The sequence below is a fragment of the Microtetraspora fusca genome (assembly GCF_001570365.1).
GTDB classification, from domain to species: Bacteria; Actinomycetota; Actinomycetes; order Streptosporangiales; family Streptosporangiaceae; genus Microtetraspora; species Microtetraspora fusca.
In genome coordinates this window covers 190,338-247,594 of record NZ_BBYK01000047.1, presented here as the reverse complement: position 1 = coordinate 247,594, position 57,257 = coordinate 190,338, and the positions used below count along the sequence as shown (strand labels likewise).

The 57,257-nt window shown below is 71.2% G+C and carries 49 protein-coding genes (2 of these 49 cut by a window edge); 17 read left to right on the top strand and 32 right to left on the bottom strand.

Features of this window, described 5'->3' with window-relative positions; translation table 11 throughout:
- The 3 genes from AWQ68_RS17690 to AWQ68_RS17680 all read right to left on the bottom strand — a co-directional run.
- Positions 1–6,690, bottom strand: the 5' portion of a protein-coding gene (locus AWQ68_RS17690; RefSeq protein WP_157545393.1) for a calcium-binding protein. The gene continues 2,682 nt to the left of window position 1, outside the view; 6,690 of the gene's 9,372 nt are visible here — the first part of the coding sequence; its start codon is at positions 6,688–6,690; its stop codon lies off the left edge, out of view.
- Positions 6,691–6,910: 220 nt separating this feature from the next.
- Positions 6,911–9,514, bottom strand: coding sequence for a tetratricopeptide repeat protein (locus tag AWQ68_RS17685; RefSeq protein WP_066941675.1), 2,604 nt, complete (start codon positions 9,512–9,514; stop codon positions 6,911–6,913).
- A complete protein-coding gene (locus AWQ68_RS17680) occupies positions 9,511–11,376 on the bottom strand; it encodes an HSP90 family protein (RefSeq protein ID WP_066941673.1) in 1,866 nt (621 codons plus the stop codon). Before AWQ68_RS17680 ends, AWQ68_RS17685 begins: the two co-directional genes overlap by 4 nt.
- A gap of 165 nt (positions 11,377–11,541) precedes the next feature.
- On the opposite strand from AWQ68_RS17680, the gene AWQ68_RS17675 reads away from it, so the two are divergent.
- Positions 11,542–12,129 carry a GNAT family N-acetyltransferase gene (locus AWQ68_RS17675; protein ID WP_066941672.1) on the top strand — a complete coding sequence of 196 codons (588 nt, stop codon included), beginning with the start codon at positions 11,542–11,544 and terminating at the stop codon, positions 12,127–12,129.
- 81 nt (positions 12,130–12,210) lie between these two features.
- On the opposite strand, the gene AWQ68_RS17670 is transcribed toward AWQ68_RS17675, so the two are convergent.
- From AWQ68_RS17670 to AWQ68_RS17635, 9 genes are all read right to left on the bottom strand, one after another.
- The gene (locus AWQ68_RS17670) at positions 12,211–12,645 is read right to left on the bottom strand and encodes an NUDIX hydrolase (RefSeq protein ID WP_066941670.1); all 435 of its coding nucleotides are present in this window, start codon (positions 12,643–12,645) and stop codon (positions 12,211–12,213) included.
- 154 nt (positions 12,646–12,799) lie between these two features.
- Positions 12,800–12,961 carry a cellulose binding domain-containing protein gene (locus AWQ68_RS40930; protein ID WP_245655962.1) on the bottom strand — a complete coding sequence of 54 codons (162 nt, stop codon included), beginning with the start codon at positions 12,959–12,961 and terminating at the stop codon, positions 12,800–12,802.
- A 103-nt stretch (positions 12,962–13,064) separates the two neighbouring features.
- The gene (locus tag AWQ68_RS17665) at positions 13,065–13,910 is read right to left on the bottom strand and encodes an acyl-ACP desaturase (protein WP_066941668.1); all 846 of its coding nucleotides are present in this window, start codon (positions 13,908–13,910) and stop codon (positions 13,065–13,067) included.
- Positions 13,907–14,692: a ferritin-like domain-containing protein gene (locus AWQ68_RS17660; protein ID WP_066941666.1), complete on the bottom strand. Its 786-nt coding sequence runs from the start codon at positions 14,690–14,692 to the stop codon at positions 13,907–13,909. Before AWQ68_RS17660 ends, AWQ68_RS17665 begins: the two co-directional genes overlap by 4 nt.
- Positions 14,689–15,138 carry an acyl-CoA thioesterase gene (locus tag AWQ68_RS17655; protein ID WP_245655961.1) on the bottom strand — a complete coding sequence of 150 codons (450 nt, stop codon included), beginning with the start codon at positions 15,136–15,138 and terminating at the stop codon, positions 14,689–14,691. The genes AWQ68_RS17660 and AWQ68_RS17655 overlap by 4 nt, the downstream gene beginning before the upstream one ends.
- A complete protein-coding gene (locus tag AWQ68_RS17650; RefSeq protein WP_066941664.1) occupies positions 15,131–16,858 on the bottom strand; it encodes an acyl-CoA dehydrogenase family protein in 1,728 nt (575 codons plus the stop codon). The genes AWQ68_RS17655 and AWQ68_RS17650 overlap by 8 nt, the downstream gene beginning before the upstream one ends.
- Before the next feature lies 1 nt (position 16,859).
- On the bottom strand, positions 16,860–18,518 hold the full coding sequence (locus tag AWQ68_RS17645) for an acyl-CoA dehydrogenase family protein (protein ID WP_066941662.1): 1,659 nt from the start codon (positions 18,516–18,518) through the stop codon (positions 16,860–16,862).
- Positions 18,508–19,125: a TetR/AcrR family transcriptional regulator gene (locus AWQ68_RS17640; RefSeq protein ID WP_066941659.1), complete on the bottom strand. Its 618-nt coding sequence runs from the start codon at positions 19,123–19,125 to the stop codon at positions 18,508–18,510. Before AWQ68_RS17640 ends, AWQ68_RS17645 begins: the two co-directional genes overlap by 11 nt.
- Before the next feature lie 221 nt (positions 19,126–19,346).
- Positions 19,347–20,012 (bottom strand): GntR family transcriptional regulator, encoded by a 666-nt coding sequence (locus AWQ68_RS17635; RefSeq protein ID WP_174554117.1) that lies wholly within the window; start codon positions 20,010–20,012, stop codon positions 19,347–19,349.
- Positions 20,013–20,312: 300 nt separating this feature from the next.
- On the opposite strand from AWQ68_RS17635, the gene AWQ68_RS17630 reads away from it, so the two are divergent.
- Together AWQ68_RS17630 and AWQ68_RS17625 are read left to right on the top strand one after the other, a co-directional pair.
- Positions 20,313–21,524, top strand: coding sequence for a CaiB/BaiF CoA transferase family protein (locus AWQ68_RS17630; RefSeq protein WP_066941657.1), 1,212 nt, complete (start codon positions 20,313–20,315; stop codon positions 21,522–21,524).
- Complete coding sequence (locus AWQ68_RS17625) at positions 21,521–22,693, top strand: acyl-CoA dehydrogenase family protein (protein WP_066941655.1); 1,173 nt, start codon at positions 21,521–21,523, stop codon at positions 22,691–22,693. The genes AWQ68_RS17630 and AWQ68_RS17625 overlap by 4 nt, the downstream gene beginning before the upstream one ends.
- A 93-nt stretch (positions 22,694–22,786) precedes the next feature.
- Here the strand turns inward: AWQ68_RS17625 and AWQ68_RS17620 are convergent, their stop codons facing one another.
- Positions 22,787–25,972, bottom strand: coding sequence for a S8 family serine peptidase (locus AWQ68_RS17620; RefSeq protein WP_066941653.1), 3,186 nt, complete (start codon positions 25,970–25,972; stop codon positions 22,787–22,789).
- 189 nt (positions 25,973–26,161) lie between these two features.
- Positions 26,162–27,676 (bottom strand): golvesin C-terminal-like domain-containing protein, encoded by a 1,515-nt coding sequence (locus AWQ68_RS17615; protein ID WP_066941651.1) that lies wholly within the window; start codon positions 27,674–27,676, stop codon positions 26,162–26,164.
- Between the two features lie 207 nt (positions 27,677–27,883).
- Between AWQ68_RS17615 and AWQ68_RS17610 the strand changes: the two genes are divergently transcribed.
- From AWQ68_RS17610 to AWQ68_RS17600, 3 genes are all read left to right on the top strand, one after another.
- Positions 27,884–29,845 (top strand): family 10 glycosylhydrolase, encoded by a 1,962-nt coding sequence (locus tag AWQ68_RS17610; protein WP_066941649.1) that lies wholly within the window; start codon positions 27,884–27,886, stop codon positions 29,843–29,845.
- A gap of 113 nt (positions 29,846–29,958) precedes the next feature.
- Positions 29,959–30,609 (top strand): formylglycine-generating enzyme family protein, encoded by a 651-nt coding sequence (locus tag AWQ68_RS17605; protein ID WP_084464123.1) that lies wholly within the window; start codon positions 29,959–29,961, stop codon positions 30,607–30,609.
- 195 nt (positions 30,610–30,804) lie between these two features.
- On the top strand, positions 30,805–33,036 hold the full coding sequence (locus tag AWQ68_RS17600; protein ID WP_066941645.1) for a hypothetical protein: 2,232 nt from the start codon (positions 30,805–30,807) through the stop codon (positions 33,034–33,036).
- Positions 33,037–33,086: 50 nt separating this feature from the next.
- Here the strand turns inward: AWQ68_RS17600 and AWQ68_RS17595 are convergent, their stop codons facing one another.
- From AWQ68_RS17595 to AWQ68_RS17585, 3 genes are all read right to left on the bottom strand, one after another.
- Positions 33,087–33,839, bottom strand: a complete 753-nt coding sequence (locus AWQ68_RS17595) for a DUF4118 domain-containing protein (protein ID WP_066941643.1) — start codon at positions 33,837–33,839, stop codon at positions 33,087–33,089.
- Positions 33,840–33,882: 43 nt separating this feature from the next.
- Positions 33,883–35,547, bottom strand: a complete 1,665-nt coding sequence (kdpA, locus tag AWQ68_RS17590; protein WP_066941641.1) for a potassium-transporting ATPase subunit KdpA — start codon at positions 35,545–35,547, stop codon at positions 33,883–33,885.
- Between the two features lie 96 nt (positions 35,548–35,643).
- The gene (locus AWQ68_RS17585; RefSeq protein WP_084464114.1) at positions 35,644–36,390 is read right to left on the bottom strand and encodes a class I SAM-dependent methyltransferase; all 747 of its coding nucleotides are present in this window, start codon (positions 36,388–36,390) and stop codon (positions 35,644–35,646) included.
- A 261-nt stretch (positions 36,391–36,651) separates the two neighbouring features.
- On the opposite strand from AWQ68_RS17585, the gene AWQ68_RS17580 reads away from it, so the two are divergent.
- The 5 genes from AWQ68_RS17580 (at position 36,652) to AWQ68_RS17560 (ending at position 39,656) form a co-directional block, all read left to right on the top strand.
- Positions 36,652–36,837: a hypothetical protein gene (locus AWQ68_RS17580; protein ID WP_066941638.1), complete on the top strand. Its 186-nt coding sequence runs from the start codon at positions 36,652–36,654 to the stop codon at positions 36,835–36,837.
- Entirely contained in the window at positions 36,831–37,499 is a 669-nt protein-coding gene (locus AWQ68_RS17575) for a TetR/AcrR family transcriptional regulator (RefSeq protein ID WP_066941636.1), read from the top strand. The genes AWQ68_RS17580 and AWQ68_RS17575 overlap by 7 nt, the downstream gene beginning before the upstream one ends.
- Before the next feature lie 13 nt (positions 37,500–37,512).
- Positions 37,513–38,730 carry a cytochrome P450 gene (locus tag AWQ68_RS17570; RefSeq protein WP_066941634.1) on the top strand — a complete coding sequence of 406 codons (1,218 nt, stop codon included), beginning with the start codon at positions 37,513–37,515 and terminating at the stop codon, positions 38,728–38,730.
- A 49-nt stretch (positions 38,731–38,779) separates the two neighbouring features.
- Positions 38,780–38,974 (top strand): ferredoxin, encoded by a 195-nt coding sequence (locus tag AWQ68_RS17565; RefSeq protein ID WP_066941632.1) that lies wholly within the window; start codon positions 38,780–38,782, stop codon positions 38,972–38,974.
- An 82-nt stretch (positions 38,975–39,056) separates the two neighbouring features.
- On the top strand, positions 39,057–39,656 hold the full coding sequence (locus AWQ68_RS17560) for a helix-turn-helix domain-containing protein (RefSeq protein WP_066941630.1): 600 nt from the start codon (positions 39,057–39,059) through the stop codon (positions 39,654–39,656).
- Positions 39,657–39,803: 147 nt separating this feature from the next.
- Here the strand turns inward: AWQ68_RS17560 and AWQ68_RS17555 are convergent, their stop codons facing one another.
- The 9 genes from AWQ68_RS17555 to AWQ68_RS17515 all read right to left on the bottom strand — a co-directional run bounded on the left by AWQ68_RS17555 (position 39,804) and on the right by AWQ68_RS17515 (position 47,841).
- The gene (locus AWQ68_RS17555; RefSeq protein WP_245655960.1) at positions 39,804–41,324 is read right to left on the bottom strand and encodes a phytoene desaturase family protein; all 1,521 of its coding nucleotides are present in this window, start codon (positions 41,322–41,324) and stop codon (positions 39,804–39,806) included.
- A 31-nt stretch (positions 41,325–41,355) separates the two neighbouring features.
- Positions 41,356–43,098, bottom strand: coding sequence for an ABC transporter ATP-binding protein (locus AWQ68_RS17550; RefSeq protein ID WP_218006908.1), 1,743 nt, complete (start codon positions 43,096–43,098; stop codon positions 41,356–41,358).
- Positions 43,099–43,217: 119 nt separating this feature from the next.
- Positions 43,218–43,982, bottom strand: a complete 765-nt coding sequence (locus tag AWQ68_RS17545) for a class I SAM-dependent DNA methyltransferase (RefSeq protein WP_066941627.1) — start codon at positions 43,980–43,982, stop codon at positions 43,218–43,220.
- Entirely contained in the window at positions 43,975–44,559 is a 585-nt protein-coding gene (locus AWQ68_RS17540) for a hypothetical protein (RefSeq protein WP_066941625.1), read from the bottom strand. Before AWQ68_RS17540 ends, AWQ68_RS17545 begins: the two co-directional genes overlap by 8 nt.
- Positions 44,559–46,508: an alpha/beta fold hydrolase gene (locus AWQ68_RS17535; RefSeq protein ID WP_066941623.1), complete on the bottom strand. Its 1,950-nt coding sequence runs from the start codon at positions 46,506–46,508 to the stop codon at positions 44,559–44,561. The genes AWQ68_RS17540 and AWQ68_RS17535 overlap by 1 nt, the downstream gene beginning before the upstream one ends.
- 132 nt (positions 46,509–46,640) lie before the next feature.
- Positions 46,641–46,832 carry a hypothetical protein gene (locus AWQ68_RS17530; protein ID WP_066941621.1) on the bottom strand — a complete coding sequence of 64 codons (192 nt, stop codon included), beginning with the start codon at positions 46,830–46,832 and terminating at the stop codon, positions 46,641–46,643.
- Between the two features lie 85 nt (positions 46,833–46,917).
- Positions 46,918–47,106, bottom strand: a complete 189-nt coding sequence (locus AWQ68_RS17525; RefSeq protein ID WP_066941620.1) for a hypothetical protein — start codon at positions 47,104–47,106, stop codon at positions 46,918–46,920.
- 278 nt (positions 47,107–47,384) lie between these two features.
- Positions 47,385–47,600, bottom strand: coding sequence for a hypothetical protein (locus AWQ68_RS17520; protein WP_066941618.1), 216 nt, complete (start codon positions 47,598–47,600; stop codon positions 47,385–47,387).
- A gap of 25 nt (positions 47,601–47,625) precedes the next feature.
- A complete protein-coding gene (locus AWQ68_RS17515) occupies positions 47,626–47,841 on the bottom strand; it encodes a hypothetical protein (RefSeq protein ID WP_066941616.1) in 216 nt (71 codons plus the stop codon).
- Between the two features lie 154 nt (positions 47,842–47,995).
- Here AWQ68_RS17515 and AWQ68_RS17510 point away from each other — a divergent pair, with 154 nt between their 5' ends.
- The 5 genes from AWQ68_RS17510 to AWQ68_RS17490 all read left to right on the top strand — a co-directional run bounded on the left by AWQ68_RS17510 (position 47,996) and on the right by AWQ68_RS17490 (position 51,414).
- On the top strand, positions 47,996–48,436 hold the full coding sequence (locus tag AWQ68_RS17510) for a helix-turn-helix domain-containing protein (protein ID WP_066941614.1): 441 nt from the start codon (positions 47,996–47,998) through the stop codon (positions 48,434–48,436).
- Complete coding sequence (locus tag AWQ68_RS17505; protein ID WP_174554116.1) at positions 48,426–48,929, top strand: hypothetical protein; 504 nt, start codon at positions 48,426–48,428, stop codon at positions 48,927–48,929. The genes AWQ68_RS17510 and AWQ68_RS17505 overlap by 11 nt, the downstream gene beginning before the upstream one ends.
- A gap of 3 nt (positions 48,930–48,932) precedes the next feature.
- A complete protein-coding gene (locus tag AWQ68_RS17500; RefSeq protein ID WP_066941612.1) occupies positions 48,933–50,096 on the top strand; it encodes an MAB_1171c family putative transporter in 1,164 nt (387 codons plus the stop codon).
- Positions 50,097–50,224: 128 nt separating this feature from the next.
- Entirely contained in the window at positions 50,225–50,830 is a 606-nt protein-coding gene (locus AWQ68_RS17495) for a ClpP family protease (protein WP_066941610.1), read from the top strand.
- Positions 50,827–51,414, top strand: coding sequence for a ClpP family protease (locus AWQ68_RS17490; RefSeq protein WP_066941608.1), 588 nt, complete (start codon positions 50,827–50,829; stop codon positions 51,412–51,414). Before AWQ68_RS17495 ends, AWQ68_RS17490 begins: the two co-directional genes overlap by 4 nt.
- A gap of 9 nt (positions 51,415–51,423) precedes the next feature.
- Here AWQ68_RS17490 and AWQ68_RS17485 read toward each other — a convergent pair whose 3' ends face one another.
- Both AWQ68_RS17485 and AWQ68_RS17480 read right to left on the bottom strand, forming a co-directional pair.
- Positions 51,424–51,801, bottom strand: coding sequence for a helix-turn-helix domain-containing protein (locus AWQ68_RS17485; RefSeq protein WP_084464113.1), 378 nt, complete (start codon positions 51,799–51,801; stop codon positions 51,424–51,426).
- 174 nt (positions 51,802–51,975) lie between these two features.
- The gene (locus tag AWQ68_RS17480; RefSeq protein WP_066941607.1) at positions 51,976–52,629 is read right to left on the bottom strand and encodes a hypothetical protein; all 654 of its coding nucleotides are present in this window, start codon (positions 52,627–52,629) and stop codon (positions 51,976–51,978) included.
- Positions 52,630–52,836: 207 nt separating this feature from the next.
- On the opposite strand from AWQ68_RS17480, the gene AWQ68_RS17475 reads away from it, so the two are divergent.
- Positions 52,837–53,250, top strand: coding sequence for an ArsR/SmtB family transcription factor (locus AWQ68_RS17475; RefSeq protein ID WP_066941605.1), 414 nt, complete (start codon positions 52,837–52,839; stop codon positions 53,248–53,250).
- A gap of 3 nt (positions 53,251–53,253) precedes the next feature.
- Here AWQ68_RS17475 and AWQ68_RS17470 read toward each other — a convergent pair whose 3' ends face one another.
- From AWQ68_RS17470 to mgtA, 4 genes are all read right to left on the bottom strand, one after another.
- The gene (locus AWQ68_RS17470) at positions 53,254–54,549 is read right to left on the bottom strand and encodes an ABC transporter ATP-binding protein (protein ID WP_066941603.1); all 1,296 of its coding nucleotides are present in this window, start codon (positions 54,547–54,549) and stop codon (positions 53,254–53,256) included.
- 15 nt (positions 54,550–54,564) lie between these two features.
- Positions 54,565–56,241 (bottom strand): ABC transporter permease, encoded by a 1,677-nt coding sequence (locus tag AWQ68_RS17465; RefSeq protein WP_218006907.1) that lies wholly within the window; start codon positions 56,239–56,241, stop codon positions 54,565–54,567.
- A 257-nt stretch (positions 56,242–56,498) separates the two neighbouring features.
- Positions 56,499–56,651, bottom strand: a complete 153-nt coding sequence (locus tag AWQ68_RS42535) for a hypothetical protein (protein ID WP_157545389.1) — start codon at positions 56,649–56,651, stop codon at positions 56,499–56,501.
- 64 nt (positions 56,652–56,715) lie between these two features.
- Positions 56,716–57,257, bottom strand: the 3' end of a protein-coding gene (gene mgtA, locus AWQ68_RS17460) for a magnesium-translocating P-type ATPase (RefSeq protein ID WP_066941601.1). The gene runs 2,101 nt beyond the window's last position; the window shows 542 of its 2,643 coding nt (coding positions 2,102–2,643); its start codon lies beyond the right edge, outside the window; it ends in the stop codon at positions 56,716–56,718.

Sequence of the window (57,257 nt, the reverse complement as noted above, 5' to 3'; positions counted from 1 at the left end):
GGCCTCGACCCGGTCGGCTCCGCCACCGGCCGAGATGGTCTCCTTGCCCGCGCCGCCGAGGATGAGGTCGCGGCCGTCGCCGTCGCCGTCGTGCTCCTCGCACGGCTCGGCCCGCAGCCGGTCGCCGAAGATCGTCGCGCCGCCGTCGCCGCCCACGATGTGGTCGTCGCCGTCGCCGCCGACCAGCAGCTTGGCCGAGGGCTCGACGCCCGCGGGCAGCGGCAGGTGCCGCACCTTCCTGACCGGTCCGTAGTCGTCGCGGCCCTCGGCCTCGCCGACGTCGGACGGCTCGGCGATGACCCAGTCGTCGCCGGGGCCGCCGAAGATCTCGTCCTTGCCGTACCCTCCGGCGAGGACGTCGTCGCCGCCGCCTCCGAGGATCCGTACGACCTCGCCGGGCCGGGAGCGGCCCGCGACCAGGTCGACGGCCTGGCCGCCGTACACCTTGTCGTCGCCCCCGCCGGTGTCGACGTAGTTCGGCCCCGAGTCGGCCGGTCCGGCGGCGTCCGGCCCGAACTCCTGGCGCGGCCCGGTGTAGATCTCGTCGCCGGCGGAACCGCCGGTGAGAGTGTCCCGGCCCGGCCCGCCGACCAGCAGACTCGGCTGGGCGCGGTAGCGGGGCGACGGGTCGGTGGCGGCCAGCGGGCTGTCGGAGGCGACGCCGATGGTGTCGTCCCCGCCGTTGCCCCACAGCTGGTTGCGGCCGAGCCCGGCGGCGATCCGGTCGTCGCCGTCGTCCGGTCCGTCGGCGGGCGCGCCGGGCAGCCCCTCGGCGTCCCAGTCGGCGACCTCGACCTTGCCGACCTTCCGGGTGGCGGGGGTCAGGCGGCCGTCACCGGCCACCCAGCCGCCCGCGCCGCCCACGGTGATCTGGTCGTCGCCGGGACCGCCGGCCACGATCGCGACCCGCTTGCCCCGCTCGTCGTACTGGTCGGCGCTGGTGATCTGGTCATTGCCGGGGCCGCCGTCCACGATGTTGGTCCCGGAACCGGCCAGGATCACGTCGTCGCCGTCGCCGCCGAACGCCACGACCTTCCGGTCGAACGGGTACGGCGTGCCGGAGTCGTCGGCGTACCCCTGGAAGACGAGCCGCAACGAGCCCTTCGCGCCGCGCCCGTCGGCCAGCACCCGGTCGAGGCCGCCTGTGTGGTGCTCCTCGCGCACGCCGAGCGCGCTGACGACGAAGCCCTCGTCGCCGGGGAGCTGGCTGACCGTCCACTGCTCGGCGTCGTCGCTCGGCTTGGCCGTGCTGCCGCCCCTGGCCCCGCGCATCGGGCCGATGTGCAGCACCAGCGCGCCGCCGCTCTCGGTCGCGAGCTTGGGCGGGTCCTCGTCGCATTTCGGCTTCGCCGAGAAGTCGAGCAGCGTGGCCTGGACGATGGTCCAGTCGAAACGCTTCTTGAAGATCGAGAATCCGATCTCCACCCAGGCCTTCAGATAGACCGTGAGCTTGCCGTCCATGCTGAACAGGCACAGCGGGTTGCGCAGCAGGACGCCGGAGAACTCGTAGAACCTGAACTTGCCGTCGTTGTTCGGGTCGGCCCAGAGCATCGAGACGGTCAGCGCGATGCCGCCGCTCACTCCCGCCCTGACGAGCAGCAGGTCGATCGCCGCCCCGGCCTCCAACCGTCCGTACAGCGTGATCGCGGGCAGGGGCCGGCCCCGCTCGTCGGTGGTCTTCAGGTAGAGGCTGTCGAGGATCTGGAGATCGGCCTCGCCCTGCTCGATCGCCTTGCGGATGCCGTACGTGTCGAAGCCCGCCTTGATCCGCGCCTCGACCCCGGCGGTGCCGGAGATGACCACCATGACGGGCGGCGGCGCGTAGACCGGACCGAAGGACTGGCTGTAGGTGAAGCCGAGACGCAGCGGGCCGGAGTCGTACTCGACCAGCTCCACGTCCCTGCCCATCAGCAGGCTGAAGATCGACCGGCCGGCGTTGTCGAGCACCGGGAAGCTGAAGCCGGCGTTCTTGGAGCGCGTCATCGGCCCCTGCTCGTCGGCAGCGGCCTTGGCCTTGGCGCAGCTCCTCGCTCCCTGGTCGAGCGCGGCCAACAGGTTGTCCGTCTTCGGGGTCACATCCTTGATCAGGGAGTCCGCCACGTCCGGCGAGTTCTCGGTGGTGAGCGCCCGGTCCCCGGCCACGGTGAAGTCCCCGAGGGGGATGTGCAGCTCGCCGCGGCAGTCGGGCAGGGACGAGACCAGCTTGAGGATCTCGGCCGCCCGCTCGATGAACTGGGTCGCCTTGCCGCCGCCCAGCGTGTTGTACTTCTCGGCGATCGTCATCAGGTTGACGTCACCGCCGCCCGCGGCGCGGCTCAGGTCCGACAGCACCGGGATCGGCGCGTAGAGCTGGTCGACCACCGGCCGGACCGGATCGGTGAGCCGTTTGACCTGCGTCACCACCGGGCCGAGGACGGTACGGAAGAAGTCGCCGGCCTCCAGGTTCACGTTCGTGAAGGCGATGGACAGGTTCGCCGGGTCGGGGGCGCCTCCCTTGGCGAGATCCCAGTCGAGGTGGAAGTCGCCGAACAGCCCGGGGAGCATCGGCGAGCCGGGTTTCACGGTGAAGCGCCAGTCGATCGCCGTTTTGGCGTGCAGCGAGGTCTCCACCAGGTCACCGGCGTCGGCGAGCTGCGCCAGCCCGATCCGGCCGACGGGCTTGAGCCCGACGCCGAAGGTGCCCGTGAACAGGTCGGGCGACTGCGGCGTGCGGTTCTTCAGGGTGACGTCCAGGATGGCCAGCCTGGCGTTGATCTCCTCGGGCAGCGAGACGTTCACGCCGATGTCGGCCCGCGGCCGGCTGTCCGGCGTGGCGTCCAGGAAGAAGCCGCTGGTCCGGTCCAGGCCGACGGTCGCCTCGATCCGCCAGCCGACCTGGGCCCGTACGCCCTTGCCGGGGCCCTGGCGCAGCGCGAGGCCGGGGATGCCGATGTCCAGCCGCCGCTCCAGGCTCGCGCAGTCCTCGACACAGCCCTTCGCCGGGTCGACGACGCCCTTGCCGACACTGATCTTGAACGTGATGCCGGTCAGCTCGGCGCCCCTGGCCTCGTCACAGGCCTCCGGTTTGTCGGGCTTGGGAGCCTGCACGCAGGTGATCACCGGTTCCACGCCCAAACCGATCTTGGGAGCCAGCTCGGCGTTGTACCACTCGCGCAGGCTCTTGCCGGTGTCGCTCGGCACCTTGCCCATCGCCGCCTTGACCTCCGCGCGCTTGGCGCCGATGAAGTCGGCGCCCTGCTGGAGGTCGTGGCCGACCAGGGGCAGCCTGCCGTTGTACGCGGCGACGCGCATGCCCGTCTCCAGCGCGGCCAGGTAGCGGTCGATGCCCTCGCCGAGGTTGCTCCAGTCCAGCTCCAGCCCGGCGGGCAGAGTGGAGAAGTCGAAGGAAGGCAGTTCCAGCCGGTCGATGTCACCGGGCAGCTTCGCGGTCAGGTCGAACATCTCGGCGAGCCGGGCCACTCTGGGCAGCCGCAGGACGAGCGAGTGCCTGCCGTCCGCGGTGATCGGATTGCCGGCCAGGTAGGCGGGCAGCACCGCGCACAGCGCCAGGTCGGTCTCGTCGCGCCGGGGGTCGCGGTCGCAGGCGACCGGCTCGCTCGTCTCGTTGAGCGCCAGGTCGAGCCCGGAGAAGAACTCGGCCGCCGGCACCGCTTGCTCCGACTCGCCGCCATACCGGAGGCCCACGCCGTAGTCGAGCCGCGCCTGCAGCGGGTCGTCGCCCGCCTTGCCGATGGAGAGGGGCAGCGGCCCGACGTCGGCCTTGACGACGCCGTCGAGCTGCGCCTTCGCCTCCAGGTCCACGCTGGACCCGGTGTCGATCAGCAGGTCGCGGGAGAGGTCGAAGTCGCGCCGAAGCGCCACCTCGAACGCGAGCCGCACCTGGCCGTCGATCGCCGCGTCGAGGGTGCCGGAACCCGAGGCGGCGACCAGGCTGCGCTCACCGAAGGAGAAGCGCAGCGGCTCCTTCAGCGCCGCCTTCTTGTCGTACGCCAGGGAGAGGCGTAGCCGGCCGCCCCCGTAGCCGATGCGGGCCTGGCCGCCCAGCGCCTTGTTCAGCTCGGCGACCAGCGCCTGGACCGTGTCCGGCGGGGCCGCGGTCAGCCGGTCGATCGCGTCCCTGAGCGGCGAGCGCAGCGCGTACGCGGCACCCGGTTCGGGCGGTGCCTGGCCGAACTTCGCGGTGAACGCCATCGTGTGCTCGCCGCAGACGGCCGAGACGGTCATCAGGCGGGTGCCGATGATCACGCCGCGCCCGATGTGCGCCTGGGTGAACGTGCGCGAGGGGTCGGTGACGAAGCCGTTCTCGCTCCCGCAGGCGCCGTCGCCGTACACGACGCCGGGGCCCGAGCCCATCTCCTCGGCGGCCACCAGGTCGGAGACCGAGCGGCCGAGGAGCGGCAGCTTCGTCGTCATCGCCTTTCCGACCTGCCCGCTGCCCTGGACGTGTTCGAGGTAGGCGGCCAGCGCGCCCAGCGACTTGATCAGCGTGCCGAACAGCGCGCGGGGGTTGTCCGGATCGAACGCGAAGTCCTTGACCTTGCCCAGCCGGTCGAAGCCGTGGAAAGCCAGCTCGTCCGGCTTGCGGATGTCCGGCATCTCCACGTCGCCGGTGACCTTGCCGCCGAAGAAGTCCGCCATCCCCGGCACTCCCAGCGTCAGCGTGGCCTGCGCCTTGGCGTTCACCTGGGACGTCACGACCGCGCCGGGGTCGCTCGCCAGCCGCTCGAACAGCCGCGTCAGCGGGATGTCGCCGACGTCCTTGAGGCCGACCTTCACCAGGTCGCCGCCCCCGGTGGCGGACATGGAGAGGTCTCCGGTGAGCCGTACGCCGAGGTAGCCGACGACGGCGTCGACGTCGACGGAGCTGCGGACCGAGACGTTCGCGCCGAACAGCTCGCGGCCGGTGCGCAGCATGACCCGGTCTGCGGGTCTGGGCAGCTCGGTCACCACGGTCGAGGTGCCGTCCGGGTTGGTGTGCTTGTAGGGACAGGCCTTCCCCTGGCCGTCCGGCCGGGCGGCGCACGCCTGCCCGGTGGCCGCGTCGGCGAGGTCGAGCACGACCGTCGCCGCGGCGTGGTAGCCGCGCATCACGCCGGCCACCGAGGTGGCCGCGTTGGCCTGCGCGAGCCCCGAGCGGGACGCGAAGACGTCGCCGAAGGAGACCTGGCCGATCATCGGGTCGGCGGCGGCGATCCGGTACGGCGTGCCGGCGGCGGGCACCCCTCCGCGCCACCCGTCCTGGGCCACGGTGACGGTGTCGGCGGTGTTGTCCGCCACGACGCCGGTCGACGTGCCCGCGGCGACCACTCGTCCGGCGAACTGGCCGGGCGTCCACTTCTGGCCGGCGTGCTTGAGAGTCGTGGCCGTGTAGGTGACGCCGGCGCCCGACCCGCTGCTGCTCTGCCCGGCGGGGTTGAGCGGCTCGGGCACGGGGTTGACGGTGCGGTCGACGACCAGCGTGAACACGATCTTCTTGGTGGTGTCGTCGTAACCCGCGTCGGCGACCTTGATGATCGCGCCTCCGGGGAGGCCGCGCGCCTTGGCGAGCGCGGCGAACATGTCCTGGATCGAGGTGAAGGTGGGCTGCCCGGTGTTCCGGTCGACGCTGTCGGTGACGAACTTGTCGAGCGCCTCGGAGACGCGGACCGCGTCGGCCAGCGACCCCCGCATGAACGGCAGGTCGACGTCGCCCCGGCCGTCCCAGCGGGCCCGCTGGACCGCGGTGATCGCGTTGGACAGGTGCGCGAGGCCGTCGAGCAGGTCCTTCGGGGTGAGCGACTGGAAGCGGCTGAGCCGGTCCAGGTCGGCCTGGCTCACGCTCACCTGCGGCTCGCCGGCCGCGATGTCCGGCCAGCTCACGTTCACCGTCGCGGTGGCGCCCGCCACCGGCGCGCCGGCGAACGGCTGTGCGGTGACCCCCAGCCCCGCGTTCGCCGACCCCTTCTTCGAGAAGGCGAACAACCCGGCCGCCGCGCCTTTCGCGCCCAGCTCGCGCAGGTCGAGCCGGCCGTCGCCGCTCGGGTCGGAGGACGTGGAGGTGAACGTGGACGTGAAGGACAGCGCCGAGCCGGGCGACAGGTCGACGCCGAGGATGCCGAAGGCGGCCGAGGGCTTGGCCCCCGCGACCAGCCGCCCGTCCGCCTGGAGCGTCAGCGTGGAGTCCGTGCTCAGCCAGACGGCGGTGGTCGCCGGGTCGTAGCCGAAGGACAGCTTCGCGCCGAGCTTCAGCGAGACGTCGACGCCGCCCGACGTGGCCAGCGAGATCTTGGGCTGCGCGCTCTCGACGGAGACCGGCCGGTCGGCGACGTTCCGCGCGACCTCCAGGGTCAGGTCGAGGCGCCTCGTTCCGCCCTCGGTGCTCGCCTTCGTCAGCAGCCGGCCCGCGCGCGGCCCGGTGATCTCGTACTCGTCCTTGAGGTCGTCAAGGCTGGTGAGGTCCTTGAGCCGGTCGTACATCGCGACCCGGAACAGGTCCGCCAGCCCCAGACCGTCCTCGCCTCCGGGGACCAGGCCCACGAGGGGCAGTCGCTCGCCCATCGGGCCGACCCCGGCCAGGTCCTCGCCGAGTCCGGCGAAGCGCTCGACCGCGGAGAGGAACGCGGTGGTCTCCGCGTCCCTCCGCGCGGCCGCTGCGGCGGTTTCCGGCACCCCCGTGACCAGTCCCGCCAGCACCCCGAGAACGCATAACACGCCTATTAATCGCTGTCTTAACACCAAGACCCCCATACCGGACAGCGGACATACAGGGGGTCTGTCTAATCAGGGCCACTTGTGAACGGCTTGGCGACCACTCCAACCGCAGCGTGTGCCCGCTCCGCCGGTCGTTTTCGGGATAATCGGCGCGTCCCGTGTCTCGTGCCGTGACGGCTACCGAGACACGGGCCGAACCTCATTCACGCCGGGGAGCGCGTCAATCGTCCTCGCCGTCGGGGATCATGTACTCGAGCTGCTCGCGGGTCGTGGCGAGCTCGGCCATGACCTCCTCGGAGGCGTCCTGCTCCGCGAGCGACTCAAGCTCGGCGAGCACCGCCCGCATCGCGACCGGGCCCGGCAGCTCCCTCGGGTCGATCGGGTCGCCGCCGTCGCCGGGGGCGTCCTCCCAATGGATCAGCCAGGCCGCCGACCGCAGGCAGCGTACGCGCGGCACCACCTCGCCGAGATCGCCCCACAACTCGGCCGCCCGCCGGTAGGCGGCCAGCGCCTGCGGTGTCTCCTCGGCGTACTCCAGCGCCAGCGCGGCGGACCAGGCCAGCTCCGCGTGCATGCGCGCGTTCTCGGGGTCGTCCTGCACGAGCCGCGCCGCCTCGACGAACTGCTCGGCGGCGTCGCGATGCCGCCCCAGCTCGCGCAGGCACTCGCCGAACTGGGCGCGCGTCATCGCGACCACCGGCGGTGTGTACGGGACCTCGACCTTCGGCATCACCTCCTCGAACAGCGCGGCGGCCTCGGCGTGGCGGCCGAGGGAGTGGTAGGCGCGCGCCGCGGCGAAGGTGTTGTGCAGCGTGTCGGCTTCGGAGATCCCCTGCCAGCGGGCCGCCGCGGAAAGCGCCGCCCCGACCAGGTCGAGCTCGCGCCCGGGTTGCCGGGAGACGGCGTCGACGATCAGCGAGCTCAACTGGGCGGTCTGGTCGGGCGCGAGGAGGGCGCCGCCGTGCTCGATCGCCTGGTTCGCGAGCTCCTCCGCCTCCTTCGGGTCCTCGTCCAGGGTGACCCCGGCAAGCATGTGCAGGGGGTCGACGGCGTGCCAGCTCGCCCCGGCCTCGACATAGCGCGTCGCCGCCGCGACGAGGTGGGCGCGTGCCCCTTCCTGGTCGCCCGACTGGTAGCGGACCCGGGCCAGCATGTCCTCGTAGGCGGCCGCGCGCAGGGTCACGCCGTGCTTCAGCGCGAGGGCGTGCTCGGCCTCCAGGAGGGCGATCACCGCCTCGACCTCGGCCCGTGGCGGGTCGTCCCGTCCGGCGAGGGCCCCCATCGCGATGGCGGGTACGGCCCGGCGCGCGGTCAGGTAGTCGTCCGGCGTGAGCTTCCCGGCGGCGTACGCGTCGTCCGCTTCCGCGCTGACCGTCCGTGCGAGCTCTCCGGCGAGGGCCGGATCTCCCGCGTGGAACCCGGCCAGGGCGGCCCCCGCCCGCGCACGGAGCGCCGCCGCCTGATCGTCCAGGGCGGCGAAACGCCCGGCGACCGCGAGCAGCGCCTCGTGGGCGGCCGCGAGGTCGCCGGCCACCAGCGCCCTGGCCTCGGCATACGCGACCTCCGCGGCCACCTTGTCGGGAAGCGGCTCGCCCGCCACCGCCACCCGCCGCCACGCTCTGTCGGCGTGGGGATGCCAGATCGCGGACAACCGGTGCGCCTCGGCGACCAGCTCGTCGAGGGTCGGCTCCGCGGGCGGCAGGGTGACCGGGACGGACACGGAGGACGGCCGCGGCAGCACCGCCGACGCCCCGAGCGGAAGCCGATCCAGCAGGGGCTCGCGGGCGAGACGCGCGGCGACGCGCTCGCTGAAGACGGTGCTGCCGTTGCGGGCGTCGTAACGGGCGCACACGTCGGCGATCTCCCGTTCCAGCGGGGCGAGAAGCTCGTCGAGGCTCCGCCCGCCGACCGGCAGGTCGCCGTGCCCGAGAGCCGCCAGGCGGCGCAGCAGCACGACCGCGCCGCCCAGGAAGCCGAGCTGCTCGGAGACGTCGCCGTGCGGGCCGCTCAGCCAGGACGCGTGCTCGGTAAGGATCTCCAGGCCGCGCGCCTCGTTGCCCGTCAGCGCGCAGAACTCGATGTGGTACCCCACGGACGAACGCAGGTTCGCGTCGCGGCGGACCATGGGGTACCCCCGCAGGTAGGCGCCGCGCGCGTCGTCGAGGCGTCCGGTACGCACCAGGGGGAGCAGCGCCCTGGCCAGCGCGCGGTGCGGTTCCTCCGCGCAGGACCGCTCGCCGTCGATCAGCGGGGCCCAGTGCTCCAGCGCGCCCGCGTCGTCGCCCATGTCGGCCCGCCACGTCCCCCAGTCGTTGCGCTCGCAGGCGTCGCAGTCGGCCATCTCGTCCCGCGGGGCGCTGATGGACGCCTCCATCGCGGCGGACGCCGCCCTGTGGTCGCCGAGGTCCCCGGCGAGGCACGAGCGCAGGGCGAGGATCGGGCGGGGACTGTATCCGCGCTGCCGGTAGCGGCTCTGCAACTCGTCGAGCCAGCGGTAGGTCGTCTCCAGCGGGACGGTCGGGCTGCTCAGGAGGTTGTAGGTCATCCACTTGAGCTGCCAGTGGATCATGTCGGCCAGCTCGCCGAGCTGGTCCGGGAAGTCGTCGAGGATCCGCAGGAGCCGTCCGAACGCGATCGGCATACGGTCGCGCTCGCCGCCCCACTCCTGCGCCTCGATCAAGGCGAGGAGCACTTCGCCCTCAAGCGCCCGGTCGTCCGTGGCCCTCGCGTCGGCGGCGAGTCGTTCCAGGCGTTCGATCTTGACCTGGCCGCGCGGCAGATCGCTGATCGCGTCCAGGGCGGCCTGGATGTCCGTCACGTTCACTTCGTCTCCTCACCTTCATCGGCCCCGTCGAGCCGTTCGGGTCCGTCGGGCCCGGCCGCGCTGCGTGACGCCCAGCCGAGCAGGTCGTCGAACGCGCGGTTGACCAGCGCCACGTCGGCCGGCCGCAGCGGCCGGTGGGTCATCAGCAGCGCCTGGCCGTACAGCGCCTCGATCGTGGTGACCAGCAGGGCCCGGTCGCGGACCCCCGCCAGCCGCCGGACGACCGGGCTGCGGTGGTTGAGCACGAGCCGCGCGCGGGGCGCCTCGGACTTGAGCGCGCCGAGGATCTCGGCCCACACCCCGTCCGCCTCGGCGGCGGTCTCGGCGCGGGTGCGCTCACCGCGCGTCGCCCGGGACTCCAGATAGAGCGCCGACACCGAGGCCGGGAGGAAGGAGCGCAGGATCACGTCGCAGCCCAGCGGGTCGAGCGCGCCGCGGGCGGCGGCGAGGAACCCGGCCAGGGCCAGCTCGTCCGCCTGGTCGACGGGGTCGAGCGCGGCGGTGACGACCTCGGTGTCGAGCTCCTCCACCACGACGTCGGGGGCGACGGCCGGGAGCAGCGCGAACAGCTCGGCGTCGTACGTGTAACCGCCGTTGAGCACGCCCACGCCCTGGGCCGCGGCGATCGACGCCACCTGGCGGAAGTCGTCGACGGAGGTCGTGAACCGGATTACCGGGTGCCTCCTCGCGAACTCGGCGAGGGTGACCGTGCCGTCGGTGCTCTCGAACTCGAGGTACGGCAACATGATCTTGAACAGGGCCAGGTCGTGTCTGGCCAGCGACTTCACCCCGAGGCTGTGCACGGCGAGGAACGCGGCGAGACGGTGCGGCTCCTGCGCGGCGAGCCCGGTGAGCCAGTCACGCAGCCGGCCGCCCAGCGCCTCGCGGACGGCACCGAGGGTCTCGTCCTCGAAGAGCCCTTCGCGCGAGGCGGTCGGACGCAGCGTGTCGGTGTCGACCAGGCAGCGCGCGAAGAACGCCCAATCCGGTAGGAGGCCGGTGGCGGCGTCCCCGAGCAGCATGCCCTTCAGATAGACGCGATGGCGGCCGCCCGCCGACGGGTTCGCCGGCTGCGGCAGGATGTAGGCGGCGCCGCGGATGCCGGCCAGCTCGATGTCGAGCTCGACGACGTCGAGCGCCCTGAAGCCGAGCACGCGCTCGCCGTACGTCAGGAGGGCCGCCCGGCGCGCGGCGGGAGAGTCGTACGAGCGGTCCCACACGGCGGGGCTGTCCGTGGTCCGCACGGTGCGCCCGCCCCCGTCCACCGTCACCTCATACGGCAGCAGCGAGCCGAAGTCCCGGGCGAGCTCGACGACCAGGTCGGGGGCGAACCAGCGCTCCGCCCCCGGGCGGGGGGTCAGGAACACCGAGGTGCCCGGCGCCTGGCGCTCGTCCGGCCCCAACCGGCGGACGGAGTACGTCCCGTCGGAGGTCGCCGCCCATTCGACCGGCGGAGCCTCGGGGTCCGCGGCCGACCGCGTCACCACCCGGATCCGCTCCGCCACCGTGAAACAGGCGAGCAGACCGATGCCGAACTGGCCGAGGAACTCCCTGCGGGCGCCTTCCAGGTCGTCGCGTTTGGACGAGCGGCCGATCGTCGCGAGGAACCGATGGACGTCCGCCTCGGTCAGGCCGACACCGGGGTCGTCGACGCGCAGCCCCGCCTCGTCCACCGTGATGCGGATCGCGGTCGGCGCCGAGGGGTCGGCCTGCCGTCGCGCCGTGACCGCGTCCACCGCGTTCTGCAGCAGCTCTCTCAGGTAGACCCGGGGGCTGGAGTACAGGTGGTGGGAAAGAAGGTCGACCAGGCCGCGCAAGTCGACCTGGAAAGAGTGCTCGTTTACTGACTTGTCAGCCAACATGCGGGCGATCGTAGCGGCACGCTGCGACAATACGCCGACGCCGACGGAGCCACCGTCTCACCGGGCCGGTCTCCGCCGCCCGAGCCGCCGTCCCACTGGGCCCGGTCTCCGCCGCCCGAGCCGCTGCCCACTCCGGCACCGAGTCGACGTCGCCATAATCGGCAGATGCCGTCACTTATAGAACCCTCGTTGCCGCCGGGCCGGATGGCGTCGCTGGCCCAGCCCGAGATCGCCGTCGGGGGCGTCCTGCTGCGGCCGTGGCGGCGGTCCGACCGCGCCGCCGTCGTCACCGGTTACGCCGACCCCGCGATCCAGCGCTGGCACTGCCGCTCGATGACGGACGACGAGGCCCGCGACTGGATCGACGCCTGGCCGGACCGATGGCGGCAGGAGACCGGCGCAGGATGGGCCGTGGTCGACACGGATGAGGTCGTCGGCCAGATCAGCCTGCGCCGGCTCGACTTCGCGCACGGGCTCGCCGAGGTGTCGTACTGGGTGCTGCCCGCCGCCCGGGGCCGCCGGATCGCCCCGCGCGCCCTCACCGCGCTGACCGCGTGGTCCTTCGCCACGCTCGGACTGCACCGCGTCGAGCTGCACCACTCGACGGCGAACGCGGCCTCCTGCCGGGTGGCGCACCACGCGGGCTTCGCCGCCGAGGGGACCAAGCGCCGCGAGGTACGCCATCTCGACGGCTGGCACGACATGCACATCCACGCCCGCCTCGACACCGACGACCGACCGCGGGAGCCGTAGCCCGGGTCGCGCGAGGTCCGGCGTCCCCGTCCCGTTGACGCGGTACGGACCCGCCCACATCCTTCGGCCGGCGTACGGACGTCAGTCGAAGAGGCGGCCTATCAGGGCGCCCTGGCCGGACTGGAGGATGTGCGCGGTTTCCAGCGGGATCCAGAAGCACTCGAATCGGGTCGGCTCCCGCTCGCCGTCGTGGTCCTCCTGGCTGGTCCACCGCTCGGCCGTGGGCTCGGTCGGCTCCAGGTGGAAGACGTGCCGGTGTTGCACCTCGTACCGGTACGGGCTGATGTCGTACTCGGTCTCGCCGAGCTTGCGTACAACCGAGAAGCCGTGCAGGCCGGTCTCCTCGCGCGCCTCGCGCAGGGCCGCCGCCTCGGTGGTCTCGCCGGGACGGACGCTCCCCGCGGGGACCTGGACGCCGACCTCCTCGTAGCTGTGGTCGACGTGCCGGAACACCAGCAGCCGCCCGTCGCGAACGATGTAGCAGAGGACCTTCTCCCTCGTGACCTTCTCCGGCACGTTAACTCCTGAGTCGTATACGCGATGGGGAACCGTGCACCGGTGGTAGCCGGTCGGCGCGGACGCAACAGCCAACCATGTTCGGAGACGGGGAGCGGGCGGACGAGAGCGGCGTGGCGGCCGGGTGGGCGCCACGCCGCATCGACCAGGGGCGTCAGCCGATGACGCACGTCATGGAGTTGAGCGCGAACGAGGTCGGCTTACCGGTGTTGCCGGTGTGCGTGCCCTGGAAGCCGAAGTCGGTCGAGCCGCCGGGCGGGATGCTCGCGTTGTAGGAGACGTTCCTGGCGGTGACCTGGCCACTGGCCGGGGACACCGTGGCGTTCCGGCGCGGCCACGGAGAGGGCGTTCCCCTTATGGACCGCCGGTCCGGCCGCGGGCGCCGAACACGCCCGCGGCCGGATACGGAACGGACGGAGTCAGCCGGCCCAGCGTGCCCGCGCGGCGGAGTCCTCCAGGCCCCAGTAGGTGAGCAGCGGCTCGACGACCTCGGTGCGGAAGACCTTCAGGTTGCTGATCCCCGTGTCCCAGATGAGCGCCTTGCGCTCCTCGTAGTCGGGCAGCACGGTCACGGGCTCGCGGAAGCCCATCAGCCCCCGGTGCACGACCTCCGCCAGCTCCGGCCGTTGCCGCAGCGCGAGCCGGACCGCGTCCCGGTAGAAGGCCAGGTGGAGCGACTCGTCGGCCTGGACGCGGCGGAGCAGGTCGGCCAGCAGCGGATCGGCGACCACGCGGGCGAGCCGCGCGTAGAAGACCCGCGTCGACAGCTCCTGGATGGACGTGTAGACCATGATCTCGAACGGGTCCACGGCGGGTGCGGGACGACCGGCGCGCAGCATCGTCGTCTTGGCGTCGAGCATCTCCGCGGACGGCACGGCCCGGTCCATCAGGAGATAGATCTCGAACGCCCGGCCGTGCTGGTCCTCCTCGGCCACCCACCGCCGGAAGAAGTCGGCCAGCAGGGGATGCCCGCGTCCGAGGTGGGCGTACAGGTTCTCGGCGTACCACGGGAGGTTCGTCTCGCCGAGGTAGGCCGTCTCCAGCGCCTTGGCGTGGTCGGGGTGGAGCGGCCCCGCGCCCGCGGCCCACGCGGCCCGGACCGACGCGAGGTCCACCGGCCCGTCGCCGAGGCGGCGGACCATCGCGTCGAGCCGGCGATCCTGCATCCGCTCGATCAGGTCGTCGTACGTCCAGGGGGCGCGGGCCCGGTCGTGCCGTTCCAGGAGCCGGGCGAGGTGCTTCTCCAGCGGGTCGAAGTCGATCACGCTCGGACCTGCTTCCTCAGGGTCGCGAAATCGGAGGGCGTCGAGATGGGGAGGCCCGCGATGTCGCCGAAGAGCGAGCAGATGGCGCGGGCCTCCCGGTCGGGGTCCACCCACCGGCGGTGCAACTCCGCCATCGCCTCGGCGGTCTCGGCCTCCTGGTAGTTCTCCGCCGCCGGGTTGGCGTCCGCGAGCCCGCTGTCGGGGTCGCACCACAACTGCCCGACGCGCAGCAGCACCGGCACCGCGGCGTCGGGGTCGGCCGCGGCGAGCTTGCGCGCGTAGTGCACGAAGCCCTGCGCGTGCCGCCCCTCGTCGCCCGCGATCTTCTTGAGCAGCGCGGCCAGCACCGGTTCCTCGCAGGCGGCGGCCATCGCCCCGTACAGCCGGCAGGTACGGACCTCGCCCAGCACGTTGACGGCGAGCGTCGCGATGGCGGGCGGGTCGCCCAGCTCCGGCCGAATCAGCTCGGGCACCATGCCCTCCGGGTCGCGGCCCGCGGCCTCCGCCCACTGCCGCAGCAGCAGGTGGTGGCGGACCTCCTCGGCGAACCAGATCGACAGCCAGGCCGTCAGGTCCGCGTCGTGCCGGAAGATCCGGACCAGGTCGAGGATCGCGGGGATGGAGGAGAACTCGGTGCGGGCCAGCACGACGAGCCCGTCCACCATGTCGCCGTCGATCTTCGAACGGTCGATCTCGCTGAACGGCGGGAGGTCGCGGGTGGGCGACCAGCGGACCCGCTCGTGCTTGTAGAAGAGCTCGTCGAAGTCGAGGACGCCGGTCATCGCGCACCTCCGTCGAACGCGTCGTGGGCGGCCGGTGACAGGCCGGCGAGATAGCCGCGCGGGTCGGTGATCAGCTTGCGGGCGTTCAGGTCGAGCAGGCCGCACACGCTCTCCATCTCGGCCGCGACCGCGCCGTCCTCGAAGAGGAACGCCTGCCGCAGCACGAACGTGCGCCGGTGGGGCTCCCCCCACTCGTACGCGACGGTGACGTGAAGGGTCTGCCCGGCCCGCACCTCGCGGCGGAACCGGATCGCCGACTCCAGCAGGACGGGGCCGACGCCGCCTGCGCGCAGGTCCTCGGGCAGCACCCCGAGCGAGCGCAGGTGGCACCACCGCGCGTGCTCCGCGTACGAGTGGTACACCGCCGAGTTGAGGTGCCCCTGCCCGTCGATGTCGTGGAACCGCACATCGAGCGGGACGGCGTACTCATCCATGTGCTCACCCATGCAGCGCCTCCACGTCGAGCGCGGAGGGGGCGACCGCGGCTCCGCTTATCAGCCCGGGGAAGCCGGTGAGCAGCGCCCGGTCGGGCGGCTCGGGCGCGGACCTCCAGGCCCGCTCGTGCCGCCGGGCCAGTACGGCGAGGCGCGCGTCGCCGCCGCGCAGGTCCTCGGCGGCGTCGGCGGCGAGCAGCCCGGCCGCCAGGATGTGCAGGCACCGCTCGGCCAGCCCGCGCAGCGCGAACTGGCCCTCCTCCGGCGAAAGCCGCTCCCAGTCGGCGAGTTCCCGCGCCCACGCCGCGGCCTTCTCCCGCACAGACGCACCGAGCGGGCCGTCGACCGGGCCGAGCGGCGCGGCCAGCGCCTCCGCCAGCGCCGGCCCGGAGCCGGTACGGCGCAGCGCCCGCGCGAAGTCGAGCAGCATGATGTTGCCGCTGCCCTCCCAGATGGACAGCAGGTGGGCGTCCCTGACCATCCGCGCGTTGGGCCAGTCCTCGATGTAGCCGTTCCCGCCCCGCACCTCCATCGCCTCGTGGCAGGCCCACTGCGCCTGCCGCGCCGTGTGGTACTTGACCAGCGGGGTGAGGGTGCGCAGCAGCACGCCGGCCACCCGGTCGCCGGCGTCCGAACGCTGCAGCAGCCCGGCCGTGTAGAAGGCCAGCCGGGTGGACGTCTCGGCGGCGAGCGTGAGGTCGGCCAGCACCTCGCGCATGAGCGGCTGGTCGGAGAGCCGCCGGCCGAACGCCGCCCGGCCCGTCGCGTGCTCGCGCGCCTCCAGGTAGGCGCGGTGGACGAGGGCCGCGGCGACCACCGCGTTGGCGACCCTGGTCTGGTTGAGCATCTCCGTCATCTGCCGGAAGCCCACCCCCGGGCCGCCGACCAGCTCGGCGTACGCGCCGGTGAACGTCACCTCGCCGGAGGCGAGGCTGCGCGTCCCGAGCTTGTCCTTGAGCCGGTTGATCACGTACCCGTTCCGCGACCCGTCCTCCAGCGTCCGCCGGACCAGGAACAGCCCGAGCCCGTCGGTGCCGGGACCGGCGCCCTGCGGCCGGGCCAGGGTGAGGATGAGGTCCGCCTGGCAGTTGGAGCAGAACCACTTGTCGCCGTACAGCCGCCAGGAGCCGTCGGGGTCGAGACGGGCCTCGGTCTCGTTCACCCCGACGTCGGAGCCGCCGGCCTTCTCGGTGAGGAACATCGCGGCCTGCCAGAGGGTCCCGTCCGTCGCCGTGAGCCGGGACAGGTACTTCTCGGCCAGTTCGGGGGCGTAGAGCCGCAGGACGCGGGCCAGGACGTCCGTCATGGTCAGGCCGGTCACGACGTTGCGGTCGGCGTGGGCGAGGAGAAAGAAGAGCGCCTGCTTCGCCACCTCGGGAGCGCGGCCCGGCCAGCCGAGCACCCCCTCACGATGCGACATGGCGGCGATGCCGAACCGCCGGTAGGCCACGTCGACCACGCCGTCCCAGGCGGGATGGAACTCGACCTCGTCGATCCGCACGCCGCGCTTGTCGTACGGCCGTAATCGCGGGCCGTTCAGGTCGGCGGTCGCGGCGAGCTCGTCGAGCGGGCCGGCGACGAGCTCGCCCATGCCGACGCAGTGCTCGGCCGCCCACCGCGCCGCGTCGCCGTCGAGCCAGCGGTGCAGGATGCGGGGGAGTACGGGGCTGGCGGTGAAGGGGTTCAGCCCGACGGTGTCGGGCATCGAGCGGGGCGGTGGGAGATCGGTCATCTCAATCCAATCCGAGTAACCTCGACTTTTCGTGTGCTACGGGGACGGTCAGGGGGCGCGCCGTGAAGATCTCCAGCGCGACGGCGGTGCGCTCGTCGCCGAGCGTGGTGAGCGCCCAGCCGGCCTGGGCCGCGAGCAGCGCCGCCTGGTAGACGCGGGCCATGCTCCAGGCCAGCTCGCGGGCCGTCGCGGGGTCCGGCTCGCGCGCGGCGACCTCCCGCGCGGCGTCCCGGACGATCCGCGAGGCGGCCTCGGTGCGGGGATGCGGGTGGGCGGCGAGCCGCGCCTCCACGTCGTCCCGGAACGCCGCGGCGACGCCGGGATCGCCCAGCGCCCGGACGACGTCGAGGGAGAGGACGTTCGTCGTGCCCTCCCAGATGGACTGCACCTGCACGTCGCGCAGGACCTGCGGGATGCCGGTGTCCTCCAGGTAGCCGGCGCCGCCGAACGATTCGAGCAGCTCCGAGCAGGCGCGTACGGCCTCGCGCGCGGTCACCATCTTGGCGAGCGGCACGACGACCCGGGCGAGCAGGGCGGCGTCCCCGGTGTCGCCGGAGTCGCCGTTCTCCTGGCGGCCGACGAGCTGCGCGGAGCGCAGCGCCATCTGCACCATCGCCTCGTGCTCGGCCGCGAGCTCGGCCAGCCAGCCGAGGTGCAGGGGCGAGTCGGCCAGCGGGCCGCCGCGCACCACGCGGCGGCGGGCGTAGTCGCGGGCGAGCTGGAGGAGGTGGCCGGTCGCGCCCGGCCCGGCCTGCGCCGACGCCATCCGGGCGACGTGGAGCACCGACGTGATTTTGGCGACGCCGCCGCCGATCCCGCCGACGGGGACGGCGACCGCCCCGTCCAGGTCGAGCTCGGCCGTGGGCAGGCCGCGGGTGCCGTACTTGTCCTTCAGCCGGCGCACCCGCAGGCCGTTCCAGCCGCCGTCCGGTCCGCGCAGCTCCAGCGCGAACAGGGAGAGGCCGCGGCTGCCGGGCTCGGCGCCCTCCGGCCGGGCCAGCGCGACGGCGATGTCGGCGGTGGTCGCCGAGGTGAACCACTTGGTGCCGCGCAGCGCCCAGGTGCCGTCGCCGAGAGGCGTCGCGACGGTGCCGGAGCGCGACAGGTCCGAGCCGCCCTCCTTCTCGGTCATCCACTGACCGGAGGTCCAGCCGCCGACCCGCTTCGTCAGCAGGGGGACGTACCGGGCGGCGAGCTCCGCGTCGTGCTGCCGCAGGCAGGCCGCGGCGCCGTCGCTCATGCCGAGCGGGCACAGCGCGGTCGCGGTCACGGCCTGCGCCATCTGGTACAGCGCGGCCTGCACCACGCGGCCGTAGGGGCCGTACGTCTCCTCGTAGGGGATCGCGACCGCGCCGAGGCCCTGCAGGAGCCGTACCAGCTCGGTCCAGGCGGGATCGATCTCGATCCGGTCGATCCGCCGCCCCCACGCGTCGTACGGCAGGTGCCGGGGCGGGTTCGCCTCGGCCCTGGCCGCGAGGGGCGGCATCTCGGTCGCGCAGCGCTCGGCGGCGTGGTCCAGGTCCCCGGCCGCCTTCTCGAAGACGTCCGGGGGAAGGATCCGCTGGACCCCCTGGCGCAGCGCCCGGTCGGCCCGCCACCGGTTGGCGATCCGGGGTGCCTCCTGGACGAAGGGGTCGATCTCGTACCGCTCAGTCGACATCGGCCGTCACTCCTGTCAGGTTCAACGCGAGCGCCGTCACATCGGCGATCAGTGATTCGTCGTCGGCGTGGTCGTGGTCCGGCGCGAGCGGGCCGACCAGGCATTCGGCCACGGCGCCCACCAGCGCGGCGCCGGTCAGCTCCGGATCCTGGGCGGGCAGCTCGCCGCCGGTCACGCCCTCGCGGACCAGGTCGGCGAACAGGTCCCGGTAGCGCCGCCGGTAGTCCAGCCGCGCCGCGTCGACGGAGGGGTCCACCGGCTCCGCGATCAGCGCGTAGGCGAGGCGGCGGCCGTCGAGCGCGCGGCGGGCGAACGTGGCCACGACGCGGGCGAGGCGGTCCCGCACCATGCCGTCCGACGCGGCCACGGAGGCCAGCACGTCCAGCTCGTGGCCGGAGGCGCGCCGGAAGACCTCGGTGAGGAGGTCGCCCCGCGACGGGAAGTGCCGGTAGATGCCCCCGGCCGACAGGTCGGCCCGCTCGGCGACCGCGGACATGGCGGCCGCCTCGAAGCCGCTCTCGGCGACCACGTCCCAGGCCGCCGAGACGATCCGCTCACGCACCTCGGCGAGCCGCCGCTCGGTCTTCTCCGTACGCCGGTAGGGCATACCAAGCAGTGAATCCAGATTTGCAGCTTTGGTCAAGGGGGTACGGCGTATGGCGGCCCGGAAGACGTCCGTGGCGAAGACGAGCCCTCACGCCGGGCGGCGACGCGGAAGATGTCTACGGTGAGGCCGAGCCGTCACGCCGGACGGCGATGCGGAAGATGTCCACGGCAAGGCCGAGCCGTCACGCCGGTCGCGATCGTCGACGGTGGGGGCAGGTGCGCTCAGGTGTCCTGTTTCGCCATGAACTCGCGGAAGGTCGCCACCGTACCCTCCCGGTGCTCGCCGAGACGGCGGATGAGGTCCTCGGTGTCCCGCGCGCGCACCGCGTCGATGATCCCCTGGTGCTCGTGCTCCACGCGCTCGCGGTTGCTCTCCTCGCTGTAGTAGAGGGAGCGGTAGACGTCGCTGGCGTCCCACAGGATGCTCAGGAAGCGGCGGAGGCGGGGCATCCCGGCGGCGTCGATCAGGGTGAAGTGGAAGCGCCGGTTCGCCGCGGCCATCGCGATGATCTCCCCGGCCTGCCCCGCGGCGACGACGTCGGCGTGGGCGTCCTGCAACCGCTGGATGTCCTCGTCGGTGATCCGCTCGATCGCGCGTCGCACCGCCTCCTCCTCCAGGATCTGCCTGATGCGGTAGACCTCGAGGAAGTCCTCCAGGGCGAGCTCGGCCACCATGTAGCCGCGCCGGGGACGGTAGATCACCTGGCCCTCGCCCTCGAGGATCTTCAGCGCCTCGCGGATCGGGACCCTGCTCACGCCGAGCTGCTCGGCCAGCGCGTCCTGCCGGATCGCCGAGCCGGGCGCGAGCTGCCCGGTGAGGATCGCCCGGCGCAGCTGCTCCAGCACGTACTGCTGGGTCGTCTGCGGGGGCCTCGCTTCGATGTCCACCCTGTCCTACTCCGTCTCGTGGTCTCACCCGACCGGCCCGCCGGCGCCCGTGACCGCCGGCGTCCACGCCCCTGGCTGGGTCGGTCGCTGCGCCAGGGGCCGCTGCGCACTCCGACTTTAGGGGCTCACATGTTCGACGCCGTTTTCCCCGAGGCTGGACGCGCAGGACCGTACAAGTAATACTGGATCCAAAATACAATCGCGCCAACCGTTCCGAGCGGCTGAGCATCCCTTGCGACCCCCACCCCTGGAGCAGATCGTCAGCATGAGACTCCGACACCGACCGCACGAGGAGCCCCGATGAGCGGACCGCTCGCCGGCGTCCTGGTGGCCGACTTCTCCCGCGTGCTCGCCGGGCCGTACGCGACCATGCTGCTCGCCGAGATGGGCGCCGACGTGGTCAAGGTGGAGCACCCCGTCCACGGTGACGAGACCCGGGCGTGGGGACCGCCGTACGCGGGCGGCGAGGCGGCCTACTACCTGTCGGTCAACCGCAACAAGCGTGACCTCGCCCTCGACCTGAAGCACCCGGAGGGCCGCCGGATCGCCGCCCTGCTGTGCGAGCGCGCCGACGTGATCATCGAGAACTTCCGGCCCGGCGTCGCCGACCGCCTCGGCATCGGTTACGAGTCTGTACGGCCGCGCAACCCCGGCGTCGTCTACTGCTCGATCACCGGCTTCGGCCGGCAGGACCGGCCGGGCTTCGACGCCGCCATCCAGGCCGAGAGCGGGCTGATGCACATCACCGGCGACTCCCCGAGCAAGGTCGGCGTCGCCATCGTCGACATCCTCGCCGGGCTCAACGCGGCGGTGGCCATCCTCGGCCCCCTCTACCGGCGGGCGCTCACCGGAACCGGGGCGCGGGTGGAGGTGTCCCTGCTGCACTCCGCCCTGTCGGCGCTGACCAACGTCGCGCAGAGCGCGCTCGTCTCGGGCGAGGAGGCGAAGCCGTACGGCAACGCGCATCCGACGATCGTGCCGTACCAGACCTTCGACGCCGCCGACGGCGGTGTCACCGTCGCGGTCGGGAACGACGCGCTCTACCGCGCCATGTGCGCGGCGATCGGACGCGACGACCTCGCCGCCGACCCCCGCTTCGCCACCAACCCGCTGCGGGTCCGGCACAGGGAGGAACTGGTCGCCGAGCTGAGCGCGGTCTTCCGCACCCGCCCCGCCGCCGAATGGACCCGGCTGCTGCTGGACGCGGGCGTGCCGGTCGGGAAGATCCGCGGCGTGCTGGAGGGCATCCGGGCCGCGGACGACCCCGCGACCGTCACGGTCGAGCATCCGACGGCCGGGCTCCTGGAGCTGCTGCGCACCGGTTTCACGCTGACCGGCGACGTCCCGCCGACCCTGCCCCCGCCCCTGCACGGTGAGCACAGCAGGGAGCTGCTGGCCGAGCTCGGCCTGACCGGCGACGAGATCAGCCGTCTGGAGGCAGACGGCGTGGTCCGCCAACACCCCCATGACCGCGACGCCGCGGACCCCGCCCAGAAAGGTACAAACCGGTGAAGACCCCCGACCCCCACGACTTCCTCGCCGTCGACCGCGACCTCACCGAGGAGGAGCGCGCGATCCGCGACACGGTGCGCGCGTACGGCGCCGCCGAGCTGCTCCCGTACGTCGCGGACTGGTTCGAGGCGGGCACCATCCCCGACCCGCGCGCGGTCGCCAAGGGCCTCGGCTCGCTCGGCGTGCTCGGCATGCACCTGGACGGGTACGGCTGCGCCGGCACGAACGCGGTGAGCTACGGCCTTGCCTGCCGCGAGCTGGAAGCGATCGACAGCGGGCTGCGCAGCTTCGTCTCCGTCCAGGGCTCGCTGGCGATGACCGCGATCCACCGGTACGGCAGCGAGGAGCAGCGGCAGGAGTGGCTGCCCCGGATGGCGGCCGGCGACGCCATCGGCTGCTTCGGACTGACCGAGCCGGACTCGGGCAGCGACCCCGGTTCGATGCGGACCAGGGCCCGGCGCGACGGCTCCGACTGGGTGCTCGACGGCACCAAGATGTGGATCACCAACGGCTCCGTCGCGGACATCGCGGTCGTGTGGGCCGCCACCGAGGACGGGATCCGCGGGTTCCTCGTGCCGCAGGGCACCCCCGGCTACTCGACGAACGTGATCCACAAGAAGCTCTCGCTGCGCGCCTCGATCACCTCCGAGCTCGTCCTGGAGGGCGTCCGGCTGCCCGCGGAGGCCATGTTGCCCGGCGCGGAGGGGCTCAAGGCCCCGCTGTCGTGCCTGTCCGAGGCCCGGTACGGGATCGTGTGGGGCGCGGCCGGCGCGGCGCGCGCCTGCTACGAGTCGGCGCTCGACTACGCCCGCGACCGGATCCAGTTCGGCCGGCCGATCGCCGCCTTCCAGCTCACCCAGCGCAAGCTCGCCGACATGCTGGTGGACGTCAACCACGCGATGCTGACCGCGCTGCGGATCGGCCGGCTCAAGGACGAGGGCCTGGCCCACCACTCGCACATCAGCTTCGGCAAGCTCGCCAACGTGCGCGCCGCGCAGCGCGTCGCCGCGCTCGCCCGCGGCATGCACGGCGCCAACGGCATCACGCTGGAGTACCCGGTCATGCGGCACATGGTCAACCTCGAGTCGGTCGCCACGTACGAGGGGACGGAGGACGTCCACGCCCTGTCCCTCGGGCAGGCCCTGACCGGAACCCCCGCCTTCCGCTGACTCTCGCCGTCCCGGGCACGGCCTCCTGCGGAGCCGAGCTCCGCGCCGTGCCCGGGACGGTTCGGGCCACCTACCGGACGAGGTGGCGGGTTCTCATCCGACGGCGTAGGCGCGCGTGATCGTCTGGGTCAGCCCGGCGCCGGACGTGTCGGTCGCCACCGCGCGGAGGGAGACGAACCCCGGCGTGCGCGGGTTCGGCACCATGGCCGTCCATCCCGAAGGGGTGGGGACGACCGGGATCCGGCGCCAGCTCGCGCCGTCGTCGGAGGACATCTCCAGCCGGATGGACTTCACCGCGCTCTTGGGAGCCCCCGGGTTGCGCTCGATCCACAGAGGCAGACGTGTGATGCTGGCCGGCTTGGCGCGATTCGAATCGTCCAGGCCGGCGGGGCTGTAACGGACCGCCATCAGCGGCAGCGGCTGCTCCTTCGCCGTGGTCGCGGACCGGAACGTCCATACGGACTCCACGCCGGTGGAGAGCGTCGAGTGCGGAACCTGCCTGCGCGTCGACGCGGTCAGCGTGTAGGCACCGGACTGGGCGGGAAGGTCGGCGTGGAGCTCGCACTCTTCCTTCTGGTAGACCTCACAGTCGGCGATGTCGGTTGTGGCCAGTACCTTCCCGTCTTTGGCGAGGGTGGCGGTGCCGGTGGCGGCGGTGTCCGAGCCCGTTCTGCCCGCGCCCGCGTCGGCGAACAGCCCCACCGCGGAGAAGGTCAGCGTGTCGCCGGTACGGCTCCCGCCCGGCAGCAGGAACGACGGACCGGTGACCGCGGCGTTCCAGACTTCGCTGGTCTGTCCGCGCTTCATGAGCGTGCCGCCGTCGAAGGTGAGGGCGGTGCCGACCTGAAGACCGCTTTCGTAGGTCACCCCGGGGGTCCGGTACTGGATGAGCGTGCCGGGCAGGGGGATGTCGCCGACCAGTGCCGTCAAATACATGCCCGGGTGACCCTCGTCACGTGGTCCGGCCATCTGCGTCCCCGTGGCCGCCACTCCCGAGGCCCGGTAGGTCGTGGAGACCTTCGCCAGATCCTTCTGTCTGGCGGTGTAGGTGGGGTTGTCAGGGATGCCGCCGGTGCGGCGGTCAACGAGGTCGTAGACGTAGGGGCTGGGAGACACGTCCTTGCTCAGCCACAGGGTTCTGAAGGTGTAGGTCAGACCTGGCTGCTGAACGGGAACGACGAAGAACCTGGTGGTGATGTCCGTGCCGTACCACGTTCCCGATGAGTTCCAGGCGCCATGGGCCAGCCCGAAGTCGAACCCATCCGTAAGTTCGGCACTCGGATCGTCGAGCGTGACCTTGGTCGCCTTGCCCCGGCGGGCGTCCACCGTCAGCTGAAGGTCGTTGCCATCGACTCGCAGCGGGGAGTCGGCGACGGTGTAGTTACTCCTCCCGTCGATCCTGTCCGCGATCTCGGTGTAGAGATTCCAGTCGCCCTTGGCGAGCCGCACGGTGGCCACACCGTTCTCGAACACCGGCTCGATGATGGCCCCGGTCTTCGGGTCATAGACCTGAGCCGACATGGGGTCGACCGGTTCGCCCTGCCTGCCGATGACGGTGATGGTGGCGTTGTAGGACTCGGGCTCGACGTACGCACCCGCCAGGGTGCGGATCACGGTATCGCCCGAGGTGGCGGTGATCGTCCCGACGTAGTCGCCGGGGGCCTTCCCGGCGGCGTCGATGGTGAGCGTGACCGACGCCTGTCCTCCGGCGGGTACCTCGATCCGCTGGGTGGAGAGCTTCAGCACGTCGCCGTCAGCGGTGAGGTCGAGGTTGGCCGGGGTGTCGCCGGAGTTGGTGTAGGTGATGGTCCCGGTCTTCGTGCGTTCGTCCGGGCCGTCCCAGGGGAAGGCGGCCCAGGTGTCCGCCGTCTGGGCGACGACCTGCTGCTTCAGGGCGCGGACCACATCCACTCGTCCGGTGCCCTGCTGGTACGGCGTGGCGCCGGGCGAAGGGGCGGCGCTGCCGGCCAGCGCGGCCTTGAGTTGCCGGCCGGTCCAGTCGGGATGCCGCTGGGCGAGGATGGCCGCGGCCCCGGCCACGTGCGGCGCGGCCATCGAGGTGCCGTTCATCGCGACGTGAGTGCCCTCGGCGGTGCCGGCGGCCGCCGCCGCGACGATGCCGACCCCCGGTGCGGTGAGGTCCGGCTTGACGGCGTGATCGCCGAGGCGGGGGCCGGTGCTGGAGAACGGGGCCATCCGGTCCTGCCTGTCGACGGCGCCGACGGTGAGGGCGGCGTCCGCGCTGCCGGGGCTCATGACCGGGTCCCGGAAGGTGTTTCCCGACGCCACGACGAACAACGTGCCCGTCCGCTCGGACAGCGTGTTCACCGCCTGCTCCACGGGGTCGATCTCGGGCCCGTCGGGGGAGCCCATGCTGAAGTTGACGACCTTGGCCTTGACTTCGACGGCGGCCCATTCCATGCCCGCGATGATCGCGGACTCCGAGGCGCCGAAGCTGCCGCCCACCTTTCCGATGGCCAGCCGTGCGCCGGGGGCCACGCCCCGGTACTTCTCCCCGTTACTTGCGACGATCGAGGCCACATGGGTGCCATGGCCGATGGGGTCGCGGATGTCGGGGTCGTCGCTGAAGTTGCGCTCCTGCGCCACCACGCCCTTCAGGTCCGGATGGTCAGGGTCATAGCCACTGTCCAGAACGGCGACCGTGACGCCCTCGCCGGTCATCCCCTGCTTCCACGCCTCGGAGGCGCCGATCTGCTTGACGCTCTGGTCGAGACTGTAGGACAGGCGGCCGTCCAGCCAGATCTTCGTCGCGCCCGCGGCCAGAGTACGGGCGCCGCCCGCCATCTCCTTCCACGTCTGAGCCGCGCCGCTCTTGGGCAGGCGAAGCGTGGTCATGCCGAGGCCGGCGAGCTGCCGGGCGCCCTGCGCGCCCCTGAGCGCAGGGGCCGGGCCCGTGCCCGACTGCGTGATCAGCGGGATGTCGCCTCTGTCGGCGTCGCCGTACCGCCACTCCAGCAGTTGGGTGACGTCGAACAGCCGCCGGTCCAGTATCCCCTGGGTGACCAGGGGCTGGGCGTCCGACGGGATCACGTACAGGTGATCGCCGCGGATCTGTCTCATGAACGCCACCTGCCGGCCGGGGCCAGGCTCCACCCGGTAGCTCTTGCCGGTGACCACGACCCGGTCACCGGTGATCAGCGTTACGCCGCCCGCCTTTCCGAGCGTCGGCTGCACGGTGTCGGCCTGCGGTCCGTATACCGGCACGATGCCGACCGTCCCTGCCAGGAGGGCGGCGACGAGGCCGTTGCCTAAGATCACGGGTTGCCTTTCGGGGATGGGGATCGATCGTCCCGTTCTGGGGACAAGAACCGCCAAAACGGGAATGATCTTTTGGGCACGCGAAGGACCATACTCCGTTCCACGGAGTATGGGCAACTGTGCCGCGTCCCGGCTGAAAGGCGCACGGCCCGCGCCGCCTGATGCGGTGCGGGCCGTACGGAGAGGAGGTCAGACCCGGGAGATGCGGACGGCGTCGGCGATGACGTAGCCCGTGCCCGAGGTCCAGCGGCTGACGCCGACGGCGTTGTACGTGCCGGCGTTGAGGGAGAACGTCCCCAGGCTGTGCCACGCGCCGCCGCCCGAGCGCTGGTCGACGTAGACCGTCTGGTTGCCGCTCGACGTCGCCACGATGTACGGCGCCGAGGAGTTGTAGCCGGGGTCGGCCGGGTACCACACCTCGACCTTGTACGTGCCGGCGCTGGGGATGGCGGCCTGGTACCAGGCCGGGTCGCTCGCCGCCACGGGGTTGGCGAAGCGGTAGTCGGCGCCGTAGCGCTGGCTGGAGTACGACGAGGTGCCCCAGTTCGAGCTCGCCGAGAACCCGGCGCTCGAGTTGTCGATCGTGGCCGACCACGACGGGGTGCCGCCGCCGGTCACGTAGTTCATGTACGTGGTCCAGTTCCAGTACGAGCCGGGGTCGGTGTGCGTGGCGCCGGGCACCTCGTTGTGCCCGATGATGTGCGATCGGTCCTTCGGAATGCCGTACTTGTCGCAGATGGCGCGGGTCAGGGCCGCCGAGGCGCGGTACATGGCGTCGGTGAACCACGAGGAGTTGTTGACGTAGCCCTCGTGCTCGATGCCGATGGAGCGGGTGTTGTAGGTCCAGTTGCCCGCGTGCCAGGCGATGTCCTTGTCACGGACCATCTGCGTGATCTCGCCGTTCGACGACTTGACCACGTAGTGGGCCGAGACCTGCGCGCTGGGGTTCTGGAACCAGGAGATGGAGCCGGCGTACGAGCCCTCGGTCACGTGGATGACCACGCGGTCGATGGCGTAGGCCGACGGACGGCTGGAGGCCGTGTAGTTGCTGGAGCTGGCCGGGACCCAGTTCGCGGGCGGGTAGTCGGCGCTGAGGATGCCCACGCCCACCGCCGCGTTCAGGTCGCGTGCCTTGGCGTACTGGCCGCGGTCGGCGGTGACCTCCTGCGGCTTGACGACGACGCCGCCGGTGTCGATCCCGAGCCCGAGCTGCTCGTAGACGGCGTCGGCGTAGAGGCGGGCGACCTCCGGCGTGGACGCGTTGCCGTACTTGGCCACGGCCTGGTACCAGCGGCCGGTGTCCTTCCTGGCCGCCTCGTCGAGGCCGAGATCGTCGGCGTACGCGCGCAGGACGGCGGCGCCGCCCATGATGTTGGCCTCGGTGTCGCCGCGGAGCTTCTCGACCGGCAGCCCGGTCAGCTCGGCGGCCTTCTCCAGGGCGTGGGTGGTGGGGTTGCTGACCAGGTGCATGACGCCGTAGCCGCCGCTCGCGCTCGGCTTGCCCTCGTGGGCGTCCAGGTGGGTCTCGGCGTAGGCGACGGCGACGAGCAGGTCACGCGGCACGTCCCGCGCGGCGGCCGCGCGGTCGAACGCCGTCGGGAGCGGGGCCTCCTGGTCCGCCACCGCGGGCTGGCCGGCGAGGACGACGAGTGCGGTGACGGCGGAGGCGGCGAGAGCGGATAACCGGGCGAAGCGGTGGGTCATGTGGAGCTCCTGTCGGGGGGTAACGGCTGCACCGTACGGCACTCCTGACACGATGTCGATAATTGACAAATGATCTGTGTTAGGTGAAACTTTTCGCCCTCATCGCCGCTGAGCAGCCGATCGTCCGTGCGGGCTCCCGAGATTTGGGCCCCCCGGATCTCGTGAAGACTATTGCGCTGACATTGCAATTTCTTGAAACTTCTTTTCGTGACCGCGCTGCTGCGTACCCTCCTGGCGGTGTTCACCGTCGCGATCGTCAACCTCGTCGTCCCGACCTCAGCCGTGACCTCCGCCGCCGCGGCGGCGGCCTGCGCCACCGACCCCGCGACCCCGAAGCGACAGCTCCGCGCCATGTGGATCTCCACGGTGGCCAACATCGACTGGCCCAGCCGGACCGGCCTGAGCGTCTCGGCGCAACAGGCCGAGCTGCGCGCCTGGCTCGACCTGGCCGTCAGCAGGCGCATGAACGCGGTGATGATCCAGGTCAGGCCCACCGCCGACGCCTTCTGGCCCTCGCCGTACGAGCCGTGGTCGCAATGGCTGACCGGCACACAGGGCGGCGACCCCGGATACGACCCCCTGGCGTTCATGGTGGCCGAGGCGCACGCGCGCAACCTGGAGCTGCACGCCTGGTTCAACCCGTACCGGGTCGCGAACCACGACGACCCGACCAAGCTGGTCTCCACCCACCCGGCCCGCCGGAACCCCGACTGGCGCTTCGCCTACGGCGGCAAGCTCTACTACAACCCGGGCATCCCGGAGGTCCGCACGTTCATCGAGGACGCCATCATGGACGCGGTCAGCCGGTACGACATCGACGGCGTCCACCTCGACGACTACTTCTACCCGTATCCGGTGAGCGGCGAGACGATCCCCGACGCCGCCACGTTCAGCAAATACGGCGGGGGATTCTCCGACATCGGCGACTGGCGCCGCGACAACGTCAACCGGCTCGTGCGCGAGCTGGACCAGCGCATCCACGCGGCCAAGCCGTGGCTCTCCTTCGGCGTCAGCCCGTTCGGCATCTGGCGGAACTCCTCGACCGACCCGCTCGGCTCCCGCACGTCGGGCCTGCAGTCCTACGACGCCATCTACGCCGACAGCAGGCAGTGGGTGAAGCAGGGCTGGGTGGACTACATCGCGCCGCAGATCTACTGGCACATCGGATACGCCCCCGCCGCCTACGACGTGCTCACCGCGTGGTGGTCCGACGTCGTCAAGGGGACGGGCGTCCAGCTCGTCGCCGGCCAGGCCGCCTACCGTGTCGGTGTGAGCGGGCAGGACGCGGCCTGGCAGAACCCCGCCGAGCTCAGCAACCACCTCTACGAGAACAGGAAGCACCCCGAGGTCGTCGGCGACGTGTACTTCAGCGCCAAGGACGTCAAGTCCGACCGGATCGGCGGCTTCTCCGCCCTCGCCTCCGCCCACTACTCCAAGCCGGCGCTCCCGCCCGCCCGTGGCACCGGAGGCGCGCCCGCCGCTCCCTCGATCACCTCGGCCACCCGGACGTCGAACGCCGTCGCCCTCTCCTGGCAGGCGACCGGCTCGCCGACCTCGTACGCGGTCTACCGGGTCGCGGGCACGCCCACCACGACCGATCCGTGCTTCTTCGCGGACGCCCGCAACCTGATCGCGACGACCCGGCAGGCGAGCTACACCGACACCGCCCCCGGGGACACCGCCACCTACTACGTCACCGCCCTCGACCGGTGGCAGCAGGAGAGCGCGCCCAGCGCCGGCAGGGCGGTCGGCTCCTCCGGCGCGTTCAGCGTCGTCGTGGACAACTCCGATGCGTCCTTCACCGCCGGCTCCGCCTGGGGTGCCTCGTCCTACTCCTCCCAGGCGTACGGCGCCGACTACCGCTTCGCCTCCCCGGTGGCCGCCAGCGACCCGGCCTGGTACACCGCCGCCATCCCCAGCGCGGGCAGCTACCGCGTGGAGGTCTGGTATCCGGCCAACTCCGGCTACAACAGCGCGACGCCGTACATCGTGGCGACGAGTGGCGGAAACCAGACAGTGCCGGTGGACCAGCGCACGGGCGGCGGGCAGTGGCGCTCGCTCGGCACGTTCACCCTCGCCGCCGGGACGTACAAGGTGGTGGGCGTGAGCCGGTGGACCTCCACCACGGGCTACGTCATCGCCGACGCCGTCCGCATCACCAGGCTCTGATCGTCTCCCGCCGATCACACCGCGTCGGTTCGCGTACCTTTGGGGTGGACCGACGCGGACGAGGAGCTGGGTTGAACCGTGGAACGACGCCGGACCAGGCGCTCGCCGGGCACCTGATCGGGATCCCCGCCGGGGAGATCGTCCTGAGGGACGAGGGCACGAAGACGCGGTGGACGGTCGAGGTCGCGGCCTTCCGGCTGGCTCCCCACCCCGTCACCCGCGAGCTGTACCGCGCGGTCGTGGGCGAGGCTCCCGACAGTCCGGCGGGACCCCGCACGCCGGTGACCGATGTCTCCTGGCTGGACGCCGTCCGGTTCTGCAACCTGCTCTCCCGCGCGGAGGGGCTCTACCCCTGCTACTCGATCGGCGACGATCCCGACGGGCGGGACGTCGTCTGCGACTGGGAGGCCGACGGCTACCGCCTCCCGTCCGAGGCGGAGTGGGAGTACGCGTGCCGGGCCGGGACCTCCGGCGTCCGGTACGGAGAGCTGGACGAGATCGCCTGGTACCGGGAGAACTCGGGCGGCGAGATCCACGACGTCGCCACCCGGGCGCCGAACGCCTGGGGCCTCCACGACATGATCGGCAACGTCTGGGAGTGGTGCTGGGACGTCTACGACCCCGCCGTCTACGGCCCGTACCGCGTGTTCCGCGGGGGAGGGGTGTACGACCTCCCGCGCGGGTGCCGGGCGTCCTGCCGCCGCAAGAGTCACCCGACCTTCCGCATCGACGACCTCGGCTTCCGCCTGGCCCGATCGCGCTGAACATCGAACAGACCGCCGTCTGGTCCCCGGCGGACTGCCCGGACCGCGATTGACCGAGCCGGACCGCGGCTTCGGCTCCGGGTTTGTCGGCGTGATCTAGTACTTTGACGACCCGGTCCCCGGCTTCTCGGGGCCGTCTCCCAGTTCGTGTGCTCCGCCGGCCCGGGGCCTCGTCACCCCCCAAGGATGCCCTCGTTGCGCCGGTATCGTCTCTGGTGGTTCGCCGCCCCGGTCGCCGCCCTCCCCGTGGGCGCGGCCGTCGTGCTCGGTGTCGTCGCGGTGGTCACCGGTGACGCCGTCCCCCTCGTCCGCCTCGTCGCGTACGGAACCCCGCTCAGCATGGGGCCCGTCCACTGGTGGCCGGTGGTGCCCCTCGTGCTGGTCGCCGTGTACCAGGGCTGGGCGCTGTGGCAGATCCTGCGCGGACGGGTGCGCGGGCCGGTGACGGTGGGCGGCGGCGCGGTCCGAGCGCTCCGGGTGACGTTGTATCTGAGTGCCGCCTACTCCGTGATCGATCTTTTCCTGGTGGTCCTGCCGTGGTGGGCGGAGCTGGCCGGCGCCGCCGCGCAGCTCGCGCTCGTCGTGCTGTTCTTCGTGGTCCTGCGCGGCGCGTCCCGCGCGATGGCGACGGTCGCGCTGGTCGCCGGAACGCTCGCGGTGACGAGCTGGATCGCCCGCACGGCCGCCGACGCGCTGGGCGTCCGGCTCTTGGGGGAGATCTCGGCCCTCGCCGGCCTCGGAGGGCTGTCGTGGGCGCTGTGGGTAGCGCTGACCCTCCTTGCCCAGGCACGGGACGGCAGGTGGGCGCGCGCCACCGTGTGGACGGGGGGCGCCTCGCTGGCGGCGCGCTTCCTCATCACCTCGTTGGCCTACCACCTCTCCTTTGTCTGGAACGGCGAGATGACGGTGCTGGCCATCGGCTTTGAGCGGGTGGCCGCCCCGCTCACGGTGGTGTGGCAGGCGCGTTCCGCACACGATCTCGGCAGCCCGCCCGGCACGGCGGCACGCACGGTGACGCGGGCCTTGGCCGGGCCGCCGCTCCGCTCCCGGATCGCCGCCGTGGCGGCGATCGCGCTGCCGCTCCTGCCCGCGGTCGTCACCTTCTGGTACGACATGCCGCGGTGGGCGGTGAGTAGCTGGTCTGCGGTGTTCTTCGGGGACGGCCCCGATCTCGCGGAGCTCCTGCTCTCGTGGGTCGTCGACCTCCTCGCCGACATGGGCGGGCTGCCGATCCTCGTGCTCGTCGCGGTCCTGCGGAGGACCCCCGGCCTGCTCCGGGCGACGGCCTGGGTCCTGCTCGCCGCCGCCGTGGCCGGGGTCGTCGCCGTACTGGCCGGTGGTTCCGTGCCCGGCGCCTTCCCGCGGCGCTATGCCGACTACTCGGCCACGGAGCAGGGCGATGTCCCCGCCGGCATCTCGCCGCTGTGGTTCGGCGCGGCCTACGTGGCCTCCGCCTTCCTCCTGATATGGCTGGCCGGTGGGCTGGGGCGCTCCCGGCTCTGGCGCGTCGTGATGGCGGCGGCGACGGCCGGGCTGCTCGGCTTCCTGCCGGTGGCCGACCACGCGGGCGGCCGGGCCAGCACCGCTGCCGGCTGCGCGCCGCTCGCCGACCGGCAGGGCGAGGGAGAGCAGCCCAAGCCGGCGGCCGAGATGGCCTTCGTCTGCCAGGTACGCCAGTCGCGTGTGCTCAAGGTCGCCCCGGAGACCCCTGATCGTTTCGTCGTCGACTACGGCCGCCGGTTGTGTGACGTCTACAGCCGCGATGACCCGACCGAGCTCGCCCGGGTCCGGCGTACGGACGGCGTGGCGGTCCGCGAGCTGAGCTACCTGCTCGCGGACATCTGCCCGAGTGCGGCCGCCGTGGTCCGGGCCGGGAACGAGCGGGAGGAACGCGTGTTCCAGGAGTGGGAGGCGGCCCAGCGGCGCAAGTGTGCGGAGGCGCCCCGTCACCGCCCGCTGATCACGCCGGTGGCGGTGGTCGTCCGGCGCGAACCGACGTGGACGGACTACGGTGACCTGGAGGCGTACGAACCGGAGACCGTCGGCGACCCGGGGCGCGATCTGCCGTACGAGGACGACGTGCTGAGCGCGGGGCCCGGACATCTGGTCGTGCAGACCCACCCCGACTTCACGTTGTGCGTCACGACCGAGACCTACCGCCGTCGACCGCCGGTGGAGACGAGGGGATGGGACCACGTCGTCGAGGCGGGCTATCTCAGCGCCGGTCAGCTGGTGTTCCAGGACCCGCTGGGTGGTGCGACGCTGCCGAACCTCGCCGTACGGGGCGCGGGGCACTACCGCGTACGAGTGCACTACGCGATCCGCGGGTTCCGGGGCGATGGGGACGACGTTCAGCGACTGCTGATCATGGCCTATCCGGGACGAGGGGACGACGTCGTCGTCCATCGAAAGCGCGCCACCCGGTGATCCGCGGGGTGGCGGACGCCGAACCCCGGTCCGTCTCGGCCGGTGGGAGCTCACGAACGGGTGCCCCGTTCGGCGGTCACGCCGAGCGCGTGGCCGGCCTGGTCGGCCAGGGTCACCGCGACGAGCCGCGCCTGGAGCGAGGGCCTGCTGCCGGGCGCGGGCCGGAGCATGAACCGCCCGTAGAAGCGGCCGTTGGCGAAGGTGCGCAGTTCGATCTCCTGATCGGGGAGCCCCCTCTGCTCCACGTCCCAGTGCCTGCGGCCCACGGTCACGGTGCCGTCCTGTTCGAGGCGCGGGGGATGGCCGAGGAGGGTTCCGTACTCGAACCGGCAGTCGCGCAGATGAAGGAGGTCGGTGAGGTGTTCCTGCACCCTGGTGATCACCGCGGCGGCCGAGGTGGCGGACTGGGACAGCGCGGCGACGTCGTGGACGCGGGCGAGGTAGTCGGCGTCGGTGACCGTGATCACCCTCAGGCGGCGGGCCCAGGCGGCCAGTTGCGAGGTCACCAGCCCGACGACGAGCAGCAGGACCGCCGTCTGGACGTCCGCCGCCTTGACGATGGTGAACCGCTCGTACGGCTGGGTGAAGAAGAAGTCGAACCAGACGGCGGCCGACACCGCCGCGAGCGCTCCGGCGATGCGGTTCCCGGCGGCGGCGACGGCCACCACGATTACGACGAGGATGAGCGCGACGTTCGTGTTCGAGAAGGACGCGCGGAAGGGCACGATGATCGCCGCGACGGCGAGGGGGAGCAGCACCGCGGCGACGACTGTTGCGACATCCCGGTTCAGGAAGCGAGGCATGGGTCATCACCCCGTCTCTCTGTCTAGCACGGCGGCCGGACGATCAACCGAGCGCATGGCGCAGTCCGTCGGCCAGCGGGCCGAGTGACAGGACGGGCAGGTAGCCGAGAGCGCCGACGATCAGCGCGACGGCGACGGTCATGAGCGCGAACGCGGGTCCGTGGCTGGGGAGCGTGCCCGCCGTGGCGATTCCCCGGGGTCGGCCGGCCAGCATCCCCGCGAGGGCGACGACGAAGATCATCGGCAGGTAGCGGCCGACGAGCATGGCGATCGCGAGGGCGATCTCGAAGAACGCGCCGCCGGAGTTCAGCCCGGCGAACGCGCTGCCGTTGCCGGCCGCGGCGCTGGTGAAGGCGTACACCACCTCGGAGAGGCCGTGCGCGCCGGGGTTGCCCGCGGCCGTACGCGCGTTCGACGTGCCCACGGCGAGGGCGGACCCGACGAGCACGGCGGCCGGGGTGACGAGGTGGTAGAGGACCACCGCCTTCATCTCCCGGCCGCCGATCTCCTTCTGGAGGTACTCCGGGGTGCGCCCCACCATGAGGCCGCCCAGGAAGACCGCGATCAGCGAGATCATCAACAGCCCGTACAGGCCGCTGCCGCAGCCGCCGGGGCTGATCTCGCCGAGCATCATGCCGGCCATCAGCACCCCGCCGCCCAGGCTGGTGAAGCTGCCGTAGCCGGAGTTCGCCGCGCCGTCGGCGGTGGAGGTCGCGGTGACGCCGAAGAGGGTGCTTCCCGACACGCCGAAACGGGTCTCGGTGCCCTCCGCCGCCGCGCCCACCGCGGCGGGGACCGTGCCCGGATGGGTGTTCTGCACAACTCCGGCGCAGACGGTCGCGAGCAGGAAGAGGGCGCCGGCGACGGCGAGCAGCGTCCAGCCCTGCCGCCGGTCGCCGGCCATCCGGCCGAACATGCGGATGAAACCGGCCGGCACCAGCAGCATCAGCACGATCTCGATCACGTTGCTGAGCTGGGTGGGATTCTCGAACGGGTGGGCGCTGTTCGCATTGAAGAACCCGCCGCCGTCGCCGGACATCAGCTTGATCGACTCCCAGGAGGCGACCGGGCCGACCGGGATCGTCTGCCTGCCCCCGGCCGGTGTGGTCACCGTCCCCATGGTGCCGTCGAGGTTCTGGACGACGCCGAGCGCCACCAGCACGAGGGCGAACACCAGGGACAGGGGCAGCAGGACGCGGACGACGCTCCGTACGAGATCGACCCAGAAGTTCCCGATGCGGTCGGTGCGCTGCCGGACCAGCCCACGGATGAGCGCGACCCCGGCGGCCATGCCCACGCCCGCGCTCGCGAACGCCTGCACCCCCAGGCCGGCCGCCAGCGCGAGGTGGCCCATCGCGGCCTCGCCGGAGTAGCTCTGCCAACTCGTATTGGTCGTGAAGCTGACGGCGGTGTTGAACGCGGCGGCCGGGGAGAGCCCGGCGCGGCCGAGGGACAGCGGGAGCACCGGCTGCAACCGCAGAACGGCGTACAGCAGCAGCACGCCGACGCCGGAGAACGCGAGAAGAGCCCCCAGATAGTGAGGCCAGCGCTGGTCGTTGTCCGGATCGACCCCGCACAGCCGGTAGATCACCCTCTCGACCCGCGAGTGGCGGGCGTCGGTGTAGACGCGGGCCAGGTAGTCGCCGAGTGGGACGTGCAGCGCGACGATCACCACCACGACGAACGCGGCCTGCGGCCACCCGGTCATCCCGCGGGGTCCGGCCGGGACGCGGAGGCGTGGAGAGCCGGGTCGTGCGCGGGCCCGGTGGAGATCGCTGACATCGACTGCTCCTCGCCGAGACGATCATGTGGTGCTGCGGTGCTCCGCCGTTCGGTCGGCGGGTGGAATCGCGCCTGACGTCGCACGCGCAGTCGTGACGTCGGGTACATACCCGGCCCGCCGCGCCGCGCCGATGACGTGGGTGACGTGATGGAAGATGAAGCGGTCGAGCCGCTCGACGGCGAACCCGGCCCGGCCGACGGCAGCGACGATGTCGCGCGAAAGGTGGCAGCCGCCGGCGATCCGGGACCAGAGCGGGGCCATCGCCTTCTGGGCCAGCGCGACGGCCGGGAGGTCGGAGCACTGGTGCTCGTAGAACCGCAGCTCGCCCCCGGGCCGCAGGACGCGCCGCACCTCGCCGAGCGTGGCCTCCAGCCGGGGCGTACGGCACAGCACCAGCGAGCAGACGACGGCGTCGCACGAGGCGTCGGGGACCGGCAGCCGGGTGGGGACGCCGTCGAGGATGCGCGACGGCGTCGCGACGGCGGAGGCGGCGAGGCGCGCGGTGGCCCGCAGGAACGGATCCGGTTCGACGAGGACGATCTCCTCGACCCCGGCGGGGTAGCAGGCGAGCTTCACCCCGTCGCCGGCGCCGATCTCCAGCACCGTGCCGGTGAGCCCGGTGAGCAGCAGTTCGCGTTGCCAGGTCGGCCGGGAGGCGTTCCCGCGTCCGATGCACACGGGCCTGGGGTGGTGGAACTGCTCCATTCCCCGGCCCGGCCCGCGCCGCGTATCCGGGGGGTCGTCGCGCTCGGCGGAGCGAACCGTCATCTCTCCTCCTGAAACTGCATAAAACCGCATCAGACTGGACAGTTCCACTCTCCGCCCGGCTCCCGTGCCGGACGATGATCGATACGCAACTCCTACGGGCCCCGCGGGGATCCCTACGCCTTCTTGACGCCCCTCTCGACGCTCGCCCGCTTGACGTAGATCTGGGAAGCGCATGGGGGAAGCTTTAAATCAATTGATTGACTTAAGCTGACTCGATCGGTTTACATTTCAGACAGAAGTGGTCAAACCGAGGGGGTTCGGGTGAGCGAAGGCGACGGGCACGTGCTGCCCTATCCGGTACCCGGCGAGACGACCCTCGAGCCGTCCGCCGGGTGGACACGGCCGAGGCTGATCGGCAACTGGTTCACCGCCGAGCGGATGGCCGAACTGTGCCCCCTCGACGGGCTGATCGCCGGTGGGCTGCGGGAAGTCCCGGTGCGGTGGTGACCGTGGCGGTCCGGGCCGAGCGGGTCAGCGCGACCCGCGAGCAGATCCTCACGGCGGCCGAGCGGCTGTTCGCCGAGCACGGGGTGTTCGCCGTGTCCAACCGGCGGGTCAGCGAGGCCGCCGGGCAGGGCAACAACACCGCAGTCGGCTACCACTTCGGGACGAAGGCTGATCTGGTCCGCGCGATCGTGCGCGGGCACGCCGGGCGGATGGAGGTCATCCGCCGCCGGATGCTGGCCGAGATCGACGGCTCCACCGAGGTGCGGGACTGGGTGGCCTGCCTGGTGCGCCCGCTCACCGAACATCTGGCCGCCCTGGGGAACCCCACCTGGTTCGCCCGGTTCGGCGCCCAGGTCATGACCGACCCCGCGCTGCGCGAAATCATGGTCGTCGAGGCGCTCACCTCGCCCACGCTGCTCCGGATCCTCGACGGGCTGAACGCCTGCCTGCCCAGGCTGCCGGTCGAGGTGCGGGCCGAGCGCGGCGAGATGACCAGCCAGTTGATGGTGCACATCTGCGCCGAGCGCGAGCGCGCCCTGGCCGAGGGACGGCCGACCCCCCGCTCCACCTGGTACGACGCCGCGACCGGCCTGATCGACGCGATCGTCGGCCTGTGGGCGGCGCCCGTCACCCCAACCCCGCTCCGTGCCGACCCCTCGTGAAAGGACGCAGGCGATGACCGAAACCGTGAATCCGGCCGAGGTTCCGCAGTTCCCCAGTGCCCGGGCGGCGCGCTGCCCGTTCGACCCGCCGCCGGTCCTGCACGCGTTGCAGGAGCAGGGACCGCTGGCGAAGGTCAGGGTGTGGGACGGCACCACGCCGTGGCTGGTGACCCGCTATGAGGAGCAGCGGGCGCTGCTCGCCGACCCGAGGGTCAGCGCCGACGTCACCCGCCCCGGCTACCCGAGATCGGCCCCGGTCCTGTCCAAGGACGGCTCGGCCATCAGCTTCATCCTGATGGACGATCCCGAGCATGCCCGGCTGCGCCGCATGGTGCAGGCGCCGTTCACCGTCCGGCGGGTCGAGACGTTGCGCCCGGCCGTGCAGAAGATCGTGGACGGCCTGATCGACGACATGCTGGCCGGCCCGAACCCGGTGGACCTGGTCGAGGCGTTCGCCCTGCCGGTGCCGTCCCTGGTGATCTGCGAGCTGCTCGGCGTCCCCTACGCCGACCACGAGTTCTTCCAGGACAACAGCAAGATCCTCATCAGGCGTGACGCCGACCCCGAGGAGCGGGCCGCCGCGTTCGCCAGGCTGGTCGAGTACCTGGACGACCTGGTCGGGCGGAAGCTCGACCACCCCGGTGAGGACCTGCTCTCCCGGCTGGCCGAGCGGATCAAGGCCGGCGAGCTGACCCGGCAGGAGGCCGCCCGGATGGGCGTGCTGCTGCTGGTCGCCGGACACGAGACCACCGCGAACATGATCGCGCTCGGCACGCTCGCCCTGCTGGAGCACCCCGACCAGCTCGACCTGCTCCGCCGTACGGACGACCCGAAGCTGATCGCCGGGGCGGTGGAGGAGCTGCTGCGCTACCTGAACATCACGCACAGCGGACGCCGCCGGGTCGCCCTGGAGGACATCGAGATCGCGGGCCAGGTCATCCGCGCCGGCGACGGGCTGATCCTGGCCAACGACATCGGCAACCGCGACCCCGAGGCCTTCCCGGACCCCGACCGGCTGGATCTGCGGCGCGACGCCCGGCGCCACGTCGCCTTCGGCTTCGGCGTCCATCAGTGCCTGGGCCAGCCGCTGGCCCGCATGGAGCTGCAGGTCGCCTACGGCACGCTCTACCGGCGCGTCCCCACGCTGCGGCTGGCCACGGAGCTGGAGCGGATCCCGTTCAAGCACGACGGCCAGGTCTACGGCGTCTACGAGCTCCCCGTGGCCTGGTGAACCACGTGACCGGCCCGGCATCTCCATCGGCGGAAGGCGAGAGGAACCCGTGAAGATAGTCATCGACCAGGACAGGTGCATCGCCTCCGGGCAGTGCGTGACCGCCGTCGGCGAGGTGTTCGACCAGCGCGACGAGGACGGCGTCGTGGTGCTGCTCGACCCCACCCCGCCGGCCGAGCTGGCCTCGGCCGTCCGGCAGGCCGCGGCCGTGTGCCCCGCGCTGGCCATCCGCGTCGAGGAGTAAGGCGCGCCGGTACGACGCCGGATTGGTGCCGAACTGGCAACGCGGATTGCGCTTTCCGGGAGGAGCGCGGTGGAATGGGAGTGTGGAACAGCAATCCCCGATCGCCGCCACGCTGGCCCAGGTCGGCTCCCGGCTCCGGCGCATCCGCACCCAGCGCGGCGTGACCCTGACGGCGCTGGCCGAGGCCACCGGCATCTCCAAGAGCACGCTGTCCCGGCTGGAGTCGGGGCAGCGCCGTCCGAGTCTGGAGCTCCTGCTGCCCATCGCGCAGGCTCACCAGGTGCCGCTGGACGAGCTGGTCGGGGCGCCCGAGGTGGGCGACCCCCGGGTCCGCTGCACGCCCCGCGTCCGCAACGGCCGTACGGTGATCCCGCTGACCGTCCAGCCCGGGCCGCTGCAGGCCTGGAAGTCGATCATCCCGGCGGAGCAGAGCCGGCCGGACCTGTGCACGCACGAGGGCTACGAGTGGCTGTACGTCCTGTCCGGACACCTGCGGCTCATCGTGGCCGACCATGATCTGATCTTGGGCCCCGGTGAGGTCGCGGAGTTCGACACCCGCCTGCCGCACTGGTTCGGCCCCGCGGGCGACTCTCCTGTGGAGATCCTCAACCTGTTCGGCCGCCAGGGGGAGCGGATGCACATCCGCGCGAAGCCCCGCTCCCGCGAGAAGGCGGCGTCCTGACCCTCGTCGGGGAAGGCCGATCGCTCAGGAGCCCTTGACCAGCGTGAACGCGCCACGGGTCAGCCCCAGCCGCTCCGAGGACTCCGCCCCGCGTCGAACGGAGTCCCCGGGTTGATCGCCGGGCAGCGTGGATATCGAGCCGGGCCGCTAGGGTCGGGCCGCAGCTCCGTTCCCCGATGCGGCGGACGCGACAAGATCAAGTGGATCAGTGTGGATGCCGAACCGGTGGCGCAGAGCTCGGCCGGCGGCGTGCACCCCGGACATGCCGTGCACCGCCTGGCCCGGCGGGGTGGAGGCGGAGCAGAGGTAGACCCCGGGCAACGGCGTGCGGTACGGGTCCCAGCGGGGAGCCGGGCGCATCATCAACTGCCACAGGGTGGTGGCGCCGCCGGAGATGTCCCCGCCGACATAGTTGGGATTGTGCTGCTGCGCCTCCGAGGCGGGGACGACATGCGTGGCGAGGATCAGGTCACGGAATCCGGGTGCGAACCGTTCTACCTGCGCGATGACCTGGTCGCTGACATCCCTGGGGGAGCCGTTCGGCACATGCGCGTACGTCCACAGCACGTGGCGACCGGCGGGCGCGCGGCCGGCGTCCACGACGCCGGGCTGCACCGCCAGGACGTACGGCCGCTGCGCGTGCCGGCCGGCGGCGACCGCCTGTTCCGCGGCCAGCGCCTCAGCCCGCGAACCGACCAGATGCAGTGTGCCGGCCCGGGAGCAGCCAGCAGCCGCCCATGGCACTGGGCCGGCGAGCGCGAGGTCGACTTTGCAAGCGGCGCCACCGGGCCGGAAGGCGCGCAGCTGGCGGCTGTATCGGTCTGGCAGTAGATCACCGGCGATGCGCAGCAGCCCGGCCGGCGCCACGTCGAGCAGGACAACGCGGGCGGGCGGCAGCTGCGCCAAGGTGTCGATCCGCTGGCCCGTGGTGATCCGCCCGCCGAGGCGGGTCAATTCATCGGCCATCGCCCGGGTGATGGTGTGGCTGCCGCCCTGCGGCACCGGCCAACCGACCGCGTGTGCGAGGGCGGCCAGCACGAGACCCACTCCGGCGGGGGCGAGCGCCTGGGGCGGTGCGATGGCGTGCCCGCCGACACCCGCGAGTAGCGCGGGGGCCTCGTCATTTCGGAACCGGGCCCTCGATAGCGCCGAGCCTTGTTCCAGTATCCGTAGCGCCAGCCGCAGCGCCATGCCGGGATTGCGTGGGAGGCTGCGAAAGTCGGACATGGCCGTGTCGACGAGGGGCTGCCACCCGGCTACCAGGGGGCCGAGCAGCGACCGCCACGCCGGACCGTCCGCACCCAGCCCATGTGCCGTACGGTCCAGGTCGCGCCAGGCCAGCCCGGCACGACCGCCGTCGAGCGGATGGGCGTACGGGATCTCCGGTTGCAGGAGCCGCACATTGTGCCGGGACAGGTCGAACGCCCGGAAGAACGGGGACGCCAGCGCCATCGGATGGACCGCGGAGCAGACGTCGTGCCAGAAATCAGGCAGGGTCAGCTGCTCGGTGCGGGTGCCGCCCCCGATGGTGTCGGCGGCCTCATAAACCTGCACTTCGAGGCCGGCCGCAGCGAGGACGAGCGCCCCGGCCAGGCCGTTGGGGCCGGAGCCGACGACCACGGCGTCGACGCGGCCCCGGCCGGAGCCGAAGGACTGTGCGTGATTCACTCCGGCCGCCCTTCCCGGCCCGGCTTCCAGATCACGCCAGCGCCTGTTCTGCCGCCAACTGGGCGTAGAGCGGGTCATTCTGAAGGAGTTCGGCATGCGTTCCGGCGGACTGTGCTGTGCCGTCCACCATCACCACGATTTGCGCCGCGTGGACCACGGTGGACAGCCGGTGAGCGACCACGATGACCGTGGTGTCGCCGGAGATTTCCCGGATTACCTCCCGCAACGCGGCCTCGTTGGCCGCGTCGAGCTGCGAGGTCGCCTCGTCGAGCAGGAGCAGGCGGGGTTTGCGCAGCAGAGCCCGGGCAATGGCGACGCGCTGCCGTTCGCCGCCGGACAGCGACACGCCCCGGTGCTGGATCTCCGCATCGAGGTCCCCGCCGAGACGCTGCAACAGGGGATCGAGGCGGGTAAGGCGCAGCACGGCCCGGATGTCGTCCTCACTGGCGTCCGGTGCCGCGTACGCGACGTTCTCGCGGAGGGTTCCGGCCAACACGGGGACATCCTGCTCGACGTAGCCGATGTTCGCCCGGAGGCTGTTGAGAGGCCAGTCGGCAAGGCTCTGCTCGTCGACGAGCACTCGGCCCTGCTGCGGGTCGTAGAACCGCTCCAGAAGTTTGAGCACGGTGGTCTTGCCCGAGCCGGATGGCCCGACGAGCGCGGTGAGGCCGCCGGAGGGCACGGTCAAGGTGAAGTCACCCAGAGCCGGTTCGGCGCGGCCGGGATAGGTGAAGGTGACCTGATCGAAGGTCACGGAGGCCGGTGTGGACGAGATTCCGCCGTCCGGCTCCGCTCTTGCCACCTTGGCCGGGGGGTTCTGCGAGGGGAGCGGCAGGTCGAGCGGTTCGGCCGGCAGCGTGTTCACCTGGGCTATCCTGCTCAGCGCCGCCCTGCCCGCCTGGAGATAGGTGGTCGCGCCCATCAGTTGGATCACCGGGTGTGTCAGGTAGGCCACGTAGAGAAGGAAGGCCACCAACGCCGACACGGTCATGGCGCCGCCGGCCACCCGGGCACCGCCGACCCCGAGGACGACCAGGAAGGCGACCTGGATCGCCAGCCCGGCGGCGGTGCCTCCCACCGATCCCCAGCGGGCGAGTGACACGCCTTGCTGATAGGCGGCACGGGCCTGGGCGTCGACGCGGGCCAGTTCCGCGGCCTCCATGCCGGAGGCCTTGACGGTGGTGAAGGCCCCGAAGACCCGCTCCAGGACGGCGCCCATCTGCCCGACCGACTGCTGCGCGCGTAGGGCGGCGATCCGGATCCGCGGCATGATCACCGCCATGGTGACGACGAGCAGCAGGATGACGACGACGGTGACGCCGAGCAGCACCACGTCGACCACCCCCATCAGGACCACTGCCCCGGCAAGCATCAGACCGCCGGTCAGCAGGTCGATCAACGCCTGGCTGGCGATCTGGCGCAGCAGCATGGTGTCCGTGGTGACCCGGGCCATCAGGTCGCCGGGCGCCTGGCTGTGCATGCTCGGCACGGAGAGACGGAGCATGTGGCGGATCAGTCCACGTCGTCCGTCGAGGACGACCGCTTCGGCGGTCCGCAGGGTGAGATAGTTGCCGATTCCGAGCAGGACGGCGGCCACCGAGACGAGCACCGTCACGATGGCCAGGGCTTGGCCGATCTCGGTTCCGGTGGTCAACTCGTCGATGAGGGTTCTTACGGCGAGCGGCTGCAGCAGGCCGAGCACGCTGGAGGCGAGGAGCAGGACGGCGGCCGTGATGAAGGTGGCCCGGTGTGGCCGGATATAGCCGGCCAGCATCCTCATCCAGTGGCGTGACCCGTCCTGCGGCGGAGGAGCCGGCCGATCGGCGGATGCGGTCGTCTGCGCGGCCTCGCTCGCCTGTGGCGTGTCCGGCTGCGCTTCCATCGTCTGTGCCATCACGCGGGGCCCTTGCGGTAAACCGAGATGTACATCGGCTCCTGGCCGCTGAACTCGGCGCCGGCCCAGTTGCTGTAGCGGCCCGCCGGCGTCAGCCCGGCCTGCTCGGCGTAGCCGTCGACCTCTTCGGGCATGGTCAGGCGGCTCAGTTCCTGGGCGATCCGGGAACGGCCGTTGTCGATCCAGATGTGCGCGAGGTGCCAGATGCGGTTGTCGATGTCGATGGTGGAGTAGGAGAGCAGCCCGGTGTCCGGTGCCGGGTAGGGGACGAAGAACGAGTCACGTGCCCTGCCCTGGTTGATCATCTGGGCGAAGTTCGGGTTGTGGGTTTCGATGACCACAGTGCCGCCGGGGGCGAGGTGGGCCGCCGCGACCTTGAGTACCTGCTGCTGCTCGGCGGGGTCCAGCAGCATCGAAAGGGTGCCGCAGACGCAGTAGATGAGCCCGTGGCGCCGATCGTCGGCGTAGTCGCGGATGTCGCCGTGCACGGGGGTGACCGGGCGGGGCTGTTCGGCGAGGGAGGCGCGCAGGACGTCGAGCATCTCCGGCGAGGAGTCGACGCCGACGATCGGGCCGACCAGGTCGGCCAGGGGCAGCGCGATCCGCCCGGTGCCCACGCCGAGTTCCAGGGTCGGCAGGTCTCCGCCGGGGTGCAGTTCGGCGAGGAAGGTCGCGGTCGCCGCCACGGCCGGTCCACCGGGAAAGAGGCGGTCGTAGAAGTCGGCGAACTGGGCGCCGTAGCCGATGTCGGCGATCTCACTCATGGCGATGGTCTTCCTGAAGTGGAATGAACTGGGAGATCAGCAGATAGTCCGGATTCTCGGACTCGTCGTATCCGGCACTGCGGGCGATCACGAACTGGAATCCCTTGGGGGTCGGGTTCGCCCGGTGTTCCTCCCGTACGACGAGCTCGACGCGGTCGCAGAGCACCTGGTAGGCCGGGAGCTTGGTGATGTCGAGTTTGGGCTGCGCGAACGAGACGATCAGTTCGGCGCAGACGTCGAAGACCGCCTTGTCCTGCCGCCGTTCCGGGAACCAGACCATCTGCCGCCAGGTGCGCTTGGGAATGTGGGTGGTCTCGGCCCAGGGGGTCTGGACGTCGTCCGCGGTGAGCACCCGGTGCAGGATGTGGAAGTCGTGCTGCGCCGGCTCCGGGGCGAAGAACCGCCAGTTGCCGATGAGCAGGCCGGTGTAGTCGTAGCGCCGGAACCGGTCGAAGATCTGCTGGGGATGCTGGCTGATGACGGTCACGCCGAACCAGGCGGCCAGGCCCCCGATCACCAGTGCGGCCGCCGGCCCGCGGTCGGCCCGGGGTGACGGCGGAGCGGTTCGTGGCCCCATCACTTCTCGCCCCCATCGCGCTGCCGCCGGGCGGATCGTTCCCGCCCGCCGTCGTCGGAGGGTGTGTCGTGCAGGTCGTCAAGGAACGCGGTGAGGATCTTGCTCACTTCGGCGGCCCGGTCGGCGTCGGTGAGGATCTCGTCGTGGTCGGCGCCCTCGATGAGATGCTGCTGCGCCTGTGGGGCGGCGGCTGCGAACTCATCGTGCAGATCCACCTGCACGGCGTCAGTAGCGGCGGTCTGGCTCGCGGTGATGACCACGAGGGGGGCGGTGATCCTGGGCAGGACGCCGTCGAACTCCTCGAACTTCTCCTTGACGACCTTCCACTCCCGGCGGGCGGCGGCCCACATTTTGGCGTCGCGGTACTGGGCCAGGGCGGTGGCTCGCGCCTCGGGCGGGATCCGCTTCAGCCATTCGGGACGCCGTAGCAGCGAGCCGAGCCCGAGCTCCATCGACGGGGCCATGAGCGCCAGCGAGTTGGTCAGCACCTGGCCGCCTTCGGCTTGCCGGATGGAACGCTGCAGCTCGGCCGGATGGCTGGAGTCGATGAGCGCGATGCCCCGCACCTGGGCGCCGAGTCGTTCGGCGGCCAGCAGCGAGAGGTAGCCGCCGAGGGAGTGGCCGACCAGCACGATGGGACGATCACCTGCGACGTGCTTGGCCACCTCGGTCAGGTCGTCCACTATGGCGTCGAAGTGATATTCGCCGTCGGCCTGGTATCGGCTGCCGCCGTAGCCGGCCCGCTGGTAGGTGACTGTGGTGAAGTGTCGCGCCAGCTGAGTGGCGATCCGTTCCCAGTGTTCGCTCGTGGAGGCGAGGCCGCTTTCCAGGATGACCACCGGACCGGTCTCCGCCGCGTCCTCGCCGAGAACGCGGTAGGCCAGGGTGTTGCCCGCTGAGGTGGTCAGCGTACGCTCGTCGCCGCGTCCTCGGGTGACGATCCGGCGCCGGCGGGCACGGATCACCTGGCCGGTGGCGAACAGGGTGAGCGCGGCGGCGGCCACGGTGGCCGGCAGGGCATCGTGGCGACGGCTGACCACGTCATGTGGTTCGGTGCGTTCGCGTGGTCCGGTCGTGTAAAGCACCGCCGGATAGGTGGCGGCGAAGGCCCAGAAGAACCGGCCGAGTCCCATCATTCGCGCGTTGACGATGTGGAAGATCCCGGCGATACCGAGGAAGTACGGCGCGGGCCGGCCACGGAAGGCGAAGACCAGGGGGAACGAGCACTCGAAGGTGAGGACGCCATGCGCGGCGAGCCGGGTCAGCCGGGGGAAGCGGCGCATCAGCTTCCAGATGTCCGGGTCGCCGTAGGTGTGGGTGCGGATGATGTTGGGCAGGGCGCGCCCACTGCGCCAGGTATCGCTGGGGAGCTTGGCCCATCCGGAGACCGTGTAGGACAGCACCGACTGCAGCGAGACGAACCAGAGGGCGGCGTCGGCGACGGCGGGCCGGCGGTGACCGGTCCGGGCGACGGTGGTCAGCGCCTGCACGAGGAAGGAGATCTGGTCGGCCCCGTCGCTTCCGTAGAGGTTCTGCGCGTGCAGGGCGGCCTGGCTGCCGGTGAGCACCGTGTTGACGGCGACTCGTTGCCGAGGGGACAGCGGAAGCCAGAGCGCGGCCGCGGCGACGGCGCGGCCGGCGTGCAGGGCGGTGCTGACCCGAGGATCGGCGACCAGGTCCAGGGCCTTGGCGAAGCGGGGTGCCCGGTCGTGGAACATGCGGCGGGTGACGTCCCAGTTGTTGGCACCACCCCACTCCCGGTCCTTGGGACGGGCGAGGTATTCCAGGCTGGCGAGAAGGTGGGTCACCGAATTCAACCGCTCGGTCCAGGTCAGCACCTGCGATCTGGACAGTGTGGACAGCGACTCGATGGAGGCTCGGGTGCCGCGTCCGGACAGGGCTGACAGGGCGGCCAGCAGTCGGGGGCGGCGCTTGGCTGGTGTTTTCATGGGGTTGTTTCCTGGCTCGTTCCTGGATCGGGCCCGTTGCCGGGTCAGAGTCAGCGCCGCCCCGGCAACGGGTTATCCAGGGCTTTCGCGGCCGCTGGGGGTTTGGGGCCGCCGAAGTCGCGGCTTATCGCACTAGGCGATGGTGAGCACGGTTCCGCCGTTCACGGCTCCGACGTTCGCCGTGCTGAGCCCGCTTGCGGCCCCCATGGTCGCCGTGACGCACAGCACCGGCACCTCGACGCTCGTGTGGACGGGGTAAGTGCTGTGGATCGAGATCGCGTCGAACGCGGGGTCGGCGTTCACCTTCTCAGCGAGCAGTGTCATGGATGATCTCCATTGTGGTGAGCCGCCGTTCGTATCGGGCTGTCAGTTGGGCAGCTGCGTGGCACCGGTAACGGGTTGTCCGGGGCTACTTCGGCACGGTGCCGCTGCGGCCCATCGCATAGCCGGCCGCGAACGCCGCGACCATGGTCACGACCACGGCGGGCGTGGCCAGTACGGGGGTCCCCGCAGTCAGGCCGCGACCAGCGGTGGTCTCCGTCAGGTCACCGAACGTCTCGGGGGAGACGGCGTTGGTGTAGTCGGCGAGAGTGCTCATGATTCACCTCCTTGGAGTTGTAGCTCAAATGAAGCTAGATAGCCGTGCCTTTCATATCAGCTAAAGCAAGGGTCCGCCAGGGCCGTATCGGCTGGGCTTGACCCGTTTGCAGAGCAGCACGCCGATCAAGCTCGCACTGAGGCGGCTGGACGGACGGCTTCTTTCCGCGGACGTGAAGCCGAGGGTGTGGGGTGAGCGGCTGGTCGAGATGGCTGGGGCATCGGCCCGTTGCCGGGATGCCAGGGTCGGCGGTGCCCCGGCAACGGGTTCGTCCGGAGCTATTTCGGCAAGGTGCCGCTGTGGCCGATCGCGTAGCCGGCTGCGAACAGGCCGACCACTGAGCCGACCAGGCCCACGCCGGCGGCCACGCCCACGATTGTCGCGGGTGTGGCGAGCACCGGCGCCCCGCCGATTTCGTGGCAGGGCTCAGTGCTGTAGATCGAGATCGCGGCGAGCGCCGGGTCGGCGTTCGCCTTCTCAGCCAGTAATGGCATGGATCATGTCCCTCGCGTCTAGGGGTCAGTTGGCGACGGTGCCTTCGGCCATGCTGCGGGCGATGCCGTACATGTAACCGGCGTGGAAGGCGGCCATGCCGATGGCGACGCCGAGGGCCACGGCCGACGGGGTGGCCAGTACGGGCGTGGCCGCGGTCAGGCCGCGGCCGCGGGTGGTCTCCGTCAGGTCACCGAACCTCCCGGGGGAGATGGTGTTGGTGTGGTCGGCGAGAGTGCTCATGATTCACCTCCTTGGAGTCTCATAGCGGAGATGAAACAATGACGCAGAACTTTCATCTCAGCTAAGGTCCGGAATCGCTAGAATGATGGAGCTTGTGGGCTCCGTCAACAGTCCTGGCGGGATTCGCCTGTTATAGAAGGGGAGAGCGTGACCGATGGTTGAGCCACCCGTCCGGTCGACTCTCGCCGAGAAGATCAACCGCCTCTTCGAGGTTGTCCGGCGCCCAGACCGGGAGCAGTACCGCAACGAGGAGGTGGCCGGTGCCTGCCGGGAGGCGACCGGCGAGAGCTTCTCGGCCACCTATCTGTGGCAGCTGCGCAATGGCCGCCGAACCAATCCGACCAAGCGCCATCTGGAAGCGCTCGCGCAGTTCTTCCAGGTTCCCCCGGCCTACTTTTTCGACGATGAGCAGAGCGAGCGGATCGTGGAAGAGCTGGAACTACTCGGGGCGCTACGAGATAACGCGGTACGCCAGATCGCCCTACGCGCGGTCACGCTGTCGCCTGAAGGGCTCGACACGATCAGCGACATGATCGAGGCGATCGGGCGGCGTGAAGCGCGACGCAAGGGGTTAGCGGGGCGCGATGGCGATTGACCGGGCGACCTGGCGCAAGTGCCAGCGGGTCGTCGGTCAGCTGTCGATCCCCGCCCCTTTCGATCCCGACGTGTTCATCTCCGCGCTCGCCGAGCGGCGCGGTCGGATCGTCGAGTTGATGCCGATGCCGGGTGGCGCCGTGCAATGCGGTGCGCTGGTCGCCACCGACGAGGCCGACTACATCTTCTACGCCGCCAGCACCACCCGATTACACCGGGAGCACATCCTGCTCCACGAGGTGGGACATCTCCTTTGCGGACACATCGGCGATGCCAAACTCGAGGCCCTGCCCAAACTTCTGTTACCCAACCTCAGCGTGGACCTGGTCCGGCGAGTGCTCGGCCGGACCGACTACTCCGCGGCGGAAGAACAGGAGGCCGAACTGGTGGCCTCGATGGTCGCGCAGCGGGCCCGTCGCCGGTCGGCCGGATCGGTCGCCCCCGAGCTCGCCGATGGTCTGGCCCGCGTCGGCTCGATCTTTGATACGCGGTGATGGATGCTTCACTGGCTGAACTACTGCGCCTGCGCGCTCGCCGTCGGTGTCGCAGGATACAAGCTGTTTCGCGTACGCCGAGACCAGCGGGCTCTGGGTCTGCACTATCTGGCGGCGTTCTTCCTCTGCCTCGGGCTGGCCATGGCGTTCATGGCGCACCCGACGCTGGACCTGGTCAGTCGCTATGAGCTGATGCCCAATACGGCCCGGTTCGTTGGCAATTCTCTGGAGATGGCGGCGGCCTACTTTCTCGGCGCGCTCGGGCATAGCATCGCCATCCCCGAGCACACGAAGCGATGGTTGCGCCGGTACGGAATCATCCTCGCCGGGGCGGTAACCCTGATGGCCGTACTGTTGATCGCGGCCGAGACCACTTACACGCGCAACTTCGTCAACGTCTATTCCAACACCCCGCAAGTGGTGGGCTACCTGGCGGTGTTTTTCCTCTATATCACGGTTTGCGTGGTCGCCTTCATGCGGACCATCAGCCGCTATGTGCCACACGCTGAAACCACCACTCTGCGGGTCGGATTGCATTTCGTCGTTGCCGGAGCCGCCGTCGGGATCATCTGGGCCGGTTGGTCCGGAGTCCGGCCGGTGATCACGCTGCTCACCGGGCAGTCGCTGGCCACCGTCCTTCCGATCGGGACGATGATCGGCGTGACGTGCATCCTGCTCTGGCTCATCGGGGCCACCCTCACCGCTTGGGGAACGTGGCTGGCCGCGCCGCTGCGCTGGGTGCGGGCGTTCATCCGTCATCGACAGACGGACCCTCTGTGGAGGGCACTGCGGCTGGCCCGACCGCAGATCGCGTTGATCGAGACCGCGAAAGTGCTGTGGGACACCGAGTTCGCCCTCTATCGGCGGGTCATCGAGATCCGTGACGCGCAACTCGCGCTCCGGCCGTACGCGCACCCGTCCGTGCCGCAGTGGGTGGGCCCAGCGGCGGATCCGGCCACACTGGAGGCCGCGGTGATCGCGGCGTCCCTGATCGGCTATGCCGCCGGGCGCAACTACAACGCCGAGCACCCCTTCCACGACGTCGATCCGTCGATCACCTCGGAGAGCGCCTGGCTGGTGCGGGTGAGTCGAGAGTTCACGAAGTCGGTGGTCGTCGCGCGGGTGCGGGAACGCGCCACCGCCGAGGCGGAGCACTCGACACCGTGATCTGATCCCACCGATCAAGGACCTTGAGCGATCCACCACTCGCCCCACGCCGTAGGCGAGGCGGCGCCCGGTCTGCCCTCAGCAGACATAGCGACAGCTCGCGGGGTTGTGGCGGATACAAAGGCGCCATGCGTGTTTCACCGAGCATGAGTTACCGGGATCGGCTGAACGAGAAGCTGTTCCAGCAACGGACCCTGCTGTTGACCGGAGAGGTCGACGACGAGATGGCCGAGCGGGTGTGCGCCGAGATGGTGCTGCTCGCCTCGGCGGATTCCGAGCGCGACATCGTCCTGTACATCAATTCGCCCGGAGGGTCGGTGATGGCAGGGCTGGCGATCTACGACACGATGAAGCTGGTCCCGAACGACGTGATCACCGTCGCGCTCGGGTTCGCCGCGAGCATGGGCCAGGTGCTGCTGGCGTCCGGCACGCACGGCAAGCGGATCAGCCTCGCGCACAGCCGGATCATGATGCACCAGCCGTCGGCCGGCATCGGCGGCACGGCGATCGACATCGCGATCCAGTCCGAGAACCTCCAGTACATGAAGCGGCAGTCCGAGGAGATCCTCGCCGCGGAGACGGGACGCACGGTCGAGGAGATCTCCGCCGACAGCGACAGGGACCGCTGGTTCACGCCGGAGCAGGCCCGCGATTACGGGATGATCGACAAGATCGTCGACTCCTTCGACAGCCTCGCGCCGTACGCCGCTCACCGGATGGGGTTCTCGTCATGACGCAGTACACGATCCCGTACGTGGTCGAACGGACCCCGGTGGGGGAGCGGTCGTTCGACATCTTCAGCCGGCTGCTCAACGAGCGGATCATCTTCCTCGGAACCGAGATCGACGACGGCGTCGCGAACGTCGTGATGGCACAGTTGCTCCACCTGGAGGCGGAGAGCCCGGACCAGGAGATCAACCTGTACATCAACTCACCTGGCGGCTCGACGACCGCGATGCTCGCGATCTACGACACCATGCAGTTCATCCGCGCGAAGGTCGCGACGTACTGCATGGGCCAGGCGGCCTCCGCCGCCGCGGTGCTGCTCGCCGCCGGCACCCCCGGACGGCGGTTCGCGCTCGCCCACTCCCGCGTGCTGCTGCACCAGCCGTCCACGCAGGGGCAGGGCACCATCTCCGACCTGTCCCTGCAGGCGGCGGAGGTGATGCGCATACGCGCGCAGACCGAGGAGATCCTCAGCTCCCACACCGGGGTGGACGCCGCCCAGCTGCGCAAGGACACCGACCGGGACCGGGTCTTCAGCGCTCGCGAGGCCGTCGAGTACGGCCTGGTCGACGAGCTGATCCTCACTCGCTAGTCGTAGCGCTCACGCCGCCAGCAGCTCCACCCGCGGCGTACCGGACGGCCTGCGCGTCGCGATCCGGCGCGACGCCGTGATCCGCCGGACGGCGCGGGTGAGCAGGTGCTCGATCGGCAACCCGAGCGCGTCGCACACCGAATGCAGCATCTCCGACGACGGCTCCTTGCGGCCGCGCTCGACCTCCGACAGATACTGCTTGGACATGCCGACCGCACGCGCCACGTCATCGAGCGTGCGGTCCTGGTCCAGCCGCTCGTCGCGGAGGATCTCTCCGTACACGTTGCGCAGCAACGGGTCCGGGTCGTCGGGAATCTCGGGGCCGCGCTCCTTGCCGGCCCGGCGCGTCCGGATGTCGATGACCACTGATCGGCCCGAGGCTGCCATGCCTGGAGTCTGACACGTGCGGATCTCCGGCAGAACGCTTGTTCGCGGACAGGTGAGCGAGCCGAGTTCCGCGGCCGCTCGCTCCGGCGGGGGAGCGGGCCGGCGCGCACACGCCCGCCGGACCCGCTCCGATGGCGTACGGCCGGAAGACGCCGGCCTGGACCGCCGGTCGGGCTACTTCGGCGTGTCGACGGCGATGAAGGCGACGCTGCCGTTGCCCTGGAGACTGCTCACGCCCTTGCCGGAGCACTGGCTGATGTCCGAGGTGGGCACCGCGTTCCCGGCGATCCGCTTGCCCTTCATCTTCCCGTCGGTGACCTCACCGATCAGCAGCATGTCGCCGGCGTTGTACGAGTTGATCGCGTTGAGGTTGGGACGGATCGTGGACGTCCCCAGCGACTTGCCCTGGGCGTCGCTCCAGGTGATGGAGCCCGTGCCGGTGACGTTCTGGGCGCCGCCACCGCAGGACAGCTGCCCACTGCCCTGCATGGTGACCGTCCCCGAGTGCAGGTTGGGGAAGCTGCTGTCGGGGGAGGCGCAGTTGGTCAGCGTCAGGGTGCCCCTGACGTTCACCGTGCGGACCTCCTGGCTCACCGGGGGGTCGAACGTGATCGGCTGGGCGCCGGCGGTGGCCATGGTGCAGGTCAGCACGGTGTGGCCGCCCGGCTGGCTGGGCGAGGGGGCGGCGACCGGCGCGGCCGGCTTGGCGGCGCCGCCCGACATCCCCTCGGCCAGCGACGGGGCGGCCACCAGGGCCAGGCCCAGGACGGCCGCGGCCGCGGCGGCGAGACCGCCGACGACGTGGGCGCGGGATCGAGGAGCGTTCATGGGCATCTCCAAGTAGATCGCTGTGGGTGATTTCTTGGTCACAATAAGTAACACGCGAGGGGCTCGTTTGGCAGGGGGACACGCGCGGATCATCGGTCATGACTCCGGTGGGACGCCGTCCGCGACCGCGCCGGTGCGTACGGGCGGCAGCGTCCGCGCCGGTCACCAGGGGCAGAGTCGCGCGGAGCGCGGACCTAGACTTGTTGCATGGTCGCGCAAGTTCCCAAGGGTTCTCCGGTCGTTCCGGTAGAGGCGATCGTGGAGGTGCTCAAGGCGATCGCGGATCCGACCCGGTTCCAGATCCTGTACGCGGTCTCCAGCCAGGAACGGGGCGTCGGAGAGCTGGCCGAGATCGTCGGCGCGCACGTGGCCTCCGTCTCCCAGCATCTGGCCAAGCTGCGGGCGGCGGGGTTGGTGAGCTCGCGCAGGGACGGCACGCGGATCTTCTACCGGGCGGCCAACCCGCATGTCGCCGGGCTGATGGCGGAGGCCGGGCTACTGACCGGATATGTGACGGGCGTGATCGAACCGCCGGACGACGGCCCCGCGCCGCCCCGGGAGGCGGCGGCGGGCGTGGGATGGCAGCTGCTGCCGGGCCGGTTGCGTCCGGCGAGCTCCTGACCGTCAGTCGGGCGGCGCCTCCAGGCTGTACTCCTCGTGCAGGGTGTCGTACGAGTACAGCTCCGCGTAGCGGCCCCAGTCGGTGGCGACGTCGAGCTGCTCGGCGACCTGCTCGCTGGTGTAGTGGTGGGCCAGGACGTCGCGGAAGAATCCGGCGCGCAGGCGGCCGTCGACGCTGTTGGCCAGGCTGGTGGCGATGAAGCGCACCAGCGGGATCTCGATCGCGGCGGGAGCGAAGATCTCCTTGGACGTCTGCACGTCGGCCTCGGAGAACGCGCACCCCTGCGGGGTGAGCCGGACCTCGGTGCCTTCGACGGCGGCGAAGCCCAGCAGTTCCAGCGCGTCGATCAGCGGGAGCAGGTCGTCGACCTCCAGGCTGAGCTCGTCGGTCAGCTCCGCGACGTCCAGGCGGCCGCCGTGCCGCTGGAGGATCTCGGCCAGCCCGGAGAAGCCGTCCACGCTCGCCGCCGGAAGCGGGGTGTTGGCGGGGGTGCGCTTGGCGGGCGCCCGTACGCCCGGCGGCGGCAGCGGAGTGTCGTGGCCGCGGCCGGTCATGGTCTGGTAGATGACGTCGATGAGCTTGGTGAAGTCGGCGCTGTCGCGGTCACGGGGGCGCGGCAGCGGGATGTCGTACGTGGCGCGGATCGTGCCGTAGGGGCGTGAGGCGAGCACCACGACCCTGTCGGCCAGCAGGACGGCCTCCTCGATGTTGTGGGTGACCAGGACGATGGCCTTGGTGGGGAACTCCCCGGACTCCCACAGCTCCAGCAGCTCGCCGCGCAGGTTCTCGGCGGTCAGCACGTCGAGGGCGGAGAACGGCTCGTCCATCAGCAGCACGTCGGGCTCCACGACCAGGGCGCGGGCGAAGCCGACACGCTGCCGCATACCGCCCGACAGCTCCTTGGGATAGGCCGACTCGAACCCGTCCAGGCCGATCAGGTCGATGGCCTTGAGCGCGGCCTCGCGGCGCTCGCGGGCGGGCAGGCCGCGCGCCTCCAAGCCGATCTCGACGTTCTGCTGCACGGTGAGCCACGGCAGCAGCGCGAAGGTCTGGAACACCATGGCGGTGCCGGGGTTGGCGCCCGTCAACGGCCGGCCCCGATACGTGATGGTGCCGGAGCTGGGTGGGATCAGCCCGGCCAGGCAGCGCAGCAGCGTGGACTTGCCCGAGCCGCTCTTGCCGAGCAGGGCGACGATCTCGCCCTCGTTGATGTCGAGGTCGATGCCGGCCAGGACCGGCAGGTCGCCGTCGGCGCCCGCGTAGCTCTTGGTCAGACCGGTCACGGTCAGCAGGGCCATGATCTTCTCCCGCGATCACAACGAGTAGCGGTGCTCGGCGAGCCGGTACAGGCGGCGCCAGAAGAGGCGGTTGATGAGCACCACGTACATGCTCATGACCGCGACTCCGGCCAGGAGCCGCGGGTGGTCGCCCGTCGCGGTCGCGTGGGCGATGTACGCGCCCAGGCCGGTGGCGGTCAGCGTGGTGCCGCCGAAGGTGACGACCTCCGCGACGATGGAGGCGTTCCACGCTCCGCCGGAGGCGGTGATGGCGCCGGTCACGTACGACGGGAAGACCCCCGGGATGATCAGGCGCTTCCAGCGCCGCCAGCCGTGTACGCCGAGGTCGTCCATCGCCTCGCGGAGGTCGGTGGGGATGGCCATGGCCCCGGCGATGGCGTTGAACAGGATGTACCACTGGGCCCCGAGCGCCATCAGCAGGATGCCGCCGATGTTGAGCGACAGCCCCGTGCGCAGGAAGAGCCACGTCGCGAGCGGGAACAGGAAGTTCGCCGGGAAGCTCGCCAGGATCTGCACCACCGGCTGCGCGATGCGGGTCAGCCGAGGCGAGAACCCGATCTTCACGCCGATCGGCACCCAGACCAGGGTGGCCACGGCGACCAGCACCACCACCCTGGCCAGCGTGGCCAGCCCCAGCAGCAGCGGCTCGGCGAAGACGGACAGCCCGGCGGGCTGGTCGGCGAGGTAGCCCACCAGGCTGACCAGGCCCCAGCCGATCAGCGCCAGCGTCACGACGGTGAAGAGGACGTCTCCGGCCCGTCTGCGCCGTACGTCCACCAGGAGCGGCCGGTCGTCGACGCCGAACGCCCGTCCCGCCCGGCCGGCGGCCTCCCGCAGCGGCGCCAGGGCCCGGCCGAGCAGGCGGGGCCAGTTCGCCCGGCGCAGGAAGTCCAGCACCAGCGACCGCTGCACCTGCGCGGCCTCCGACTGCTCGACCTTGAACCGTTCGGCCCACGCCGTCAGGGGACGCCAGAACAGGAAGTTCACCCCGATGACCAGGATCGCCATGGTGAGGATGGCCCAGCCGACGTGGCCGAGGTTCCCGGCGACGATGGCCGCGCCCGCGTAGGAGCCGACCCCGGGCAGCGTGTACTCCCTGTTGGACACGCTGATCAGCTCGGAGGCGACCAGGAAGAACCAGCCGCCGCCGAAGCTCATCATCGCGTTCCACACCAGGCCGATCGCGCCCGACGGGAGCTCGACCTTCCAGAAGCGCATCCAGCGGGAGAAGCCCATGCCGCGGGACAGCTCGTCCAGCTCCCTGGGTGTGGTGATCAGCGAGTGGTAGAAGGCGAAGGTCATGTTCCACGCCTGGGACGTGAAGATCGCGAACACCGAGGCGAGTTCCAGGCCCAGCACCGATCCGGGGAAGAGCGCGACGAACGCGGTCACCGCCACCGTCAGGAACGCCAGGACCGGCACCGACTGGAGGATGTCGAGCGCGGGGATCAGCACGCGTTCCAGCCGTCGCGAGTGCGCCGCCGCGTAGGCCCAGACCAGCGTGAAGACCAGCGACACCGCGAGCGCGGCGAACATCCGCAGCAGGCTGCGGCCGGCGTAGTACGGCAGGCGCACCGGGTCGGTGTCGATGCCGCTGACCTGCGTGGGCGTGAACGACAACGTGATGTCCTTGCCGAGGCGGATCACCACGTACAGCAGAACCAGCAGGCCCGCGGCGACGACCACGTCCACCCAGGAGAACCACCCCGGTCGCGGAGAACGCGGGCGCGACGGGGCCACGCGATTCGCCGGGGAGCGTGGGACACCCATGCCGCGAGACCTTCCTGCGAGAGACCGACACCAGAAGCCCGCCTCGCAGGGCCGGGTCAGCCGGTGGGCGCGAGGCGGTCGGGACTGCCGGGATCGTCGTCCATCGGCCACCTCCTCACTCGCCAATGCAAGCTTGACATCCGTACGGACCACCCCGTGAACTGGCCGGACGTTCGGCGTCAGAGGCAGCGGGGCACGTGCCGTCCGCGACGACGGGGGGACGCGCTCCGGTGGTAGCGGGCGGCGGGCACCGCCCGGATGGTGAGACTGTCCAGCGGAAGGCGGCGAAGCCACCGCGCCGTGCGGGCGAGCCATGCGGAGAAGACGTTCATGTGATCACCTCCGAGGTTCCGGACGGACGCGCCCGCCCGGGGACCCGGGCGGGCGGCGCGTGGGTCACAGCCAGGTGCCGAAGCGCCTGATGTAACGCGTCTTGACGAACTGGGTGAGCGCGCAGTACGCGAGCAGGGTCGCGACGAGGATGGGGAAGTACGCCAGGGGCAGCGGCCGCATCTGCAGCGTCGCGGCCAGCGGCGAGAAGGGGAGGTAGACACCGATCGCCATGATCAGCCCGGTGAGGAGCAGGACCGGGGTCGCGGCCCGGGACTGGACGAACGGGATCCTACGGGTGCGGATCAGGTGGACGATCAGCGTCTGCGACAGCAGGCCCTCGATGAACCAGCCCGACTGGAACAGGGCCTGCTCGGCGACCGTGTCGGCGGAGAAGACCCACCACATGACGCAGTACGTGGTGATGTCGAAGATCGAGCTGATCGGGCCGACGCAGAGCATGAAGCGGCTCAGGTCACCGGCCGCCCACTTGCGCGGCTTGCGCAGGTACTCCCGGTCCATCCGGTCCCACGGGATGGAGAGCTGGGAGAGGTCGTAGCACAGGTTCTGCACCAGCAGGTGGACGGCGAGCATCGGCAGGAACGGCA

What these genes read in the sequence shown, in the direction of transcription:
- AWQ68_RS17680 (WP_066941673.1), bottom strand. Translation starts at nt 11,376, where the DNA reads ATGTTGGCTGACAAGTCAGTAAACGAGCACTCTTTCCAGGTCGACTTG.
- AWQ68_RS17675 (WP_066941672.1), top strand. Translation starts at nt 11,542, where the DNA reads ATGCCGTCACTTATAGAACCCTCGTTGCCGCCGGGCCGGATGGCGTCG.
- AWQ68_RS17660 (WP_066941666.1), bottom strand. Translation starts at nt 14,692, where the DNA reads ATGACCGGCGTCCTCGACTTCGACGAGCTCTTCTACAAGCACGAGCGG.
- AWQ68_RS17655 (WP_245655961.1), bottom strand. Translation starts at nt 15,138, where the DNA reads ATGGGTGAGCACATGGATGAGTACGCCGTCCCGCTCGATGTGCGGTTC.
- AWQ68_RS17650 (WP_066941664.1), bottom strand. Translation starts at nt 16,858, where the DNA reads ATGACCGATCTCCCACCGCCCCGCTCGATGCCCGACACCGTCGGGCTG.
- AWQ68_RS17645 (WP_066941662.1), bottom strand. Translation starts at nt 18,518, where the DNA reads ATGTCGACTGAGCGGTACGAGATCGACCCCTTCGTCCAGGAGGCACCC.
- AWQ68_RS17640 (WP_066941659.1), bottom strand. Translation starts at nt 19,125, where the DNA reads ATGCCCTACCGGCGTACGGAGAAGACCGAGCGGCGGCTCGCCGAGGTG.
- AWQ68_RS17630 (WP_066941657.1), top strand. Translation starts at nt 20,313, where the DNA reads ATGAGCGGACCGCTCGCCGGCGTCCTGGTGGCCGACTTCTCCCGCGTG.
- AWQ68_RS17615 (WP_066941651.1), bottom strand. Translation starts at nt 27,676, where the DNA reads ATGACCCACCGCTTCGCCCGGTTATCCGCTCTCGCCGCCTCCGCCGTC.
- AWQ68_RS17595 (WP_066941643.1), bottom strand. Translation starts at nt 33,839, where the DNA reads ATGCCTCGCTTCCTGAACCGGGATGTCGCAACAGTCGTCGCCGCGGTG.
- kdpA (WP_066941641.1), bottom strand. Translation starts at nt 35,547, where the DNA reads ATGACCGGGTGGCCGCAGGCCGCGTTCGTCGTGGTGGTGATCGTCGCG.
- AWQ68_RS17585 (WP_084464114.1), bottom strand. Translation starts at nt 36,390, where the DNA reads ATGACGGTTCGCTCCGCCGAGCGCGACGACCCCCCGGATACGCGGCGC.
- AWQ68_RS17570 (WP_066941634.1), top strand. Translation starts at nt 37,513, where the DNA reads ATGACCGAAACCGTGAATCCGGCCGAGGTTCCGCAGTTCCCCAGTGCC.
- AWQ68_RS17550 (WP_218006908.1), bottom strand. Translation starts at nt 43,098, where the DNA reads ATGCTGGCCGGCTATATCCGGCCACACCGGGCCACCTTCATCACGGCC.
- AWQ68_RS17545 (WP_066941627.1), bottom strand. Translation starts at nt 43,982, where the DNA reads ATGAGTGAGATCGCCGACATCGGCTACGGCGCCCAGTTCGCCGACTTC.
- AWQ68_RS17540 (WP_066941625.1), bottom strand. Translation starts at nt 44,559, where the DNA reads ATGGGGCCACGAACCGCTCCGCCGTCACCCCGGGCCGACCGCGGGCCG.
- AWQ68_RS17535 (WP_066941623.1), bottom strand. Translation starts at nt 46,508, where the DNA reads ATGAAAACACCAGCCAAGCGCCGCCCCCGACTGCTGGCCGCCCTGTCA.
- AWQ68_RS17530 (WP_066941621.1), bottom strand. Translation starts at nt 46,832, where the DNA reads ATGACACTGCTCGCTGAGAAGGTGAACGCCGACCCCGCGTTCGACGCG.
- AWQ68_RS17525 (WP_066941620.1), bottom strand. Translation starts at nt 47,106, where the DNA reads ATGAGCACTCTCGCCGACTACACCAACGCCGTCTCCCCCGAGACGTTC.
- AWQ68_RS17520 (WP_066941618.1), bottom strand. Translation starts at nt 47,600, where the DNA reads ATGCCATTACTGGCTGAGAAGGCGAACGCCGACCCGGCGCTCGCCGCG.
- AWQ68_RS17515 (WP_066941616.1), bottom strand. Translation starts at nt 47,841, where the DNA reads ATGAGCACTCTCGCCGACCACACCAACACCATCTCCCCCGGGAGGTTC.
- AWQ68_RS17510 (WP_066941614.1), top strand. Translation starts at nt 47,996, where the DNA reads ATGGTTGAGCCACCCGTCCGGTCGACTCTCGCCGAGAAGATCAACCGC.
- AWQ68_RS17505 (WP_174554116.1), top strand. Translation starts at nt 48,426, where the DNA reads ATGGCGATTGACCGGGCGACCTGGCGCAAGTGCCAGCGGGTCGTCGGT.
- AWQ68_RS17500 (WP_066941612.1), top strand. Translation starts at nt 48,933, where the DNA reads ATGCTTCACTGGCTGAACTACTGCGCCTGCGCGCTCGCCGTCGGTGTC.
- AWQ68_RS17495 (WP_066941610.1), top strand. Translation starts at nt 50,225, where the DNA reads ATGCGTGTTTCACCGAGCATGAGTTACCGGGATCGGCTGAACGAGAAG.
- AWQ68_RS17490 (WP_066941608.1), top strand. Translation starts at nt 50,827, where the DNA reads ATGACGCAGTACACGATCCCGTACGTGGTCGAACGGACCCCGGTGGGG.
- AWQ68_RS17485 (WP_084464113.1), bottom strand. Translation starts at nt 51,801, where the DNA reads ATGGCAGCCTCGGGCCGATCAGTGGTCATCGACATCCGGACGCGCCGG.
- AWQ68_RS17480 (WP_066941607.1), bottom strand. Translation starts at nt 52,629, where the DNA reads ATGAACGCTCCTCGATCCCGCGCCCACGTCGTCGGCGGTCTCGCCGCC.
- AWQ68_RS17475 (WP_066941605.1), top strand. Translation starts at nt 52,837, where the DNA reads ATGGTCGCGCAAGTTCCCAAGGGTTCTCCGGTCGTTCCGGTAGAGGCG.
- AWQ68_RS17470 (WP_066941603.1), bottom strand. Translation starts at nt 54,549, where the DNA reads ATGGCCCTGCTGACCGTGACCGGTCTGACCAAGAGCTACGCGGGCGCC.
- AWQ68_RS42535 (WP_157545389.1), bottom strand. Translation starts at nt 56,651, where the DNA reads ATGAACGTCTTCTCCGCATGGCTCGCCCGCACGGCGCGGTGGCTTCGC.